The organism is Streptomyces sp. NPDC096105, from assembly GCF_044763335.1.
Taxonomy (GTDB): domain Bacteria; phylum Actinomycetota; class Actinomycetes; order Streptomycetales; family Streptomycetaceae; genus Streptomyces.
Window position 1 is genome coordinate 1 of the sequence record NZ_JBIWGC010000009.1, and the last position, 57,671, is coordinate 57,671.

The following is a 57,671-nucleotide window of genomic DNA, read 5'->3' on the forward strand; positions in this document are numbered from 1 at the left end:
AGCAGCGGCATCGGGTCGCTGCTGGTGACCAGCTCCCGCAGCGGATGCCGGGCCAGCACCGCGTCCACCTCCGGCGTCAACGCCGCCGCCAGGCGGGCCGCCGCCGGACGCTCCGTGTCGCGCAGGGCCTCCACGGCCGTGCGCAGCACCTCCCGGTCCTCGGGCCCGGGGACCCGCTCCGCCGCCCGCTCGTGCAGCCGGGCCCCTTCCTCCAGCACCACCTCGGTGTCGATGCCCGCCGGGACCTTGATCTGCGCGTGGTGCCGCCAGGTGGTGACCGGGTCGCCCCACGCCTCCACGGCGTAGGTCCACAGTCCCGTCCCGGTCGGGGTGACGGTCGCCCCCCACCGGTCCGTGCCGGGCGCCAGCTCCCGCATCGGCGTGAAGGGGCCGGGGCGCCCTTGCGGGTCCTTCAGCACCACGTTGGCCGCGACCGCGTCGTGCCCCTCGCGGAACACGGTCGCCGTCACCTCGAACGACTCGCCCACCACGGCCTTCGCGGGCCGGCGCCCCTGCCGCACCAGCGGCCGGACGTCCAGCACCGGGATGCGGCCGACGGAGGTCTCGGGAGGTGCGGGAGGCGCGGGACTCCCGGTGGCGGGCCGCGGGGCCGCGGCGGACGGGGGAGGGCCGGACTCGGCCGGGCGGACCGGCGTGCCGGACGGTGAGGGGGATGACGAGTGGTGCGTGGCGGGCATGACCGCTCCTGTCCGCGTCAACGAGGGTGGGCGGAAGACTGTGGGGAGGTGGGTCCTGCGGGGTCTTTGTGGGGTGTACCCGCAGGAGCCTTCCCACACTGTCCGGGTGGGCAATCCGGCCCTTTGTTAACTACTCACGCGTATGTCGGCACACAAGACCGGCCGGGGCCGCCGGGCGCCCGGCCGGTCCGGAGCGCGCCCGTGGTGGGTTCGTTCCCACCGGCCGGCAGGGGTGGCGGGCGCCTTGGAGCGGACGCGACACCCCGGCGCGCGGGCCCCGGAGCGGACGGTGTGCGCGTGCCGGGGGTACGGCGTCCGACACCCCCGGTGACCAGCGGCTTCCGTGTCCGCCCCCGCCGTCGTCGGCCCGGAGCGCGGCGACATGTCCGCGGCGCACGCGGACGGTGGCGCGTGACCGCTGGGGTGGGCGAGGCGGAAGGGGGTGCGAGGGACGTGGATCCCGGAGGTGACCAGGGTGCCGGCCCGGCGGGCGGCGGAAACGGCCGGTTTCTTGCCCCGCCCGGCGACCGGCCCGGTCCGCACGGCCGGACACGCGGGCCGGAGCGGCGGCGCGACGCGCGGAGGGAAGCACGACAGGACCGCACATGCGTGCGGAACCGGCCATGTCCGCTGTGCGGTGAATCGTTTGGACACGGCCAGGGAGGTACCCGTATCCCCCGGCTTCCTCCGCGGACGGTGTCCGCGCCGGTACTGTCGGCTGCGATACCCGGACGCACACCGCGTCTCTCACGAACGCGCCGAGGTGGCTTGTGAAGGCTATCCGTCGATTCACCGTCCGACCCGTCCTCCCCGGACCGCTCCGGCCGCTGAGCGATCTGGCCCGCAATCTGCGCTGGTCCTGGCACGCCGGAACCCGTGACCTCTTCCGTTCCGTCGACCCCGAACGCTGGGCCGCGGCCGGCGGCGACCCCGTGCGCCTGCTGGGCAGCGTGCCGGCCGAGCGGCTCACCGAACTGGCCGGCGACGGCGACTTCCTCGACCGCCTCGCCGCGGTCGCGGACGACCTGCACACCTACATGACCGGCGACCGCTGGTACCAGCGGCAGAGCGGCCGGCTGCCCGCGGCCGTCGCCTACTTCTCCCCCGAGTTCGGCATCACCGCCGCCCTGCCGCAGTACTCCGGCGGGCTCGGCATCCTCGCCGGCGACCACCTCAAGGCCGCCAGCGACCTCGGCGCCCCCCTGATCGGCGTCGGCCTGCTCTACCGGCACGGCTACTTCCGCCAGTCCCTGTCCCGGGACGGCTGGCAGCAGGAGCACTACCCCGTCCTCGACCCGCACGAGCTGCCCCTGGACCAGCTCAAGGAGGCCGACGGCACGCCCGCCCAGATCACCCTCGCCCTGCCCGGCGAGCGCTCCCTGCGGGCCCGCATCTGGGTCGCCCAGGTGGGCAGGATCCCGCTGCTCCTGCTCGACTCCGACGTCGAGGAGAACGACATCGGCGAGCGCGGGGTGACCGACCGGCTCTACGGCGGCGGCAGCGAGCACCGGCTGCTCCAGGAGATGCTGCTCGGCATAGGAGGCGTCCGCGCGGTCCGCGCGTACTGCGGGCTCACCGGGCACCCGGCGCCCGAGGTGTTCCACACCAACGAGGGGCACGCCGGGTTCCTCGGCCTGGAGCGGATGGCGGAACTGCGCGCCGAGGGGCTCGACTTCGACGCGGCCCTGGAGGCGGTCCGCGCCGGGACCGTGTTCACCACGCACACGCCCGTCCCGGCCGGCATCGACCGCTTCGACCGCGAACTGGTCGCCCGGCACTTCGGCCCGCACGCGGAACTGCCGCACCTGGAGACCGACCGCATCCTGCGGCTCGGCATGGAGACCCATCCCGGCGGCGAGCCCAACCTGTTCAACATGGCCGTGATGGGCCTGCGCCTCGCCCAGCGGGCCAACGGCGTGTCCCTGCTGCACGGCCAGGTCAGCCGGGAGATGTTCGCCGGACTGTGGCCCGGGTTCGACCCCGAGGAGGTGCCCATCACCTCCGTCACCAACGGGGTGCACGCGCCCACCTGGGTCGCCCCCGAGGTGTACCGGCTCGGCGCCCGGCAGATCGGCACCCGGCGCGCGGAGGAGGCGCTCAGCATCGGCGACTCCGACCGCTGGGACTCCGTCGCCGACATCCCCGACCAGGACATCTGGGACCTGCGCCGGTCGCTGCGCGAACTGCTCGTGCTGGAGGTGCGGGAACGGCTGCGCGCCTCCTGGCGGCAGCGCGGCGCCGGGACCGCCGAACTGGGCTGGATCGACGGCGTGCTGGACCCGGACGTGCTCACCATCGGCTTCGCCCGGCGTGTCCCGTCGTACAAGCGGCTGACGCTGATGCTGCGGGACCGGGACCGGCTGACGGACCTGCTGCTGCACCCCGAGCGGCCGGTGCAGATCGTGGTCGCGGGCAAGGCGCACCCGGCGGACGACGGCGGCAAGCGGCTCATCCAGGAGCTGGTGCGGTTCGCCGACGACCCGCGCGTGCGGCACCGGATCGTCTTCCTGCCCGACTACGGCATGGCCATGGCGCAGAAGCTGTACCCCGGCTGCGACATCTGGCTGAACAACCCGCTGCGCCCGCTGGAGGCGTGCGGCACCAGCGGGATGAAGGCCGCGCTCAACGGCGGGCTCAACCTGTCCGTGCTGGACGGCTGGTGGGACGAGTGGTTCCAGCCCGACTTCGGCTGGGCGATCCCCACGGCGGACGGCGCCGGTGGGGGCACCCCCACGCTTTCGGCAGTGGGGGACGACGCCGACCGGCGTGACGACATAGAGGCCGCGGCGCTGTACGACCTGCTGGAGCAGCGGGTGACCCGCACCTTCTACGAGCGCGGGCGCAGCGGGCTGCCGGACCGCTGGATCGAGATGGTGCGGCGGACGCTGAGCCTGCTCGGGCCGAAGGTGCTGGCCGGGCGCATGGTGCGGGAGTACGTGGAGCGGCTGTACACGCCGGCCGCGCACGCGCACCGGGCGATGAACGCCGCTGCCGCGCGAGAGCTGGCCGAGTGGAAGGAGACGGTGCGGGGGGCGTGGCACGGGGTGACCGTCGACCACGTCGAGGCGTCCGTGGCCTCGGCCACCGCGGAGCTGGGCAGCACGCTCACCCTGCGGGTGCGGGTGGGGCTCGGCAGTCTGCGGCCGGAGGACGTCGAGGTGCAGGCGGTGTCCGGGCGGGTGGACGAGGAGGACCGCATCACGGAGGCGGCCGCCGTGCCGTTGAAGCCGGTGGGGGCGCCCGCGCCGGGGGACGAGTGGGTGTACGAGGGGCCGTTGGCGTTGGACCGTACGGGGCCGTTCGGGTACACGGTGCGGGTGCTGCCGAGTCACCGGCTGCTGGCGTCCGGGGCGGAGCTGGGACTGGTGGCCGTGCCGTCGGAGGACGTGGCCGGGGCGGCGGGGTTATTGATGAGGTGACGTGGCCGTCGGCCGGGGCGGGCGCGGGCGGTGCGGCCCGGCGGGGGTGCCGCCCGCGCCCGTCCGTGCCGGCGGGGACGCGACGGCCCGCAGGCGGCTCAGGCGTCCTCCACTCCCCGTGTCGCCAGCCGGCGGAGGGTCTTGCCGGCGCGGCGGGCGTAGGCGTGCTGGAGGGAGCGGGTGGCGGGGCCGCCGGCCCGGGCGTACCAGCGGGCCGGCCTGCTGAACGCCGAGACCGTCAGCCACACCGTCCCGTCGCCCGTACGGTGCACGACGAACGCCTCCTCGCCGCTCTCCGGGTGGCCGGCCAGCGTGCCGTAGGCCCAGCCGGCCGTGCGGTGCTCCTCCGTCGTCCACACCACCCGGCAGGGCGCCTTCACCAGCCCGGCCAGGGTGACGGTGACCTCGACGTCCGGCGCCGCCCGGTCCGCCGAGACGTCGACGCCGACGCCCATCTCCCGGTGCAGCTCCCAGGTGAACAGCGCGTCGGCGGCCTGCCGGAAGACCTTCTCCCCCTCACCGAGCCGGGTGCGCTCCCTCAGGTGGTGGAAACCGGGAGGGCAGAAGTCGGGATCCCGGCTCGCGCCGACGTGGTCGTAGGTGAAGTCCGCCGAAGACATGAGACCCAAGCCTAGGCGGTGGGACGGCGAACCCCGGCGACACCCGGAGCGGTGGGCTCCAGGTGCCGCCGGGCGGCCGGAACGGCGCCGCGGCGGTGTCCGTCTACGGGAAGGTCAGGCTCCAGCCGCTGATGTGGCCGGTGTCGTAGCGGGCCATGTCCCGCACCTGCAGCCGCCAGGTGCCGTTGGCCGTCTCCGACGACGCGTCGACGGTGTACGTCTCGTTGATGTTGTCCGCCGAACCGCCGGTGCGGTCGCGCAGCCGGTACGACGTGCCGTCCGGGGCCAGCAGGTCGACGACCAGGTCACCGCTCCAGGTGTGCACGATGTCCACCGAGACCCTGAGGTTGCTCGGCGCGTTGCCGGTGCGGCCGGTGACGGTGATCGCGGACGTCACCGCGGCGCCGGCGTCCGGGATCGCCACGTCGGCGGTGGACTCGAAGGTGGTGCCGCCGCCTCCGGGGCCGCCGGAGCGCGTGCCGACGTTGACGGCCGCCCAGGCGTCCTGCACCGCCTTGTACTCGGCGCTGTCCGTGCCGTACAGCTCACCGGTCGCCGCCAGGGTGCCGGTGCGGGCCGCCGCGTAGTTGGTGGTGGAGGTGAACTTCGTGGTGAGCGCGCGGAACCAGATCTTCTCCGCCTTGGCGCGGCCGATGCCGGTGACCGGCAGGCCGTCGGAGGTGGGGGAGTCGTAGGTGACCCCGTTGACGGTCTTGGTGCCGCTGCCCTCGGCGAGCAGGTAGAAGAAGTGGTTCGCCACGCCCGACGAGTAGTGCACGTCGATCGAGCCGATGCCGGAGTACCAGGAGTCCTTGGACCGGCCGTCCTTGCTGGGCTTGTCCATGTAGCGCAGCGGCGTGCCGTTGCCGTTGATGTCGATCTCCTCGCCGATGAGGTAGTCACCGACGTCGGAGGAGTTGTTCGCGTAGAACTCGACGGTCGAGCCGAAGATGTCGCTGGTCGCCTCGTTGAGGCCGCCGGACTCGCCGCTGTAGACCAGGCCCGCGGTGTTCGAGGTGAGGCCGTGGGTCATCTCGTGCGCGGCCACGTCGATCGAGGTGAGCGGGTTGGCGTTGCCGGAGCCGTCGCCGTAGGTCATGCAGAAGCAGCTGTCCGACCAGAAGGCGTTGACGTAGTTGTTGCCGTAGTGGACCCGGGAGTACGCGCCGACGCCGTCCCCGCGGATGCCGTTGCGGCCGTGCACGTTCTTGTAGTAGTCCCAGGTCAGCGCGGCCCCGTAGTGGGCGTCGGCGGCGGCCGACTCCAGGTTGGAGGGACTGCCGTCGCCCCAGACGTCGTCGGACCCGGAGAACAGGGTGCCGGTGCCGGAGGTGCCGCGGTTGAGGTTGTACGTGCGGTGGTTGCCGCGCGCCCCGTCGGTCAGGCTGTACGTCGAGCCGGACCGGGTGGTCGTCAGGTCCACGGTGCCGCTGTAGACGGTGTGGCCGGTGCCGTTGTGCACGGCCTGCCACTCGTACAGCTTCTCGCCGGTGGTGGCGTCGGTGACGACGTGCAGTTCCTGCGGGGTGCCGTCGTGCTGCAGGCCGCCGACGACCGTCTCGTACGCCACGACCGGCTTTCCGTCCGCCGCCCAGATCACCTTGCGCGGGGCCCGGTCGACGTCCGCGCCCTCGGCCCGCTCGGCCTTCGCGGCGGACAGGGCCAGCTGCTCGGCCTTCGCGGCCGGCACCTTCGCGGCGGTGGTGGCGGGCTTGACCGCGGCGCGGGTCGCCTTGACGACCTTGTCCGCCTCGCCGGCCGTGTCGCCCTGGACGACCAGGTCGCCGCCGAGGACGGGCAGCCCGTCGTAGGTGCGCTCGTAGCGGACGTGCACGGTGCCGTCACGGTCCTTGAGGACGTCGCGGACGACGAGCTTCTCCTTCGCGCCCAGGCCGAGGTCCCTGGCGGTCCGCGCCGTGGCGGCTTCCGCCTCGCGGATCAGCGCGGCGCGCTGGGCGGGGGTGAGCCGCACCGACTCCGCGCCGGGCGCTGCGGCGCTCGCGGCCCGGGGCGCCGTGTCGGGGGCGGCGGTGGCGGCGCCGGACTGCACGGCCGTGGCGATCAGCGCGGCCACCCCGGCGAGGGCGACGGCGGCGGCGCGGCGCTGCGGGGTGCGGGGGGTGCGTCTGTGGGACGTCCTGCTTCTCAACGCTGACTCCTTCTGCGGGGCCGCGGGGGTGCGCGGCCTGGGGAGACCGATCGGCGGGTCAGCCGGCCGGGCAGAACGGAAGTGCTCCGAGCAGTGGCCGTCGGGCAACGGGCAGCCGAAGCTGTGGGGTTGCTGTGCAGCGGCCGTGGGAAGAGTGGCAGGGGATCGCGGTTTCTGTCAGGGGCGCGTCAGGAAGTTGGCCGGAATCCGTTCGGTGTCCGGGGGGAGGCGTCCGTTATGCGGACAGAAGGGAGAGGGCCCCGACCCGGGCGGCCGGGCCCGCCGCCGTGACGGACCCCGGCCGCCGGCCTCACGGCGCGCCGGCCGGCCGGTCCCCGTGCCAGGACCGCCACAGCGCCGCGTACACCCCGTCCGCCGCCACCAGGGCGTCGTGCGTCCCCAGTTCGGAGACCCGGCCGTCCTCCATCACCGCCACCCGGTCCGCGTCGTGCGCGGTGTGCAGCCGGTGCGCGACGGCGACGACCGTACGGCCCTCCAGCACGGCGGCCAGCGCCCGCTCGGCGTGCCGGGCCGTCGTCGGGTCGAGCAGGGCGGTGGCCTCGTCGAGGATCAGCGTGTGCGGATCGGCCAGCGCCACGCGCGCCAGGGCCAGTTGCTGCGCCTGCGGGCCGTCCGTGGGGTGACCGCCCTCGCCCAGCCCGGTGTCCAGGCCGCGCGGCAGCTCCCGCACCCAGCCGTCCGCGCCCACCACGGCCAGCGCCGCCCACAGTTCCTCGTCCCCGGCGTCCGGTGCGGCGATCCGCAGGTTGTCCCGGACCGACCCGAGGAAGACATGGTGCTCCTGGGTCACCAGCACCACCTGCCGGCGCAGCCGTTCCGGGTCCAGCGACGCCACCGGCACCCCGCCCACGGTCACGCTCCCGGCGGTCGGCGCGTCCACCCCCGCCAGCAGCCGGCTCAGCGTGGTCTTGCCCGCGCCCGACGGCCCCACCACCGCCAGCCGTTCGCCCGGCCTCACCGTCAGGTCCACCCCGCGCAGCACCTCGCCGCCCCCGTCGTACGCGTAGCGCACCCCGGTCACGTCGATACGGTCCCCGGCCGGGTCCGGGACGTCGCTCCGCCCCGCCGCGCGCGGCGCCCGGGCCAGCCCCTCCACCCGGGCGAACGAGGCGCCGCTCGCCTGGAGCTGCTCCAGCCGCATCAGCACCTCGTCCAGCGGGCCGCTCAGCTGCAGCAGATACAGCGAGGCCGCCACCACCGCGCCGAGACTCACCGCGCCCCGCCCGTGCAGCCACCCGCCGCACAGCAGCACCCCGGCCACCGGCACCACGTACGACAGCTCGACCACGGGGAAGAACACCGAGCGCAGGAACAGCGTGCGCATGCGGGCGCGGCGGGACGCCTCCAGCGCCTCCCGGCTCGCCCGGACCCGCCGCTCCTCCATCCGCAGCGCCTCCACGGTACGAGCGCCCGACGCCGTCGACGCGACCACCTCGGCCACGTCCGAGCTGGCCGCGCCCTCGGCGAGGTACGCGTCCCGGGCCCGCCGCAGGTACCAGCGCAGCACCAGCCGGATCGGGGTGAGGCACAGCAGCCCCAGGGCGCCCAGCAAGGGGTCGACGAACAGGATCGCGGCCATGACGAACAACGACTGCACCGCGTTGACCAGCATCGAGGGACCGGCGTCGCGCAGCGTGGTGCCCACGGCGGTCACGTCGGCCGTGCCCCGCGTCGTCAGATCACCGGTGCCCGCCCGCTCCACCACGGCGGAGGGCAGCGCCAGCACCCGGTCCACGAACCGCTCCCGCACCCGCGCCAGCGTCCGCTCGCCGAACCGGTGTCCCACGAAGCGGGCCCAGCGGGACAGCAGCAGCTGCGCCACCGCGCACGCCAGGATGACCGGCGCCAGCCGGTCCACCACCGCGGTGCCGCCGCCCGCCCGCACCTCGTCGACGATCCGCCCGAGCAGCCACGGCCCGGCCAGACCGGCCAGGGCCGCCAGGCCGTTCAGCGCCAGCACGCCCGCGACGGCCCGGCCGTCCGCCCGCACCAGCTCCCCGGCCGCCCGGCGGACGTCGGCCGGTCCCGCCACCGGAAGCCGCTCCCCGCTCATCCCGTCACCTCCTCGGGGGCGTCCTGCCCGGCGTCCCTGGCCACGAGGAGCCGGTACTCCGGTTCGCCGTCCAGCAGTTCGCGGTGGGCGCCGCTCGCCGCCACCTTCCCGTCGACCAGGAAGAGCACCCGGTCGGCCCGGTCCAGCACCAGCGGCGAGGTGGTGGCCAGCACGGTCGTACGGCCCTGCCGCGCGGCGCGCAGCCGGTCGGCGACCAGGGCCTCGGTGTGCGCGTCGAGCGCCGAGGCCGGCTCCACCGCCAGCAGCACCTCGGGGTCGGCGAGCAGGGCCCGGGCCAGCCGGACCCGCTGCCGCTGGCCGCCGGAGAGGCTGCGCCCCTGCGCGGACACCACCGAGTCCAGCCCGCCGGGCAGTCCGCGCACGACGTCGTCGGCGGCCGCCGCGTGCAGCGCGCGCAGCACCTCCGCGTCGGACGCCCCGCCCCGGCCCGCCACCACCTCCCGCAGCGGGCCCGCGAACAGCGCGGCCTCCGGGTCGGCGACCAGGATCCGCTCCCGCACCCGCGCGAGCGCGATCTCGTCCAGCCGGACCCCGCCCCAGGTGACGTCCGACGGCGCGTACCGGCCCAGCCGGTCCACCACGGCCGCCGCGTCCGCGGGCCGGGCGCACACCAGCGCGGTCAGCCGCCCGGGCGGCACCCGCACCCCCGACTCCGGGTCGTCCAGCGCGGACGGCTCGGCCGGCGGGTCGGCGGTGGCCGCGTCCGGCGGCGGCTGGATCCGCAGCAGCGCCGCCACCCGCCCGGCCGCCACCACGCCCCGGCTGAGGTAGTAGCCGCACTCGACCAGGAACATCACCGGCCACACCAGGACGGTCACGTACCCGTACACCGACACCAGTTCACCGATGCTGATGTCCCCCTGCGCGGCCTGCCGCGCCGCGATCCAGGTCACCACCGCGAGGAACAGCGTCGGCAGCCCCGCGGCCAGCGCCTGCATCCAGCTCGTCACCGCCCCCACCCGGTAGCCCTGCTCCCGCAGCCGCCCCGAGTCGCGGCGGAACGCGTCCGCGACCAGCCCCTTGCCGCCCAGCCCGCTCAGCACCCGCAGCCCGCCCGCGAGGTCCCCGATCCGGGCGGTCAGCACGCCCTGCCGCTGCCGGTACTCCGTCTCCGTGCCCTGGAGCCGCCCCATCAGCGGCCCCACGACCAGCCCGATCACCGGCACCCCGAGCAGCACCACCACGGCCAGCAGCGGCGACACCGACAGCAGCAGCCCCGCCACCGCCGCGTACGCCACGACCGCGCCGAACCCCGGCCCGACGGCGGTGAGCGACTGGGCGATCACCTGCACGTCGCCCACCCCGATGGTCACGACCTCCCCGGCCGCCGCCCGCCGCTCCAGCGCCGCGCCCAGCCTCACGGTGTGCCCGACGACCACCTTCACCGTGCGGAAGGTGGCGTCCATCCGGACCATCGTCATCGTGCGGTGCCGCATCATGCTCAGCCAGGCGTTGAAGGCGGTCACCAGGACCAGGGCGCCGGCCCAGCCGGCCAGCGCCGTCATGTCGCCCGGCCCCAGCCCGTCGTCCACCGCCCGCGACATCAGGTACGGCACCGCCGCCAGCAGCACCATCCACACACTGCCGTACACCGCCCCCGCCACGCAGCGCCCCGGCTGCCGGCGCACCAGCCACCACAGGTAGCGGGCCCCGCCGCGCCCGTCGGGCGTGCCGGGATCCCCGTAGGCGTCGATCACGTCCGTTCCCCTCCCCGTACGGCCCGGCGGCCGGTGTGCCCCGTCGTCGCGCCGGTCGCTCTCACGGGCGCTTCCGGAACGGCGCGAGCGTGGCCCGTACGTGTCCGGCGGCGCCCCAGTCGGGCTCGAACTGGGCGATCACGGCAAGGTGCTGCCGCAGCTGGAGGACGGGCATCCGGTCCCGCCAGCCGGCGTCGAGCCCGGTCAGCTCGGCGTACCGCTCGAAGAACACCCGCGCCTCGGGCGGGGGTGAAGTCGTCCACAGGTGGGCCAGGTCCACCTCCGCCCAGGTGTACGACACGGCGGGGTCGATCAGCGCGGGCCGCCCGTCGGGGGCGGCCATGACGTTCTGCGCCCACAGGTCGCCGTGCGTCAGGCAGGCGGGCCGGGCCGGCAGCAGCTCGGGCAGCCGGTCGCACAGCCGCTCCAGCGCCTGCCGGTCGGCGGCGTCCAGCGCCCGGTGGACCCGGGGCTCGTCGAGCCAGCGCAGCAGCCGGTGCCGGGCGAAGAACTCGAACCCGTCGTCCGTCCAGGTGTTGACCTGACGGCGGCGGCCCAGCCAGTTGTCCCGGTGCCAGCCGAACCGGTCGTGCCGCGTGCCGGTGTGCAGCCGGGCGACCGCGTGCGCGCACGCCTCCCAGAACGCCTCCGTGTCCGGCCGGGGACGCAGCACCGACAGCACGAGCAGGTCCCGGTCCGCGAGGACGACGTCCGGCGTGGTGACGCCGCCCGCCTCGCGCAGCACCGTCAGCCCCTCGGCCTCCGCGGCGAAGGCGTCGTCCGCCGGCGGCTCGCCGAACGCCTTCACGAACACCGGTGTGCCGTCCGCGCGGCGCGCCAGCCCCGCGGTCGCGGCGAGGCCCCCGGAGGCCGGCTCGACCGTGCCGACATCGGTCAGCCCGGCCGCGTGCAGACGGGCGAGCAGCATCGACGTCGCCTCCGCCACCGGTGCGCTCCTCTCGGTCGGTCCCCCGTCGCGGCCCCGGGAGCGGCCCCCCGACGGCGGCCCCCTCGGCGGGGCGTCACACCAGGCTGTCCCGCCAGGCCCGGTGCAGATCCGCGAACCGGCCCGTGCCGCCGATGAGTTCGTCCGGGCTGCCGTCCTCCACGATCCGCCCGCGCTCCATCACCAGCACCCGGTCCGCGATCTCCACGGTGGACAGCCGGTGCGCGATCACCACCGCCGTACGGCCCTTCAGCACCGTGGCCATCGCCCGCTGCACCGCCCGCTCGCCGGGAACGTCCAGCGAACTGGTCGCCTCGTCCAGGATCAGCACCGCCGGGTCCGCGAGCAACGCCCGCGCGAACGCCACCAGCTGGCGCTGGCCGGCCGAGATACGGCCGCCGCGCTTGCGGACGTCCGTGTCGTAGCCGTCGGGCAGTGCGGCGATGAAGTCGTGCGCGCCGATCTCCTTGGCCGCCTGTTCGATCTCCTCCCGGGTGGCCTCCGGACGGCCGATCGCGATGTTCTCGGCGACCGTCCCGGAGAACAGGAACGCCTCCTGGGTCACCATCACCACCTCGCGCCGCAGGTCCCGTCCCGTCAGGTCGCGCAGGTCGACGCCGTCGAGCAGCACCCGTCCGCCGGTGGGGTCGTAGAACCGGGCGAGCAGCTTCGCCAGCGTCGACTTGCCCGCGCCGGTGGAGCCGACGACCGCGACGGTCTGCCCGGCCGGCAGGGTGAGCCCGAAGCGGGGCAGCACCTCGCCGCCGGTGCGGTACGCGAACCGCACGTCGTCGAAGACCACCTCGCGCCCGGGGAGAGCGGGGCGCCGCCCCGGCAGCTCGCGGGGGGCCGCCGGCTCGGGCACGGACGGGGTCTGCGCCAGCAGGCCGGCGATCTTCTCCAGCGAGGCCGCCGCCGACTGCGCCGAGTTGAGGAACATGCCCAGCCGGTCGATCGGGTCGTACAGCCGCCGCAGGTACAGCACGGCCGCCGCCAGCACGCCGAGCGCCAGCGTCTCCCCGGCCACCCGGTAGGCGCCCCACAGCACGATCAGCGCCACCGTGGTGTTGGCGGTCACCCGGGAGCCGACGACGTAGCGGGCCATCTCCAGCAGCGCGTCGCCGTTGGTCTTCTCGTGCCGCCGGTTCAGCACCGCGAAGTCGGCGTCGTTGGCCCGCTCACGGCGGAAGGCGCGCACCGGACGGATGCCGTTCATCGTCTCGACGAACTTCACGATCACCGCGGCGATCGCCGTCGACCGCCGCCGGTACACCCGCCGCGCCCGCCGCTGGTACGACCGCACCAGCAGGTACAGCGGCAGGAACGACGCCACCGCCACCGCGCCCAGCCCCAGGTCCAGCCACAGCAGCAGCGCCGAGATGTACACGGCGGACAGGATGGTCGTCACCAGTTCCTGCAGGCCCTCCTCCAGCAGCTCCCGCAGCGACTCGACGTCGGTGGTGGAACGGGAGATCAGCCGGCCGGAGGTGTAGCGCTCGTGGAAGTCCACGCTCAGCGCCTGCGCGTGCCGGAAGATCCGGCCGCGCAGGTCGAGCAGCACGTCCTGGCTGACCCGGGCGGACGCGGTGACGAACGCGTACTGCAGCGCGCCGGCCGCCGACGCGCACAGCAGGTACCCCACCGCCACCGCGATCAGCGGCCCGTGGTCGTCGCCGCGGAACGCGGGCACCGCCCGGTCGATCGCGTACGCCACCAGCAGCGGACCGGCCTGCACGGCGGCCTGCTGGAGCAGCAGCAACAGCGCGGTCAGCGCCACCCGGCCGCGCATCGGCGCGAGCAGGGAGCGCAGCAGCGCGCCGGTGGCGCCCGGGGGAGTGGGCAGCACGTCCCGGTCGAAGGGGTCGCCGCCGCCCTGCTCCGGTGACCGGTCGTCGTCCTCGTCGCGGACGGGTGCGGTCGTGGCCGCCGTCATCGCTGCTCCTCCAGTTCCTCCGCCGGGTCGCCCGACATGAGGTGGGCGTACTCGGCATTGCCGCGCAGCAGTTCGTGGTGGGTGCCGACCGCCGTGATCCGCCCGCCGGACAGCAGCGCCACCCGGTCGGCGAGCAGCACCGTGGACGGGCGGTGCGCCACGATCAGCGCCGTGGTGTCGGCGAGCACCCGGCGCAGCGCGGCCTCGACCGCGGCCTCGGTGTGCACGTCCAGCGCGGACAGCGGATCGTCCAGCACCAGGAAGCCGGGGCGCCCCACGACCGCGCGGGCGAGCGCGAGCCGCTGCCGCTGCCCGCCGGACAGGCTCAGGCCCTGCTCGCCGACCTGGGTGGCGGTGCCCTGCGGCAGCGCGTGTACGAAGTCGGCCTGGGCGACGGCCAGCGCGCGCTCCAGGTCCTCCTCGCCGCTGCCGCCGCCCATCAGGACGTTCTCGCCGACGGTCGCGGAGAACAGCGTCGGCTCCTCGAAGGCGACGGCCACGCGGGAGCGCAGCTCCTCCCGGGACATCGCCGTGATGTCCCGCCCGTCGAGGGTGATGCGCCCCTCGGTGACCTCGTGCAGCCGGGGCACGAGCGCGGTCAGCGTGGTCTTGCCGCTGCCGGTCGCACCGACGAGCGCCAGCGACTCGCCGGGCCGGATGTGCAGGTCGACGCGGTCCAGCACGGGCGGCGAGCCCTCGGGGGCGTCCGGATAGCGGAAGGTGACGTTCTCGAACCGCAGCCCGCCCTCCCGGGGGCCGCTGTGCTTCCCGGCGGACGCCGTGGTGCCGGACTCCGGCTCCGCGTCCATCACCTCGAAGTACCGCTCGGTGGCCGTCGCCGCCTCCTGGCTCATCGCCAGCAGGAAGCCGATCGAGTCCACCGGCCAGCGCAGCGCCAGCGCCGTGGACAGGAACGCCACCAGCGTGCCCGCCGACAGCGAGCCGTCCGCCACCTGCACCGCGCCCAGCACCAGCGCCGCCCCGATGGCCAGTTCGGGCAGGGTCACGATCACGCCGAGGATCGTCGCCAGCAGCCGCGCCTTGTGCAGCTCCGTGCCCCGCAGCTTCCCCGACAGCTCCCGGAACGCGCGCGCCTGGCTGCGGTGCCGGCCGAACCCCTTGATGATCCGGATGCCGAGCACGCTCTCCTCGACCACGGTCGTCAGATCGCCCACCTGGTCCTGCGCCTGCCGCGCCGCGCTCGAGTACCGCTTCTCGAACACCACGCAGGTGATCAGCACCGGCACCGCGGGCACCAGGATGACCAGCCCCAGCGTCCAGTCCTGGACCAGCATGATGATCACGCCGATCAGGATCGTCACCCCGTTGACCAGCAGGAACGTCAACGGGAACGCCAGGAACATGCGCAGCAGCATCAGGTCCGTGGTGGCCCGTGACAGCAACTGCCCCGAGGGCCAGCGGTCGTGGAACGCGATCGGCAGCCGCTGCAGATGCCGGTACAGGCCGGCCCGCATCTCCGCCTCGACGTGCGACAGCGGCCGCGCCACCAGCCAGCGCCGCACCCCGAACAGCAGCGCCTCCGCCAGCCCGAGCAGCAGCAGGTACAGCGCGCCGAGCCACACCCCCGCCGGGTCCCGGTGGGCGATCGGCCCGTCGACCATCCACTTCAGCACGAGCGGGATGACCAGCCCGATGCAGGACGCCAGGACGGCGATGAACGCGGCGGTGAACAGGCGCGCCCGCACGGGGCGCACGTACGGCCACAGCCGCAGCAGCGTCCGCACGGTGGAGCGGGGTTCCCGGGGAGAAGGTGTAGTGGGCATCAGCAGTGAGAGTACGGTTCGCCACTGTCGCTGCCCACCGAATTCCGGACCGGTCCGCCTCGGTCCCAGGACCTACGACCTGCGCCGCCGGGCGGCCGTGCCCCGGTGAACGGGCGCCGCGGACCGGGGAGTCGTACCACTCCACCGGCCGATCGGACGATGCGCGGCCGAGCGGGACGGCCGATGTCCGCGCACCCCGCCCGCCGGAACACCGGCCGTCATGTCCGTCATCGGCGTCACCGACCTGCGCAAGGCCTACGGCGGCCGGCCCGCCGTCGACGGGGTGTCCTTCTCCGCCGACGAGGGCGGGATCTTCGGCATCCACGGCCCCGACGGCGCCGGCAGGACCACCACCGTGGAGTGCGTGGAGGGGCTGCGCGTCCCGACGCCGGGCGGGTCCGGGTCGCCGGACTCGGCCCCGTCGCCGACCACGAGGAGGTCACCCGCGTCCTCGGCGCGCGGCTCCGGCAGAGCGGACTCCAGTCCGAGCCGACCGTCCGCGAGGCCCTGGAGCTCTGCGCCTCCTTCCACCCCCGCCCCGCCGACCGGCGCCCGCTCGCCGAACGGCCGGGCCCCCAAGACGCGTCTGACACACGTCCTCGCCAGGCTGGGCGCCAAGGACCGGGCGGCGGCCGTGGCGACGGCGTACGACCGGGGCATCCTCGGCTGACCGCGCGCCTGCGCACGCCGGGCGTCAGGGCAGCACCCGTAGCAGCAGCACCGACCGCCCCGGCACGGTGACCGGCGCCCCCGCGCGGTGCACCACGCCGGGCGCCCGGTCCTGCTCCTCCCGTGAGGTGTCGACGACCACCTCGTACCGCTCGGCCCACGGCGGTCCCGGCAGCAGGAAGCCGACCGGGTCCGCGCCCGCGTGCAGGACGGCCAGGAAGCTGTCGTCGAGCACCGGCGCGCCCTGCTCGTCGCGTCCCGGGATGTCCCGGCCGGAGAGGTACATGCCGAGCGTGGCGGCCGGCGCGTACCAGTCGCCCTCGGTCATCTCCCGGCCGTGCGGGGTGAACCAGGCCAGGTCCCGCAGCCCGTCCGCGGAGTGCGCCCGGCCGGAGAAGAACGAGCGGCGGCGCAGCACCGGGTGCCGGTGGCGCAGCGCGATCAGCCGCGAGGCCAGCGCGAACAGCGGCCGCCACTCCGGGGCGTCCCGCAGGCTCCAGTCCACCCAGCCGATCTCGCTGTCCTGGCAGTAGGCGTTGTTGTTGCCGCGCTGGGTGCGGCCCATCTCGTCGCCGGCCACCAGCATCGGCACGCCCGTCGACAGCAGCAGCGTCGTCAGCAGGTTCCGCAGCTGCCGCCGCCGCAGGGCGCGCACGTCCCCGTCGTCCGTCTCGCCCTCCGCGCCGCAGTTCCACGACCGGTTGTCGTCCGTGCCGTCGCGGTTCCCCTCCCCGTTGGCCTCGTTGTGCTTGCGGTCGTACGACACCAGGTCGCGCAGGGTGAAACCGTCGTGCGCGGTGACGAAGTTGACCGAGGCGTACGGCCGCCGCCCGCCCCAGGCGTACAGGTCGCTGGACCCGGACAGCCGGTAGCCCATCTCCCGCACGTCCGGCAGCGCGTGCCGCCAGAAGTCCCGCACCGCGTCCCGGTAGCGGTCGTTCCACTCCGTCCACAGGGGAGGGAAGGCGCCCACCTGGTAGCCGCCGGAGCCGACGTCCCACGGCTCCGCTATCAGCTTCACCCGGCGCAGCACCGGGTCCTGCGCGATCACCGCGAGGAACGGCGACAGCATGTCCACGTCGTGCATGGAACGGGCCAGCGCCGCCGCCAGGTCGAAGCGGAAGCCGTCGACGCCCATCTCCGTCACCCAGTAGCGCAGCGAGTCCGTGATCAGCCGCAGCACGTGCGGCTGCACCACGTGCAGGGTGTTGCCGCAGCCGGTGTAGTCGGCGTAGCGGCGGGCGTCCGGCTGGAGGCGGTAGTAGCCGCGGTTGTCGACGCCCTTCAACGACAGCGTGGGGCCCAGCTCGCCCGCCTCGGCGGTGTGGTTGTAGACGACGTCGAGGATCACCTCGATGCCGGCCGCGTGCAGTGCCCGCACCATCCGCTTGAACTCGCCGACCTGCTGCCCGGCCGTCCCCGAGGCCGCGTAGGCGGCGTGCGGGGCGAAGTAGCCGATGGAGTTGTAACCCCAGTAGTTGCGCAGGCCCCGGCGCAGCAGGTGGTCCTCGTGCGCGAACTGGTGCACCGGCAGCAGCTCGACCGCCGTCACCCCCAGTCGCACCAGGTGCTCGATCGCCGCCGGGTGCGCCAGCCCGGCGTAGGTGCCGCGCAGCTCCTCCGGGACGTCCGGGTGGCGCATGGTGAAGCCGCGCACGTGCAGCTCGTAGATGACCGAGTCGGCCCACGGCGTCTTCGGCCGCCGGTCGTCCGCCCAGTCGTCGTCGTCGTGGACGACCACGCCCTTCGGCACGAACGGCGCCGAGTCCCGGTCGTCGCGCACGGTGTCCGCGACATGCTGCTCCGGCCAGTCGCGGACGTGCCCGTACACCTCGGGCGGCAGCACGAAGTCGCCGTCGACGGCCCGGGCGTACGGGTCGAGCAGCAGCTTCGCCGGGTTCCAGCGCCCGCCGGTCCACGGGTCCCAGCGGCCGTGCACCCGGTAGCCGTACCGCTGCCCGGGCAGCACCCCCGGCACGAAGCCGTGCCAGATGCCGTGCGTCAGCTCGGTCAGCCGGGCCCGGCTCTCCCGGCCGTGCTCGTCGAACAGGCACAGCTCCACCCCCTCCGCCCCGCCCGCCCAGAGCGCGAAGTTGGTCCCCGCCACCCCGTCCGGGCCGGTGCGGAACCGGGCGCCCAGCGGCGTCGGCCGGCCCGGCCGGACGGGCACCGTGGGCGCGGGCCGCGCCGGCCGTGCGCCGTTCACGACGACGGCCGGACGCCCGTCCCCGGTGGCCCGCTCTCCGGCCACCGCCTCCTGCTCGGCTGCGCTGGACACCTGTCAGCCTCCCGCGGCTCGTGGGGGACGACGGCGGACAGGGGAGCCACGGCCCGTGCGGCTCCGGCCGCGGCTCCCCGGTGCGTCGTCCTCCCACAGTTCTGCCCAGAGCGCGCCTCGCACTCACGTTTCCCCGGGGGACGGCATGGTCGTTTCCCGGAGGCGACGCCCGTCGTTGGGTACCGCGTGAGGCACGTACAAGGGCGCGCACGGCGCGCGAGGGCCGCGCTGGCCGTCGTAGTGACAGGGGCAGGACTGCTGGCCGCGACGGCCGGGTGCAGCCCGGGGGGTCCCGTTCCGGGGGCGTTCGGGCCGCCGGGGCGCGGGGACGTCGTCCAGGTGTCCCCGCGCGACGGCAGCACCGGCGTCCGTCCCGGCGAGCACCTGCGGGTGCGGGTGGCGGAGGGCCGGCTGGAGTCGGTGAGGGCGGTCGTGTCGCAGGACGCGCGCGAGTCGCCCGTCCCGGGTCGCGTCTCCGGCGACGGGCGCACCTGGAAGCCGGACGACGAACGGCTGGCGCTCGCCGCGAAGTACACGGTCGACGCCGTCGCCGTCGACGGCGAGGGACGCCGCTCCGCCCGGCGCACCACCTTCACCACGCACGTCCCGGAGGAACGCTTCATCGGCTACGTCGCCCCCGAGGACCGCTCCACCGTCGGCACCGGGATGATCGTCTCCCTGGAGTTCAACCGGAAGATCACCCGCCGCGCGGCCGTGGAACGCGCGGTCCGGGTCACCGCACGGCCCGCCGTCGAGATCCGGCCCCACTGGTTCGGCGGCACCCGGCTCGACTTCCGCCCCGAGCACTACTGGAAGCCCGGCACCGAGGTCACCGTCGACCTGGACCTGCGCGACGTCGAGGGCGCGCCCGGTGTCTACGGCCTGCAGCGCCGCACCTTCACCTTCACCGTCGGCCGCAGCCAGGTGTCCGTGGTCGACGCCGCCGCCCACACCATGCGGGTCCGCCGGGACGGGGAACTGCTCGCCACCGTGCCGGTCACGGCGGGCGCGGCCAGGACGCCCACGTACAACGGCAAAATGGTGATCACCGAGATGTTCGAGGTCACCCGCATGAACAGCCGCACGGTCGGCTTCGGCGGCGAGTACGACATCCCCGACGTCCCGCACGCCATCCGGCTGACCAGCTCCGGCACCTTCCTGCACGGCAACTACTGGGCGGCGCCCGAGGTGTTCGGAAGCGGCAACGTCAGCCACGGCTGCGTCGGCCTGCGCGACGTGAAGGGCGGCAGCGCGGACACCCCGGCGGGCTGGTTCTTCGACCGCAGCCTGATCGGCGACGTCGTCGAGGTGGTCAACAGCAAGGACCGCACGGTCGCGCCGGACAACGGCCTCGGCGGCTGGAACATGGACTGGAAGGAGTGGAAGGCGGGCAGCGCGGTGAACCGCCGCTGACCGTACCGCCCTCGGCGGGCCGTGAACTTGGAACGGAACGGTGACGGAACCGCCGCCTTCCACGCCCCTGGCCTGTGGTTACCATGCGCGGTGTGCGCGAGAGGCGCACTGGGGGGCCGGGTCCGGCCGGACCCGCCGAGGGGAGAGACAAGTGAACGTGGGGCCGATATCGGGGGCGCCGGTGGGCGCGCGGCGCGGCGGCAGGAAGCTCGCGGCGCTGGCACTCGGGGTGATGCTGGCGGTCACCGCCTGCGGCGGCGGGGGATCGGAGCCGGCCTCCGGCCCGGGCGACGGCAAGGGCGAGGACAAGGGCTCCACGGCGGCGCGCAGCACGCAGTCCGAGGCCGTGGTCGCCATCGCCCCGCGCGACGGCGCCACGTCGGTCGGGACCAGCGGCGAGCTGAAGGTGACGGCCGCCCGGGGCAAGCTCACCGAGGTCGTCGTCAAGAACGCCGAGGGCAAGGCCGTCGAGGGCGCGATATCCAGGGACGGCGCCTCCTGGACGCCGTCCACCCACCTGGCCGCCTCCACCACCTACACGGTGCACGCGGTCGCCGAGGACGCCGAGGGCCGCACCACCTCGCAGGACTCCCGCTTCACCACCCTGACGCCGAAGAAGACCTTCCTCGGGCACTTCACCCCCGAGGACGGCTCCACCGTCGGCGTCGGAATGCCCTTCTCCCTCCGCTTCACCCGGGGCATCACCCACCCCGAGGACGTCGAGAAGGCCATCCGCATCACCACCGAGCCGGCCGTCGAGGTCGAGGGCCACTGGTTCGGCAACGACCGCCTCGACTTCCGCCCCGAGAAGTACTGGAAGGCCGGCACCAAGGTCACCGTCGACCTCAACCTCGACGGCGTCGAGGGCCGCGACGGCGTCTACGGCGAGCAGGCCAAGACGGTCTCCTTCACCGTCGGCCGCAGCCAGATCTCCGTGGTCGACGCCAAGAAGCACACCATGAAGGTGATCCGCGACGGCAAGGTGATCAAGAAGATCCCGGTCACCACCGGCGCCCCGGGCTACGAGACCTGGAACGGCAAGATGGTCATCAGCGAGAAGCTGAAGGTCACCCGCATGAACGGCGAGACGGTCGGCTACGCCGGCGAGTACGACATCGAGGACGTCCCGCACGCCATGCGCCTGTCCACCTCCGGCACCTTCATCCACGGCAACTACTGGGGCGGCGACGCCTTCGGCAACCGCAACGCCAGCCACGGCTGCATCGGTCTGCGCGACGTGCAGGGCGGCTGGGACAAGAAGGCCCCGGGGGCCTGGTTCTTCGACAACTCGCTGATCGGTGACGTGGTCGAGGTGAAGAACTCCGACGACGCCGTGATCGCCCCGGACAACGGCCTCAACGGCTGGAACATGTCCTGGGAGAAGTGGAAGGCGTAGGACGCCCGCTTCCCTGCCCACGGCCCCGGTGTCCGCACCGGGGCCGTGGCCGTACCCCTGCGGGTGTGAGCCACGGCGCCGGCTCGTCAGCCGTTGGTCACCGTGCTGTGCTTGCCCGGGGGCGGCCCCCGGACCCCCGGCACGGGTGTGAGCCACGGCACCGGCTCGCCAGCCGTTAGTCACCGTTAACCTGCTGCCATGACCGTACATCTCGAAGTCGCCGAGGGCGTCGGCACGCTGCGCCTGGACCGCCCGCCCATGAACGCGCTGGACGTCGCCACGCAGGACCGTCTGAAGGAGCTCGCCGAGGAGGCCACGCGCCGCGAGGACGTGCGCGCCGTGGTGATCCACGGCGGCGAGAAGGTGTTCGCGGCGGGCGCGGACATCAAGGAGATGCAGGCCATGGACCACACGGCGATGGTCCTGCGCGCCCGCGCCCTCCAGGACTCCTTCACCGCCGTCGCCCGCATCCCCAAGCCGGTCGTGGCCGCCGTCACCGGCTACGCGCTGGGCGGGGGCTGCGAGCTCGCCCTGTGCGCCGACTACCGCATCGCCGGGGAGAACGCCAAGCTCGGCCAGCCCGAGATCCTGCTCGGCCTGATCCCGGGCGCGGGCGGCACCCAGCGGCTGGCCCGGCTGATCGGCCCGTCCAAGGCCAAGGACCTGATCTTCACCGGCCGTCAGGTGCGGGCCGACGAGGCGCTGTCCCTCGGCCTGGTGGACCGCGTGGTCCCCGCCGACGAGGTCTACGCCCAGGCCCACGCCTGGGCCGCGAAGCTGGCACAGGGGCCGGCGATCGCGCTGCGGGCGGCCAAGGAGTCGGTCGACGCCGGGCTGGAGACGGACATCGACACCGGACTCGCGGTGGAACGCAACTGGTTCGCGGGCCTGTTCGCCACGGAGGACCGCGAGCGGGGCATGCGCAGCTTCGTGGAGGAAGGCCCCGGCAAGGCGAAGTTCCTGTGACGAGCGGGTGAAACCCCCGCACCGGAATCGCAGGTGACGTCATGTCCGGTCCGGCCCCCCGGCGGTGCGCATCATGGGAGCCTTGTCGCACCCTTAAGCCGTTTCCGTCGAGGGGGCCCGTCGATTGCCCGAGCGTGAATCGTTGCCGCAGGTCGAGCAGGCTTTCGGAGCCATGGGCATGTCTTTGGCGTATACCGGAGGATCGCGGCGGACTGGGGGCGCACGGGGGGCGTATTCCCTCGGAACGGCCCCTGCCGCCCCGGTGTGCGGCCATGATGAGGGCATGGCGGGGCTGGAGGGCATGGAGCAGCCGCGGGGAGACGGGCGTGCCACCGCGTCGCGCTGGTCGCCGACGGTCGAGGACGAACGTGCCGTACAGGCACTGGAGTTGTACGGCGACCCCACGGAGGGTGAAGTTCCGCTCCCGTCCCGCCCCGAGTCCGCCGCCCTCGCCCGCCGGCTCGTCCAGATCGTCATCCTGCGCCGGTGGGGCCTGCCCCCCAAGCTCACCGAGGACGCCGTGCTGCTGGTCTCGGAGCTGGTCGGCAACGCCGTACGCCACACCGGGGCCCGCGCCTTCGGCCTGAGCATGCGGCACCGCCGGGGCTGGATCCGCGTCGAGGTCCGCGACCCGTCCCGCGCCCTGCCGTGCCTGATGCCGGTGCAGGAGACGGACGTCAGCGGCCGCGGCCTCTTCCTCGTCGACGAACTCGCCGACCGCTGGGGCGTCGACCTCCTCTCCCACGGCAAGACCACCTGGTTCGAGATGCGCGTGGCGGACCGCTGATCAGCGGCGCTCCCGGGCCGGATAATCTGGCCCGCGTCAGTACACGTACGAAATGAACGAGGGGCGGACCGGTGGCGGACATCGAGGAAGCACGGAAGCAGTTCGAGCGGATCGACACGAACGGGGACGGGTTCATCACCGCTGCCGAGTTCAAGACCGCGCTGGCCCAGGGCGGCGACTGGAACGTCACCGAGACGGTCGCCGAGGCCGTCATCGCGTCGCGGGACCTCGACGGCGACAAGCTGCTGTCCTTCGACGAGTTCTGGGCGCACCTGGACAAGTAGGCTGGTCCCGGAGCGGGCCGGGGTCAGGCGCCCTCGGCCCACTCCTTCAGCGCCGGCCTGCTGGGGAAGTCCGCGACGTTCTTGTCCAGCGGGTCGTCGGTGTACTGGTGGAAGCGCCACTCCGCCTGGATGCGGGGCTTCCCGGCGGTGACGTAGTCGGCGATCCAGAGGCCGTCGCCCGCGTAGGACGTCGTGTCGACGTTCAGCCAGAAATTCCGATTGCAATACAGAATGACCCTGTTGCCGGGTCGCAGCTCCTTCACCTTCCGGATGAAGCGGTCCTTCTCCGCGTTGCTCGCATGCGTTCCCTCGCCCGTCGTCTCCCAGTCGACCGCGAGGACGTCCCCCTGTCTCTCCGGGGCCTTGCGCACGAAGTACTCCGCCTGGGCCGTGAGGTTGCCCGGCCAGAGGAAGTGGTAGAAGCCGACGACCAGACCGGCTCCGCGGGCCCTCTCCGTCTGGGCCGAGAGCCTGGGGTTGGTGTACGAACGGCCCTCCGTCGCCTTGATGAAGACGAAGGACAGGCCGTCGGTGTCGTACGAGGACGACTGGTACGCACTCACGTCGATGCCGCGCAGCATGGGGCTCCCTGAGGTGCTGGTGGAGGGAGGGGAGTCGGAATGACTTCTTCCCCGCCCTGGTGCGGGCGACCCGTTCGGGACGTGGAAAGTTCGGTCTCGGCGGTCGCTGACGTCTCAGGTGTCACTTCAATATCACTTCTCCGTCATGTTTTGATCACTTCGCACGGATGAACTAGCCGGGGAAGTAGTGTGAGTTGACGAACGATGAGAGCGCGGAGAGACGACATGGCCGAACCGGCTGAGGCGGCGGCGTTACCCGCGCCGATCGACACGCTCCTCGCCGCCGCCGTCGCCCGGCGCTTCTACCTGGAGCAGCGGTCGAAGGTGGAGATCGCCAAGGAGTTCGGCATCAGCCGGTTCAAGGTGGCCCGCCTCCTCGACGCGGCCGTGGCCCACGACATCGTGCGGATCGACATCACCGTCCCGGCCGAGATCGACGTCCCGCTCGGACGGGCACTGACCGAGCGGTTCGGTCTCCGGCACGGCATCGTTGTCAACCTGGGCCGCGGTGAGAGCGGTACGGCGGCGTCGGCGGACCAGTGGCAGAGCGGGCGCTGGCTCGGCACGGCGGCGGCCCGGCTGGTCTCGGAGATCGCCGAGGAGGGCGACGTCCTCGGGCTGGACGGCAGCCACGCGGTGGACGCGCTCAGCGAGGCGGTCACCCGGCTGCCGCTGTGCGACGTGGTCCAGCTGACCGGGGTGCACGGGCGGGACCTCGCCCATGACGCCGCGATCACCGCGGTCCGCCGTACGGCAGCGGCGGGCGGGGGCAGGGCGTTCCCCCTCCACACCCCGTTCCTGCTGCCCGACGCGGCGACGGCCGCCGTCCTGCGCAGCCAGCCCGCCACCGCCGAGACGCTGGACCGGTTCGGTCTGGTCACCAAGGCCGTCGTCGGCATCGCGGCGTGGGACGCCCCGCACTCCGCGGTGTACGACGCCCTGTCCGAGCGGGAGCGGGAGACGCTCCGGGAGGCGGGAGCGTGCGCCGAGGTGGCCGGCCACGTCCTGGACGCCACCGGCCGGGTGATCCCCACCGAGCTGAACGCCCGCACGATCGCCGTCAGCGTCGCCGAACTCCGCGGCGTCGCGGAGCTGATCGGCGTCACGGCCGGAGGACGCGGCGCCGGGGCGGTCCGCGCCGCACTGAGGTCCGGACTGCTCACCGGAGTCGTCACGGACGCCACCACCGCGCGCCGCCTCCTCTGGCGCGACGACCCGGACGCCCTGGACGACCCGGATGCCCTGGACGACCCGGACGCCCTGGACGACCCGGACGCCCTGGACGACCCGGATGCCCTGGACGACCCGGATGCCCTGGACGACCCGGCACGGACCGCACCGTCGTCCCGATCCACCGAGTGAGGACAGCGATGAGCCAGCAGGACGAGGCGCTCCCGCCCGTTCCGGACGACATCCGCGAGGCGGCCCGCCTCGCCCCGGACCACTGGCTGGGGGTGGTCGACCCGATGTGGTCCGGGGAGGGGAAACCGCCGGAGTGGGCGATGACCGGCCGGTGGCGGTCCGGCCTCGACGGCGAGATCGTCGAGTGGGAGGACAACCCCGAGTACCGGCCGTCCCCGCGCGCGCTCGGCTGGCCCGAGCCGGAGGACGAGGTGGACCGCGCCATCCAGCTCGCGTCGACCGGCTACGGGCCCGGCGAGGCGGTGCCGGCGGCGCTGGCGGGGCGGGAAGTCGCCGTGCTGACGGCGCCGGGCGGCGGTCTGCTGAGTGCGGCGGCGCCGGACGGGACGCCGGTCGTGCCGCTGTTCACCTCGTCGGTGTTCCTGCACACGTCGGGGCGTTTCGCCTTCGAACTCGTCGGCGTCGACGAGCTCTTGACGCGCGTCCCCGAGGGACACGTGCTGTACCTGAACCCCTCGGCCGCGGTGAGCATGCTGCTGGATCCCGACGCCGTACGCGACGCGGTCCAAGGCGGTGCGCAGGAGCGGGCCCCCGCCGCCGCGCCCGTGGACCGCACCGCGCGGGTGCTGACCGAGGCCGTTCACCCGGTCCGGGGGACGGACGCGTGAGCCGCTGGTCGTCCGTGATGCCGGGCCGGGGACGCCGGTCCGGCTCCGGCGCGGGCCGCCGCGGCACGGCGAGCCCGGCCGGCGGTGCGAACGGCACCGGGAACCGGGGCGTCGGCGGTCCGCCGGTCGAGGACGTCGACGGCGTGCTGCTGGTGCGCTCGGTCGAGGACGACTCGTTCCCGCTGGACGTCGTGGCCGAGGTGGCGGGCGCCGTCGGGCGGGAGGAGGACGTCGTCACGGTGATCGTGGGCTCCGCCGCCGGGGGCGGGGGGCCCGACGCCGACCACTGGGCACGGCTGGGCACGCTCCTCGACTCCCTCCGCGCGCGGGGCACCGAACGGGTCCGGCTCGTGATGTCCGGCGCCGGTGACGACCGGCCGGACCGGCCCAGCGTCGCCCGCAGGATCGCGGACGCCTGGGAACTGGAGGTGACGGCCCCGGACGGGGCCGTCCTGATCACGCCCGGGGGAGCGCTCTTCGTCCACGGCGACTCCGGTCCCGGACGCGCGTGGTGGCGGTTCGCGCCCGGCGCGGAGCCGCGGAAGGCGGGCCGGCGCGCCCCGGCGCCCGTCTGGGAGGAGGCGCTGGACGGGGTGCCCGTGCGCACGGCCGGCGGCTGCGTCGTGGACCGCATCCCGGCGGGCGTGGTGATCCGCCCGGCCGAGGCGCCCGGACCCGCCCCCGACGACCTGTGCTTCTCCGTACCCGTCGACTTCGAGCGGCTGACGGTGCTGGTCGGCGCCCCGCAGGCGGAGGACGTCGCCGCCGACGAGGTCGCCGCCGTCCTCAGCGGGCTGCCGGAGGCGGAGCGCGCCCGCACCCGGATCGCGCCCGGCGGCCGGCGTGACCTGCTGCGGCTCGGGCAGTCGGTCGCCGATCTGCTGGGCGCCGAGGTGGAGGTGCTCACCGGCCTGCCGCTGCTCGACGACCACGCGCCGCCCGGAACGCCTCCCCGGCCGACGCTGGTCGGGCTGGACGGCAGGCCGAGCTGGCGGCCGTTCGTGTCGTCCGTGGTCTGCGGTCCGGTCGACTCCGAGGGGCGGGCTCCCGTCCCCAGGCCGGTGGAGATCCACCCGCCCGACTGGATCCTCGGCGGCGGTGAGCGGGGGACGGTACGGCTGACGGACCGCTGGCAGGCGACGGTGACCCGGGCCGGCCTCGCCCTGTGGACGCCGGGCGGCCCCCGCCCGGGACCGCTCGGACCGCCCGTCGACCCCGAGGTGTGCGCCATCGAACTGGGCATGCCCGGCCAGCCGTTGGACGACTCCCTGCTGCCCGCGCTGTCCCGCCTCGTGCGCGGCCTCGGAACCGACGTCCGGTCGCGCACCACCCTGCTGGTCCGCGGCAGGCTCCTGGCGGGCGACGGCGCTCTGCGCCGCCTGGCCGCCGAACACGGCATACCGAACATCCGCTACGTCACCACCGCCCGGCCCTCGTACCCGGGCACGGTGACCGGCCGGCCGGGGACGGCCGCGGAGCCCGGCCGTGTCCCACCGCCCGGGCGGACGGCCCGGGGGCCCGGCCCGGCCACCGCGTCGCCCGCGGCCGGACCCGGCACGGGCACCGGCGGCCCGTCGGCCGCCGAGCCCGGTCGGGTGCTGCCGACCGTGTCCCACGGTTCCGGCACAGCGGCCGCCCCGCCCGCCACCGGGGCGGGCCGTGGACCGGGTGTGGTTCCTGCAGTGCCTGCCGGTGGGGCGGGGCGCGGGGCCGGTGGGGCCGGTGCCGGCCTGCGGGATGGCGGGTCCGGTGAGGCTTCGGTGTCCGGTGGGGCGGGCCGTGGACCGGGTGTGGTTCCTGCAGTGCCTGCCGGTGGGGCGGGGCGCGGGGCCGGTGGGGCCGGTGCCGGTCCGCGGGATGGCGGGTCCGGTACGGCCTCTGCCTCTCCGGCCACCGGGCCCGGCGCCGGGGCGGTCCGTCGGCCCGGTGCGGCTGTGAGCGGTCCGTCGGCCGCCGGGCCCGGAGGCCGGGTTGCCCGCCCCGGCGGTACGGCCGCCGTCGATCCGCAGGCCGCCGGGCCCGGGGTGCGGGTGCCCCCGGATGCCGCGTCCCCGGATGCCCGGGTGGACACGGATGCCCGGGTGGACACGGACGTCCCCGACCGGCCGGCCGCCGGTGCCGGGGGATCCGTGCCTCCGGGATCCCTTCGGGAGGGCGGGTCCGTTCCGTCACCGGCCTCCCCTCCGGCCGGAGGGAAGTCCGAAGTGGATACGGAGGCCACCGAACCCGGGGAAGCGGAGCCCGGGGCATCCGTGCCCACCGTGTCCGCCGTGCCCGAAGCGTCCTCGGAGTCCCGTCCGGAGGGGCGGCCCGCCGAAGGACCCGCGACCGCCGCGTCTCCGGAGGCCGGTGCCGCCGCCGGGAGCGGGCAGAGGGCTCCCGGGGCCGCCGCGTCGCCGGACGGCGGGGCGGGCCCGGAGGCCGTGGGGCCTCGGTCCGTCTCCCCGGCCGGGGCGCGCCCCGGAGCCGACGGTGCCGTCGGCGGGGCGGGGCGCACCGCCGCCGAGGGGGGCGGTCCGGGGCCGGACGGCGGCCGGGCCGTGCGTGCCGGGGCGGTGCCGGGACCGCGGGGGCGGAGCGGTGAGGCGCCCGCCCCGAACCGTGTCGCCCTTCCGTTCGTACCCGGGCACGTCAGCGGGGCCGCCGAGCGTGCCGCGTTCCGGGAGGCCGCGGCCGGGGCCTGGGAGGTGCACGCCGCCGCCGTGTCACGGGTGCTCACCCGGATGCCCGCCCTGCGCGGTCACGAACTGGAGGCGGCGCGGGCCGATCTCATCGCCGCGCACGCCTACCTCACCGCCGAGGAAGGGCCCCTGCACCACCGCGAGCTGATCCGGGACCTGCACACCGGCGAGGGGCGCCTGCTGCCCTACGGCGGCTGTCTGGCGTCCGCTCTGCGCCGGCTGCCCTCCTACCGGGGCGTGGCCCTGCGCGGCGGGGACGCCGACGGCCCCGGGCCGGCGGTCGGCACGCTGCTGCACGACCCCGCCCCGGTCAGCGCCCTGGCCGGATCCTCGGCGCTCCCCGCCGGGGCCCCCGTGCGCTACGCGATCTGGTCCGTCACCGGACGCAAGGTACGGCAACTGCTCGACCGTCCGGGCGGCTCCCCGGAGACGTACGAGGAGATCGTCTTCGTGCCGGGGACCGGCTTCCGGGTGCTGGGGGTACGGACCGAGCCCGCGGGCCCCTCCGTCGTCCTGCTGCGTGAGCTCCCCGGGAACGCGACCGCCTACATGGACGGGTCGGAGGAACTGAGCGGGCTGGACCTCAAGGCCCTCACGCACCTCGAGGAGGCGCTGGCCAAGGGCTTCCGCACCGGTGACGACCCGCAGTGGCCGGAACGCTGTTCCGGGCCCGTGGGTCAGGACGGATAACGAGCGGGGTCGCGCCCACGACCATCCGTCACCCCACAGTCCACACAGACCGAGGAGAACGATGACAAGTCAGAAGAAGCCGCCCGCTTCCGACGGGCCCGACGGCACGGGCGGCTCGTCCGTCCGCAGGGCCGTCTCCCTCGGGCCGGCGGCGGCCGACCCCGGCCCGATGCTGGCACCGGCCGCACGGCGTACGGCTGCACCGGAGCCCGCCGAGGGCGGCGCCGAAGAGGGGGGGACGGCACAGCCGGCCCCGGAAACCCCCGAGACCCCCAACGCCCCCGGCGCCTCCGAGAGCGAGGCCGCCCCCGAGCAGCCCGCCACCGGGGAACCCGCCACGACGGTCACCGCGTCCGCCTCGCAGGAGCGGCCGGAAGCGGAGAGCGAGAGCGCCGCCGAGCCGGCCACCACCGTCCGGGCCGCCGCAGCCGACGAGGCCGCCGGGGCGGGCGGAACCGCCGCCGCTGCCGCCGCCGGTGCGGGCGGAACCGCCGCTGCCGCTGCCGGTGCGGACGGGCCGCGGTTCGGGAACCCGAAGAAGCCCCTGCTCGCCGCCGCCGGCATCGCGGGCGTCGTCCTCCTCGCCGTGCCGCTGCTGATCTGGGCCACGGACGACTCGCGGCAGAAGAAGGACGACGTGAAGACAGCCGCCGGCTCCGGCACACTCCTCGACGAGGACTCCCTGGAGGTACCGAAGGGCCAGTACGCCCCGGCCACGCCCACACCGGCTCCCTCGACCAGGAAGCCGTCCGCCAAGTCGAGCCCCGACGTCAAGAAGCAGTCCGAGCCGCCGGTGCAGACGTCCTCCGCGAAGCCTCAGGGGGAGCAGAAGGCGCAGAAGACCCAGAAGCAGCCCGCCGCCCCCAAGCTCCCGCCGAACACCGCCGCCTACGCCGTCCAGCAGCTGGCCGCCTCGGATCCCGGCCGGCACATCTGCTACCGGGTCCACGCGGCGGGCCGGGGCTGGAGCGACGTGGCGTGCGACGGGGCCGTGGCGGGCACCCCGGGCTCGGGAACGCTCACGGCCGCCAACATCGCCGTGTCCGGAACCAACGGCACATCCGGTGGCGCCTTCACCCACAACCCCGCGTCGACCGACGGCACAGGGCACTACGCCGACAAGTGGACAAGTGTCGCCGACGGCGTCGACCACTACGTCGGCAGCACCGAGAAAGGCGCTCCGCACATGCTGGGGTTCAGCATCAGCGTCGACCTCGGCGCCGGCACCGTCTGCCAGACCTCCTACGTCCACGACGACACCTGGCTCGGCCTGGCCTGCGACGAACCCGGGACCGGCTACGACTTCACCTACGTCGGCACCCACGACAACAACTTGTGGATCGAAGCGATCAGGCTCACGGTGTGATCCGAACCGCCCGCCGGCACCGCGACCGGCGGGCGTCCGCCTTCAGCACGTCACAGGGCGGCCTCCCGCCGCCGGGCCGGCGGCAGGTCCTCCGGCAGCAGCGTCGTGAGGTCGGCGAGACTGGGCGAGCTCAGGCCGCCCAGCCGGCGGGCCTGGCTCGTCATCATCGTCTCCAGCAGCTGCCGGGCCAGCCGCGCGTTGCCGAAGGACCGGTCGCGCGGAAGGGCGTCCACATGGGCGCGCAGGGCCTCCAGGGTGGCGGGGGCGCACTCGTACCCGGAGGCGGCGGCGTGCCGGGACACGATGGTGACCAGCTCGTCCGTGCTGTAGTCCTCGAACCTCACGAACTTGGAGAACCGGGACGTCAGACCGGGGTTGGAATCGAGGAAGCGCCTCATCTCCTCGGTGTACCCGGCGACGACGACCACGATCTCGTCGCGGTGGTCCTCCATCAGCTTCAGCAGGGTGTCGACGGCCTCGCGGCCGAAGTCGTTGGACGATCCCTCGGGGGTCAGGGTGTAGGCCTCGTCGATGAAGAGCACCCCGCCCAGCGCGCTGGTGAAGACCTCCTTGGTGCGCTGGGCGGTGTGGCCGACGTACTGGCCCACCAGGTCCGCCCGCGCCACCTCCACCAGGGAGTCGCGGGGGAGCACCCCCAGCGAGTGCAGGAGCTTCGCGTACAGCCGGGCGACGGTGGTCTTGCCCGTGCCGGGCGGCCCGCTGAAGACCAGGTGGTTGCTGATCCGGGGGGCGGGCAGCCCCGCGGCGATCCGCTGCCGGGCGTTGGTCAGCAGACTGACCAGGTCGGCGACCTCCCGCTTCACGGCGGCGAGCCCCACCATGGCGGTGAGTTCGGCCATCGGGTCGGACGCGCCGTCGGCGTCCTGCGCCGTCCCGCCGACGGCCGCCGCCTCCGCGTCGCCGACGTCCTGCGGCAGCAGCAGCGTCAGGTCGTTCTCCGCCGGGTCGGTCATGGCCGCGAGCCGGAACGCCTGCCGGTCCACCATGTCCTCGAACACGCCGCGGGCCGCACGGCCGTTGCCGAAGGACGCGTCGCGCGTCATCTGCTCGAAGCGCACGGCGAGGGCCTCCCGGGTCAGCGGCCCGAGTTCGAACTGGTGGCGGTGGCAGAGGCTCTCGGTGATCGTCACCAGCTCCTCCACCGCGTAGTTGTCGAACTCGATGGTGCGGGTGAAGCGGGAGGCGAGCCCCGGGTTGGCGGACAGGAACGACTCCATCTGCTCGGAGTAGCCGGCCGCCACCACGACCACGTCGTCGCGGTGGTCCTCCATCAGCTTCAGCAGGGTGTCGACGGCCTCGCGGCCGAAGTCGTTGGACGTCCCCTCGACGGTGAGCGTGTAGGCCTCGTCGATGAACAGCACCCCGCCCAGGGCGCTGTTGAACGCCTCGGTGGTCTTGATGGCCGTACCGCCGATGACCTGCGCGACGAGATCGGCGCGGGCGACCTCGACCAGGTGTCCGCTCCTGAGCACGCCCAGGTCGGCGAGGATGCTGCCGTAGAGGCGGGCGACGGTGGTCTTGCCGGTGCCGGGCGGCCCCGCGAAGATCAGGTGCCGGCTCATCGACGGGACCGGCATGCCGAGCCGGCGCCGGCGCTCCGCGAGCTGGTTCAGGTTGACCAGCGTGTTCACCTGGTGCTTGACGTTCTCCAGGCCGATGAGCGCGTTCAGTTCGGCCAGCGGGCCCTCGGGCTCCGGTTCCTTGCCGGGTCCGCCCGGGGCGCCGCCCTCGCCGGCCGTTTCGGCCGACTCGCCCCAGCTGTCCGGCAGTCCGTTGTCCGCGCTGGTCAGCAGCTCGACCGTGAGCCGCTCGCTCGCGCGGCTCTGCCGCAGCCCCGCACCCCGGTTGTCGCGTACGACGCACCGGGTTACGTCGACCGGTTCGGCGCTGTCGATCCGTACGCCGTCGCCCGTACTGCCCGTGATCTCACAGGCGTTGAGGGCGGCCCGGCCGCCGCGCGACACCTGGACGCCGTGTGCCTTCGAGCCGTTCACCCGGACCCGCTCCAGGCTGATCTCCGCGCCGTCCCGCACGCTGACACCCGCATCGGAGCTGTCGTTGATCACACAGTCCCGCAGGGTGCCGCGGCCGCGTTCACCGACGAGGAGACCCGAGCGGGCGGCGGAGCTCAGTACGGTGTCGCCGATCTCGGGATCGGAGTCGTCGTCGATGCTCACCGCGCAGCCGCCGGCGGACTCGACCTCGCAGTGCTCCAGCCGGCCGCGGGCGTCGTCGGTGAACTCGATTCCGTGGCCGCCCGCGCCGGTGACCCGGGTGCGGCGCAGCAGGGGGTTGGCGGCTGAGCGCACCGAGATGCCCACGCCGGCCGCGTCCAGGACCTCCAGACGGTCGAACTCGGCCGTGGAGTCGTCCGCGAGCTGCACCGCCCCGGCGGTGTCGGCGCAGTCGCTCACCACGGTGTCCCGCAGCATCGGGGCGCCGCCCTCGACGACCCGCACGGCCGCCTCGGTCGAGCCGTGGAAGGCGCAGCCCTCCAGGATCCCGCGCGAACGGTCCATGACGAGCAGTCCGTTGTTCTTCGTGCGCCGGGTGACGCAGCGGTTCAGCAGCGGGTCGGTCCCGCCGGAGAGGACCACGCCGGTCTGCGAGATCGACTCGAACGACGTCTCCTCGATCTCCGGGCGGGACATGCTGGTCACCAGCAGGCCCACGGCCGTGTGGTGGACGGTGCAGCGCAGCACCCGGGTCGAGCTGTGCCCCTCCAGGGCGATGGCGGGTTTGTCGGTGCCGGAGATGTCACAGCCCTCCACGGTGCCCCGGGCCTCGCCGTTCGCGAGGACGCCGTTGGCCCGCGCGCCGCGGATGCGGCAGTCGCGGACGAGGGGCCCGGCCGTCTCGCCGATGACCACGGCGGAGGTGCCGAAGTTCTCGAACGTGCAGTCCTCGACGACGCTCTCGCTCTCCGACGAGTCGACGAGGCCGGCGCCGCCCGGGTTGCTGATCCGGCAGCCGCGGGCGGCCAGCGAGCCCTTGCCGCGGACCAGCAGGGCCGTCCATCCGGAACCGGTCACCGTGCATCCGTCCAGAGCGGCCTGCCCGGCCGGTACGTCCACGACCGCGGCTTCCTTGTCGCGTCCCCGGATGGTGAGGGCGCTGAGCATCACGGCGTCGGCCATGAGGGTCACGGCGGTGCCGTCCCGCGGGCAGAGTTCGACGGTGCCCGGCTCACCCTCGCCGACGATCGTCACCCGGTGCCGGATGACGAGGTTCTCGGCGTAGCGGCCGGGACGGACCCGGATCACCGCCCCGGTGCGGGCCTGGGCCAGTGCCTCACCGATCGTCTGGAAGCCGTCCGACCGTTCCGGGCTGACCGTGAGTATGTGCCGTGCCACGCCTCGAACCTCCTTGTGCCGCTGTGTCGTTGGCGTTGTGCGCCGTGCCTGTCCTGTGCATATCATGCGAGATATGCGGAATGTCATGAAGTGGCGGTGCATGGGTGTCGTACTGACGATCGCCGTCGCCCTGCCGGCCGGCGGCGGGCCGGCCCTCGCCGCCCCGACCACCCCCCCGGCAGAGTCCGGTGCCGACGATCCGGGGACCACACTGCTGCCCCCACTGCCCGTCCGGCTCGGCGAGGACAACCCGTGCACGGGGGCCTCGAAGCGGACGGCCACCGGAGCGGCGTGGTCCCAGACGGCGCTCGGGCTGTCCCGGGCCCAGCGGATCTCCCGCGGCGACGGAGTGACCGTCGCGGTGGTCGACACCGGTGTCGCCACCGGCGTCCCCAGCCTGTCCGGCCGGGTGACGGCCGTCGGCGGAGCGGACGAGGACTGCGTGGGCCACGGCACGTTCGCCGCCGGGCTCATCGCCGCGGCGCCGGAGAAGGGCAGCGGCATCACCGGGGTCGCCCCGCAGGCCGAGATCCTCGCCCTGTCGGGCACCGACGACCGGGGAGTCCCCTCGCCGGAACGCGTCGCCCTCGGCATCCGCACGGCGGCGGACCAGGGCGCGCAGGTCGTCTACGTCGGTCAGGCCCTGCGTACCGGCAAGGCCGAACTCACCGACGCGGTCGCCCACGCCACGCGCCGCGGCGCGCTGGTCGTCGCCCCGGCCGCCCCGGACGCCGTGCCCCGCGAGGAACTGGGGCCGGACGGCGAGATGCCCGAGGGCCCGTACTGGCCGGCCGCCGCACCGGGCGCGCTGGCCGTCGTCGACTTCGGCCCCGCCGGCGTACGGCAGGAGAACGCGCCGCCCGCCCACGAGCCCGACCTGTCCGCGCCCGGCGGCGACATGGTCAGCGTCGGTCCCGGGGGCCCCGGCCACTACATCGGTTCCGGTGCCTCGCTGGCCGCGGCGGGCGTCGCGGGCGCCGCCGCGCTCGTACGCGCCTACCACCCGGAACTGTCCGCGCCGGAGGTCGCCCGCCGGCTGCTCGACACCGCGTACCCGTCGGACACCCCCCGCCTCGACCCGTACGCCGCCCTGTCCCTGGTCCAGGACGGAGGAGGGGAGGCGGCGTCGGCCCCCGCCCCCGCACGGCTGCCGCCCCCGGCCGACCCGGCGCCCCGCACCCGTTCCCTGACCGTCGCGGCGGTGGGCCTGACGGCGGTGCTCCTGCTCGCCGCGATGGCCGTGGTGATCCCCCGGGGCCGCGCCCGGAACTGGCGCCCCCCGCACCGGCACCCCCGCACCGCTCCCGCCCCGGACTGACCTCCCTTCCCCAGCCACCCGCACGCCGTCGCGTTCCGCGAGCGCGACGGCGTTCCGCGGGCGCCGGACCGCACCCGCACCCCCCGGCCCGCCCCGGCCCCGGGCTCCCCGTACCGGACCGGCGGCGCACGCCGGCCCCCCGGCGGAGGGCCAAAGCGGCCCTCCCGCCGGGGGACGGACAACCGGGGGACGGGCGAGGAGAGGGCACGGGTGTCTCACGGCGCGTCCTTCACCAGCGCCGTCTGAATCTGCAGTGTCTTGCGCCGGGCGATCCGTATCGCCCGCCCCGGAATCAGCTCCCGCCCCTTCACACTGCCGAAGAGATACCCCTCGCTCGGCGGACACGACATCAGCAGCCCGGGCGTGTTGACCTCCTGCATCCTGCGCAGCAACGCCTCGTTCAGCCCGCGCCCGGCGCCCGCCGCGGACCGCGCCACCACCAGGTGCAGTCCCACCTCGTGGCCCAGCGCCAGATGATCCATCAGCGGGGCGAACGGATGCGCCATGGGACCGCTGCCCACCATGTCGTAGTCGTCGACCAGGATGAACAGCCGGGGCCCCTGCCACCAGTCGCACAGCCGCATCCGCGACGGGGCGATGTCCTCCCCCGGAACCCGCTGCTTGACCGCCCGGGCCGCGCCGTCCACCAGTTCCCGCAGCATGTCCAGGGACACCGCGTGTCCCAGCCGGTAGGGCTGGGGCACGCTCTCCACCAGCTCCCGCCGGTAGTCCACCGTCATGATCCGGGCCTCGGCGGGCGTGAACCGCTCGGTGATGCCCCGGGCGACCAGCCGCAGCAGATTCGTCTTCCCGCTCTCGGTGTCGCCCACCACGATCAGATGCGGGTTCTCGGTGAAGTCGTGCCACACCGGCGCCAGTTCGTTCTCGTCCAGTCCGAGCGCGATCCGCAGGCCCAGGTCGCCCTCCGGCTCCGGCAGTTCCTCGGCCGGCAGGCTCGCCGGCAGCATCCGCACCCGGGGAGCCCGCGGACCCGGCCAGCTCTCGTCGACCGCGGCGACCAGCCCCGCCACTCCGTCCGCGAGGTCGTCGGCGTCCTCGACCCCGTCGAGACGCGGCAGCGCCGACAGGTAGTGCAGCTTGTCGGGGGTCAGCCCCCGCCCCGCGCTGCGCGGAATCGTCGCCGCCTTGCGGGAGTCGATCTGGGAGTCCATCGGATCCCCCATCCGCAGCTCCAGCCGGGTCCCGGTCTGGTCGCGCACCGAGGACGACAGCTCTATCCAGCGGGCGGTGGTGATCAGCAGATGCACCCCGTAGTTGAGTCCGCGGGAGGCCAGCGCGTTGAACGTGGGGATGTGCCGGTCGAAGTCCTGGCGCACGGTGGACCAGCCGTCGATGACCAGGAAGACGTCCCCGTGCGGCTCGTCGGGGAACTCGCCCGCCGCGCGCCGCTTGCGGTACGTGGCCATGGAGTCGATGCCGTGCTCCAGGAAGAACCGCTCCCGCCCGGCGAGCAGCGTGGTGACCTCCGCGATCGTACGGCCCACCCGCTCGGTGTCCACCCGGGCGGCGACCCCGCTCACGTGCGGCAACCCGTCGAGTGAGGCGAGGGTGCCGCCACCGAAGTCCAGGCAGTAGAACTGCACCTCGCGCGGGGTGTGGGTGAGCGCCAGAGCGGTGATCAGGGTCCTCAGCAGGGTGCTCTTGCCGCTCTGCGGGCCGCCGGCGATGGCCACATGGCCCCCGGCCGCCGACAGGTCCACCGTCAGCAGATCACGCAGCTGGTCGAAGGGACGGTCCACGACACCCACCGGCACGGTCAGCCGTCCCCGCAGCGGCCAGTCGGCCGTGGTCAGGCCGTACCGCGGATCGGGGGACAGCGGGGGCAGGATCTGGTCCAGGGTCGTCGGCCGGTCCAGCGGGGGAAGCCACACCTGGTGGGCGGGCGGCCCCGCGCCGCGCAGCCGGTCCAGCGCCACCGACAGCAGCGTCTCCCCGTTCTCCCCGTCGTCGCCCCCGGCTTCCGGTTCCTCCTCGTCGGGTGCCCCCGCCAGGTCCGGGTCCGCGGGCGCGCGCGGCACCACCCACTCCGCCGTCCACGGCACCACCTGACGGGCCACCTGCGCCTGCACGACGGCCCGGCGCCGCTGGTAGGGGCCCGAGACGTACGCGGCCTGGAACCGGGTGAGCGCGTCGACACCGCTCTTGAGGAACCCGGCGCCCGGCTGCGCGGGCAGCTCGTACGCGTCCGGCACGCCCAGCACGCCGCGGCTCTCCATCGCGGAGAACGTCCGCAGGCCGATCCGGTACGACAGATGGCTCTCCAGCTGGTGCATGCGGCCCTCGTCCAGCCGCTGCGAGGCCAGCAGCAGATGGACCCCGAGGCTGCGCCCGAGCCGGCCGATCATCACGAACAGCTCCATGAAGTCGCGGTGCGAGGCCAGCAGTTCGCTGAACTCGTCGACCACCACGAACAGGCTGGGCAGCGGCTGCAACGGCGTACCGGCCGCGCGGGCCTTCTCGTACTCCAGCGCCGAGGTGTAGTTCCCGGCCGCGCGCAGCAGCTCCTGCCGCCGGATCAGCTCCCCGTGCAGCGCGTCCTGCATACGGGCGACCAGCGACACCTCGTCGGCGAGGTTCGTGATCACCGCCGAGGTGTGCGGCAGTTCGTCGAGGCCGAGGAAGGTGGCGCCGCCCTTGAAGTCGACGAGGACGAAGTTCAGCGTCTCGGAGGAGTTGGTCAGCGCCAGCGCCAGCACCAGGGTGCGCAGCAGTTCGCTCTTGCCGGAGCCGGTGGCGCCGATGAGCATGCCGTGCGGTCCCGTACCGCCCTGCGCGGACTCCTTGATGTCCAGCTCCACGGGCCTGCCGTCACCGCTCACCGCGATCGGCACCCGGAGCCGGGCGCTGCCCGTCGACCGCTCCCAGAGGGTGGCCGGCTCGTGACGGTGCAGATCGGGGATGTTCAGCAGCGAGGTCAGCTCGACGTCGTGGGCGAGGGGCTTGGATTCGCTGCCGCCCACACTCATCCGGTACGGAGCGAGCAGCCGGGCCAGCGCCTGCGCCCCCACCGTGCCCAGCCGGTCGGGCCTGCCGAGCACGGTCGACTGCTCCTTGCGGTCGCGGTCGGTGCGCACCAGCGCGACACCGTCCTCGCCCACCTCCAGGCGCAGCGTGGTCCGCCCCGGCTTCCACGCGAGCGCCCCGGTGAGGTCGAGCACCACCGCGTTGCGGAACCCGGGTCCGTCGAAGCGGTGCCCCGCCGGCACCGTGCAGCCGTCGATCACCACGACCGTGTACGGCTCCTCGCGTCCCGGGACCGCGTCGGGGTCGGCGCCCGGCCGCTCCAGGAACTCGGCACCGAGCAGGTTCTCCAGTTCGGTGAAGGCCGACGCGATCATGCGGACCGGTCCGGCACCGTCCTCGTCGTGCCGGTGCAGACTGTGCGGCAGCCACTTCGCCCACTCCCACTCGGAGCGCCGCTCGTCCGACACACACAGCGCGATCCACAGGTCGTCGGGGGAGTGGAACACCGCCAACTGTGCGAGCAGGGCCCGCACCTGGGCCCGTATCCGCTCCTCGTCCCCGCGGAACAGCACCTTCGACCAGGCGCGCAGGTAGATCGCGATGGGCTGGTCCCGCACCGTGGAGTAGGCCTTGGTGAAGCTGCGCAGCGCGTGCGCCGACAGCGGCTCCAGGTCCTCCACGGGCTTGGTCGACAGCGGCGTCAGCTTCATCGCCAGACGCTGGTCGCCGACCCCCATCCGGACCTCCGCGAAGTCGTCGTCGGTCGACCGGCGTTCCCACAGACGGGTGCTGCGCACCAGCGACGACAGCGCATCGGGCTCGGGGTGGCGCCAGGCCAGGGAGCGCTGCTGCTCGACGATCGAGGCCCGCACCACACGCCGGGTCTGCCGCAGATACCGCAGATAGTCACGGCGCTCGCCCTTCATCCGCTGCTTGCGCTCGCCGTTGCGCCGCATGACCTGACCGAGCATCATGCCCGCCGACGCGACCACCATCACACCGAGCGCCAGGTAGATGAATCCACCGCTATCCCGGCTCATGCCCGGCCGCATGAACATCAGCATCATGGAGACCGACATCAGCGCCATCGGCAGATACGTCCAGACCGCGGAACTGTCCGGTACCACCTCCGGAAGGGTCGGCGGCTCCTGAAGACTCAGTTCCCCAGACGGCATTTCCGGGCCTTTGCGCCGGGCCGGCCTGCGGAACAGGATCACGCTCAACGAACGTCCTCCTCAACGATTTCGGAAGGAATTCCGCGGGAACGTCGCGGGTGTGTCGCGGGTATCGGGTGCGTCGCGGGTATGTCGCGGGTTTTTCGTAATGAGTCAGAGTCCCGCGCCCCGGCTGCGGCAAAATTGCCGTGGGGTTCCGTGACGCTGAACTCCTCAGTGGTGTTGCGAAAAGGCCGGTGTGCGGTCAAACTCGTCGGCGCATGCCCCGTCCGACTTTCTCGTCGCGTTCAGCGACCGGCCGGCGTGCCACTGCCATCTTCCAGCCACCGCGTATCGCGTGGTCCGCCAGAAAGCGTGAACCCGAAACCCATGACTGAGATTCAGGCGGCAAGCCTGTGCCGCGTCACCGTACGTGCCCCGGCCAGGACCGTCGACCTGGCCGTGCCCTCCGACGTCCCCGTCGCCGATCTGCTGCCCACTGTGATCGGTTACGGGGGGGACGACCTGGAGGAGGCCGGCCTGGAGCACGGTGGTTGGGTACTGCAACGTCTCGGCGGTCCACCGCTCGACCCCGAGAGTACCCTGGACTCCCTCGGTCTGCGGGACGGGGAGGAGCTTTATCTGCGGCCCCGTACCGACGCGTTGCCCGAGGTGCACATCGACGACCTGGTCGACGGCATCTCCGACGGCATGAGCCGCAGGCCGCACGGCTGGAGCCCGGAGGCCGGCCGGCGACTGCTGCGCGGACTGGCCGCGGCCACCCTGACACTGGGCGTCGTGCTGCTGGCCGTGCCGGGAACGGACGGCTGGGTGCGGGCGGTCGCCGCCTCGGCCGTCGGACTGCTGCTGATCGCCGGAGCGGGCAGCGCCTCCCGGGCCGTCGGGGACGCCGGGGCCGGCTCGGTGCTCGGCCTGATGGCGGCGCCCTACTTCGCCCTGGCGGGCTGGCTGTTGCCGGGCGGCGACCTGGGCGGCGCCGACGGCGAAGCCGTCCTCGGCGCACGCCTGCTGGCGGCGTCCGCGGCCGGCGGAGCGGGCGTGGTGCTCGCCCTGGCGGCGGTCGGCGTGTACCCGGCGCTGTTCGTCGGCGCGGCCTGCGTCGCGGCGGCGGGGGCGCTCGGCGCCGGCCTGATCACCCTGGACCTGGCACCGCAGCAGGCGGCCGGCGTGGTGGCCGTGGTGGTGGTGCTGTTCGGCGGCTTCGTCCCGTCGCTGTCGTTCCGGCTGGCCGGCATGCGGATGCCGCCGCTGCCGACCAACGTCCAGCAGCTGCAGCAGGGCATCGACCCGTACCCCACCTCGGAGGTCGACATCCGGTCGGGGCTGGCGGACGACTGGATGACCGCCCTCTACGGCGCCATCGGCCTGATCTGCCTGCCCTGCACGGCGGCGCTCCTGGCCGACCAGGGCCTCGCCGAGGTCCTCACCGTCGTCGCGCTGTCACTCCTGCTGCTGCTGCACAGCCGGGGGCTGGGCAACGTCTGGCAGCGGCTGGCGCTGACCGCCGCCGGGGCCTGGGGCGTGGTGCTGCTGCTGGTGGTGGCCGCGCGCGCGCTCGCCCCCGCGGACCGGCTGACCCTGGTGGCCGGTCTGACGGGACTGGCGGCCGTGATCACGATCGCCTCGTGGACCGTGCCGGGGCGACGGCTCGTGCCCTACTGGGGGCGCGCGGCCGAACTGCTGCACTCGCTCGCCGCCATCAGCATCCTGCCGCTGACGCTCTGGTCCATGGGCGTCTACGGCCTGCTCCGCGGCATCAACGGCTGACCCGGGAGAACGTGACGTGGACAACAAACGCGACCAGGTACAGGCGCACCTCTTCGTCATGGGGCGGCTGGCCTCGGCCATGCTGCGCGCCGAGCCCGACGCCCCGGAGAGCCCCCTGGGCAGAACCAACCGCGGTGCCGCGATAGGCGTGGTCATCGCCGTGCTGGTGTGCGCCGGCGCCTTCGTCTTCGGCCTCCTCCGGCCCGGCGGCAACGACTCGTGGCGTTCGGGCGAGAACCTGATCGTCGACAAGCAGACCGGCGCGCGCTACCTGTACCTGGACGGCAGGTTGCGTCCGGTGCGCAACTACGCGTCCGCCCGGCTGATCGCCGGCGGCGACATCAAGGTCACGACCGTGGGCACGGCCTCGCTGGCCGGCACTGCGCACGGAACGCCGCTCGGCATCCCCGACGCGCCCGACGCACTGCCGGGCACCGGCGACCTGGACCGCACCCCCTGGCTGGTGTGCTCCGCCGTCCGGCCGCGGACGACCGGCGTGGTCACGGCGACCACGACCCTCGCCCTGGGCACCGACGCGCCGCAGGACCTGCCCGGCGGCAGGCGACTGGGCGCCGGCGAGGGCCTGCTCGTGGCCGGTCCGGACGACGCCACGTACCTGCTCTGGCAGGGCAGCCGGCTGCGCCTGGACGAACGGGCGAAGGCGGCCGAGTCCCTCGGATACGGCAGCGTCGAACCGCGTCCCGTGTCCGCGGCCTTCCTCGACGCCTTCCCGCTGGGCCCCGACCTGACCCCCGCCGAGGTGCCCGGCCGGGGCGAGAAGGGCCCCGAACTGGGCGGACACGACACCCGCGTCGGGCAGCTCTTCCGGGTCGACGTACCCGGCTCCGACGCCCGGTACCACCTGCTCACCCGGGAGGGCCTGGTCCCGCTCACGGCCACCGAGGCCACGCTCGTGCTGGGCGACCCGCGGACGCGGGAGAGGGCGTACGGCGGCGAGGCCGCGAACGTGGCGACGCTCGGCGCGGACATCCTGGCCGAGCACCTCGCCCAGGACTCCGCGTCCGCCGAGGCCTCTTCGGCGAAGCTGCCGGAGAAGCCGCCGGCGGCGGTCACCGTCCCCGCCGGCTCCGTGGCCTGCGCCGACGTCGACTCCGCGGGCTCCGGTGTGCGGGTGGGCGCTTCGGTGCTGCCCGAGGGCGCCCTGCCCCGGACCGTGCAGGAACCGGCGCCCGAGACCGAACCGGGCTGCCTGAAGGTCGACGCCATCGCCGTGCAGGCCGGAAAGGGCTCGCTGGTCAGGGCGTTGAGCGCCAGCGGCAGCGCGCTGGGCGACACCACCTACCTGGTCACGGACGAGGGCGTGAAGTACCGGCTGCTGTCCCAGGAGGGCGTGGAGGCGCTGGGCTACGGGGGCGTCGAGGCGCGGACGATGCCGTCCCCGCTGCTGGCCATGCTGCCCAGCGGCCCCGATCTGACCCCCGAGGCGGCGTCCTCCGGCGAGGCGCGGGTGACGCTGCGGTGCCCGGGGAGGTAACGGGCGGAAGGGGAGACCTGCCCGCACGAAGACCGGACACCAGGGGAATTCTTGGAATCCCTGCGGTCACTTCCCGTTAAACCGGACGCTCCACCAGGCCCCGGGAAGCGGCGGCGATGTCCGTTCTGTCCGACTGGATTCCCGGCGCCGCTCAAGTGAGCGACTCGTATTCCTCTCCTCTGCTCAATTGAGCCAAGGCGTTCGGTGTTTCGGGCGGGCGAAAGGACTCGGGGAGAAATTGCCAAACATGTTGGGGCCTGCTTAGCATCGGGCGACCTCACGCTCCGGCGAGTCGGCGGTGACTGCCGGAACACCCTGTCTGCCCACGGGGTGATGTGAGGGCCACAGCTCGGTGTTCTTGCCGAAAAGGGAGTTCTCTCATGGCCATGCAGCAGTCCGAAGAAACCGCGACCCGCAACGGGATCATGGCGCTGGAACAGGCTTTCACCAGCATTCAGACCCGTCAGCAGGACGTCCAGGCCACGGCGGAGAACCTCGCCATGAGCTACGGGGGCGCGGACGGTGCCAAGTTCAAGAAGCTGCTGGAGCAGTGGGACGGGCACGTCGACACCATCCTGATCAACCTGGACCGGATGGTCGACGAGCTCAACGAGACCCTCCGGGAGCACGGGCTGGTCCAGGGCTCCACCAGCGACGCGATCGACGCGGAGTACTCCCGTTCCACGGCCGTGTTCGACGAGCTCAACGGCACCAACACGTCGTCGGGCACGCCGGCGGCCTGATCCGCGGCTCATCCAGTACACCCCGGCCTTTCACCCTTTTTGTGGTTCTCCCGGCGAATCGAGGACTCTGATGGACTTCTCCGACGGCTACATCTACGTCGACTACGACCGCGCCGAAGGCTCGGCCGAGGACATGATCATCCAGTCCCAGGCGATCATGAACATCCTGGAGAATCTGGAGATGGAGCTGACCGAGCTCCGCAAGACCTGGGTCGGTGACGACAAGGACGTCTACGACACGGTGCAGGCGGCGTGGAACGGCGCTGTCGAGAACATCAGGAACCTGCTCGCCAACCACTCCGGCCTGCTCACCGAGATTTCCGCCAACTACCGGTCCACGGAGCAGAACCTGTCGCAGCGCTGGAGCGACATCAGGATCGGCGGCCGCTGACACGGGCCGGTGACGGAAGGGAGCTGACGTGGCCGCCACGGTCCTGGACAGCGAGTTCCTGCGGAAGTTCATCACGAACCACATCGACGACTTCCGGATCCAGTTGGAGAACATCCTCAAGGACGACCCGAACGCCGGCCCCGCCATCTCGTCTCTCGTGAGTGGTATGGACGTCGACACGATCGACGTGTCGAAGCCGCTGAGGATCGGCATGATGAGCGGTCAGGACAGCGTGGTCGACGGGGACGGCCTGAACACGGTCGTCCGGGGGGGCGCGGCTGAGATCCTGCGCATTCTCCAGGCCCAGGGAGTCCTCTTCGAGGACCTGGAGCAGGCGCTGTGGGAAACCATCACGGAACTGACGAAAAGTCAGGGCAAGAACCTTGAGGGCATCACCGCGGACGATTTCATGGACATCTTCGAGGATGTCGACAGTGATTTCGACAACCCCGGTGCCACCGAACAGCAGAAGTGACGGAGTTCGGTGATGGCCAAGCCCGCGGACGACAACAACAACGAAGACAACTGGAAGCGAGCGGTCGAGCTCCTCACCGGCTACCCCCTGCCGAAACGCAGCGAGTTGTTCAATGACTTGCGAGGCAATGACGGCATCCCGCTCATGCATGTCCGGGTGGAGGACCTCAACGCTTCGTACCTGCCGGGTTTTGTCTCCCCGAGCGGCTGGAAGACGCACAACACCGACTACACGATCCCTTTCTACGTTCCCGTCGGCGACAACCCTTCCCCGGGGACCACCGTCTACGCGTACCGCGCGTACATCACCTTCCTCGGGGGCCTGGCTCATGTGGTGCCGAACGGCGACGACGAGATACCGGCCACATCGAAGACCAGCGAGGTCCTGAAGAACAAGGGCATCTGGAACAACGAGGGCGACAAACTCGACTGGGACACCAACGCCCTGGTCCAGTACGTCTACGGTTCCAGGGACGTCCTTGCGCATCTGAAGACGTGGCCCCACACCACCCACGGGTACAAGAGCCGCTCCAGGGATGTGAGCGACGCCCACTACGTCGACCTGCTCTCCTTCACGGAAACGGCCAAGGCGTTCGACCGGGCCGTCAAGTTCTTCGAGAGCGGCGCGCTCACCATCGGCAAGTGGGACACCGAGGACATCGGAGAGGGCAGCGACTCCTGGGACGGCACATCGGCCGCCATCTTCAAGGAACTCATCCACAAACTGGCCCGTAACTACGAGGGCTACGCCGACCAGGTCAACGGGAAGGGCGGCACGGAGGTCGCGATCACCATCGACAACGTGACGGTGACGTCCGAGCCCGCCCGGGCCCTCGCCGCGGCACAGAGGGTTCTCCTCGAACAGGTGACGAACCTCTACAACGCCTGGGAGGCATGGAGAGCGGAGAGCAATCCGCAGCGCTGGCTGTACGACATGCTCCAGGCAGCGCGCTTGCATGTCCTCGAAAGCCAGCACGCTCACACGGACCTCGACGCGGACTACTACTACAACGGCATGTACGGCACCAACACCTATACGATGGTGACGAAAGAGGATTTCGTCAGCGAGATCGTCATCGAGGGGAAGCCGTACGGCAAACCGACCGACATCGCCACGTGGAAGGCGATCGGTGAGGAGGCGATCCGCCGCTGGGACCAGTCCGTGCAGGACTGGCTCAGCACGGCCGGCGCCAAGGCCATTGTCGCGGTCTACGACGCGTTCACAGCGGCTCAGAAGGCGTTCGACACCAGCCTGACCGACAAGGACAAGGGCGACCTCTCCGAGATCGCCTCCAAAGTGGAGGCGGACGCCGCGAAGAAGGAGGCGGCCGCTGCTGCCGCCGCCGCCAAGGCGCAGGCCGACGCGGACCGGGCCGAGGCCAAGGCGCAGGCCGACGCCGCCAGGGCGCAGGCCGCCGCCGACCGGGCGGAGGCGCAGGCGCGGGCAGACGCGGACCGGGCGCAGGCCGACGCGGACCGGGCGGAGGCGCAGGCGCGGGCAGACGCGGACCGGGCGCAGGCCGACGCGGACCGGGCGCAGGCGAAGGCGCAGGCGGACGCGGACCGGGCACAGGCCGAGAAGGACAAGGCGGAGGCCAAGGCGCAGGCCGACGCGGACCGGGCGCAGGCGAAGGCGCAGGCGGACGCGGACCGGGCCGAGGCCGACAAGGACAAGGCGGAGGCCAAGGCGCGGGCGGACGCGGACCGGGCCGAGGCCGACAAGGAAAGGGCCGAGGCCAAGCAGGCGGCAGCCCAGCAGCAGGCATTCGTCCTCGCGCAGAACCAGAAGGCCCAGGACGAGGCGCGCAAGGAACGGGAACGAGCCTATGCGCAGGCCGAAGCCGACCGGGCGGAGGCCAAGGCCGCGCAGGAGGAGGCCAAGGCACGGGCCGAGCAGGAGCGGGCCGAGGCCAAGGCCGCGCAGGAGCAGGAGAAGGCGGAGGCCAAGGCGCAGGCCGAAGCCGACCGGGCGGAGGCCAGGGCCGCGCAGGAGGAGGCCAGGGCGCGGGCCGAGCAGGAGCGGGCCGAGGCCAAGGCCGCGCAGGAGGCGGCGCAGGCCGAGGCGCGCGCCGAGCGGGACGCCGCCAGGCAGGAGCAGTCCGACGCGCAGGCCGAGGCCGAGGCCGCGCAGGAGGAGGCCCGCCGCGAGGCGCTGAGGGAGCAGCAGCAGGCCAGGCTGGACGCCCAGCAGGCCAGGGACGAAGCCCAGGCGGACTACGAGCAGCAGAAGGCCGAAGCCCGCGCCGAGCGCGATGCCGCACTCGCGGAGGCCGACCGCCAGGAGGCGGAGGCCAGGCGGGAGTACGAGCGGGAGAAGGCCGAGGCCCAGGAGCAGCGGGAGCAGGCCCGCGAGGAGGCCGAGCAGGACCGGGCGGAGGCACGCGCGGAGTACGAGCGTGAGATCGCCGCCGGGACCCCCGAGGCCGAGGCCCGGCAGGAGTACGACCGGCGGCTCGCGGAGATCGATGCCGCCGAGCGGGAAGCCGTCGAGCGGGCGGACGCCGCCGAGGCCGAGGCCAGGCGGGAGTACGACCAGGCGAAGGCCGACGCCCAGGCGGACCGGGCGGAGGCGCGCAGCGAGGCCGAGCAGGCACGCAAGGACGCCAAGGCCGAGTACGACCAGCGCATGCGGGAGATCCAGGCCGAGTACGACCGGATCGACTCCGGTGGCAAGGACATCGAGGAGCAGATCCGTCAGCGGATCGCCGACCTCTCCGAACCCCCCGGTCTGGCCGCCATCAACGGGGCTGCCGCGGCCGACTCGATGTACTCCTCCGTGTTCAACGACAACCTCTACAATCAGGACGACCTCGCCTCGGCACTGGGCCGCCCGGCGGGCAGCGACGCCATGGCGGGCGCCGGCACCGGCACGGGATCGGGGTCGGGGTCGCCCGGCATGTACCCGCCGATGACGCGGGGCGCCGGTGGTGAGGGCGGCGGCAGCGCCGGCGAACGTACCAGGAACGTCATCGAGCCCGGTGTCACCCGGTCCGGCCGGACGGCCGGCACGTCGGCCGCCGGCGACGAGGAACACCGCGTGGTCCCCAGGGGCACGCAGACCAGCAGCAGCATGCCCTTCATGCCGCCCATGGGCGGCATGGGCGGGGCGGGGGAGGGCAGGCCGCAGACGGAGAGCGGGGACAGGGAACGGACCACATGGCTGACCGAGGACGAGGACGTCTGGGGCACCGACGAGGGCGGCGCGCCGCAGGCCCTGGGGCGCTGACGGAAAGGTGAACGGGATGAGTCAGCCGATGGAGGACCGGGTGGCCCAGGCGATGGCCCGCCTCGAAGCGGCGGAGAAGGCCGCGGACTCGGCACGGAGGGAACTGGACTCGGCGTCGGCCACCGCCCGCTCGGCGGACCGGTCGGTCCGGGTGTCCGTCGGTGCGAAGGGGGAACTGACCAGCCTGGAGTTCCTCGACGGCAAGTACCGCACCATGGCGGCGGCCCAGCTGTCCGCGGCCGTGCTGGAGGCCGCGAACAAGGCGCGGGCCGAGATGGCCCGCCGGGTCGTCGACACCCTTGAGCCGCTCACCAGGATGACCATGTGGGGTGCCCCGGAGCGGACCGGGGTCGACTGGGAGTCGATCTTCGGATCGCTGCTCCGCGAGACCTCCGTGACGAAGGAGCCGACGGCGATGAGCCGGCTCCGCGACGAGATCGTCGAGGACGACGAGGAGCCCGCCGCCCCGCCGGTGCACGGCACGGCGGACGGGCGACGGGAACGGCAGGAGGGGGCGTAGTCATGGCCGATGGGTATTTCGCGGATGTCGAGGGGATCCGGAAGGGGTCCAAGCACGTCGACAACGCCGTGCAGTACAGCGAGGAGGCGCTGCCCAGGTTCGAGAGCGGCTGCGCCGAGTACGCGGGCTGGTGGGGCGAGGAGGGCGGCGACGACGAGTTCGCCAATGCCGTCGGTCCGCAGGTGCGGCGGGAACAGGAGCAGGTGCGGACCACGGTCATGGACATCACCGGTGCGTTCCTGGCGCTGGTCGACGCGCTCGCCGCGCAGCGCGAGCACGTGCAGCGGCCGTCGTTCCAGGCGAGCGACGCCATCGACGCCCACGGTGCGGAGAGCGGGAACAGGCACTGAATGGCGATCATGTTCCCGCCCGGCCTGCAGGAGTTCATCGAGGCCTGGGTGGGTGCGAACATCGGCAAGGGCAACGAGGACCTGGGAGCCGAAAGCCGTAGCCCCTACAACCGGCTCGCGGAGGACATCGACCGCCTGGCCGACGCGTTGGCGGGAGCGATCGAGACCGCGGGCAGATCGCTCCCGCCGCGGGTCGCCGAGCAGTTCGTCGCCGCGCTGAGGCTCTTCGTCGACGACAACGACACCAACCACCTGAGGAATCTCTCCAACGAACTCCGGGAGCTCGGGTCCCGGCAGGTGGACCGCTCGATCCAGTTGTCCGAGGGGAAGTACCAGGTCCTCATCGAGTTCATCCTGATGAACATCGAACTGGCTCTGCTCGCCGCACTGGCCGTGTTCACCGGCGGTACGTCGCTCACCCAGGCCATCGTCGTCAAGTCGCGTACCGCGCTCGCGATGCTGCTGATCTTCCAGCGGCTGGGACACGCGGTTCCCACGCCGCTGTCGATGGTGCTGGAGGCGCTCCAGGAGGCGTTCGTCACCTTCACCTCGCAGCTGATCTCCATGACCGCGCCGGATGCCGTCGACCTCCGGCGCAAGGAGATCGACTGGAAGAACGTCGGGCAGTCGGCGTTCGCGGGGATGGTCGCGGGATTCTTCGCGAGCATCTTCGGTGAGTTCGGCGCGAAGTTCATCAACAAGATCTTCAAGAACAACCACTTCTGGAAAGAAGCGTCCGAACTCCCGTTCAGCTTCATCAACGAGGGACAGGCGGAAACCTTCGCCGAGGGCTTCACCAACCTGGTCTTCATGGGCACGTTCACCTTCAGCCCCGGCACGTTCCTGAGCGGGGGCATCAGCGGCCTGATCTCCGCAGCGTTCTCCAGCGGCGTGGAGTTCGGCGGAAAGTTCCTGCACGACAAGTTCTTCCACAACCTCGACCTCGGCCCCGGCAACGTCAACAGCCTGCCGGGCGCGGGGAACGGCGACCCGTACGACGACGAGAACCACGACCCCGTCGCCGCTCCGTCGCCCCGGCCCGCCACCGTCTCCACCACCGATGTCTGGAGCGCCCCGTACACGTCGCCGTACACGCCGCCGCACCCTCCCGGTGGTGACGGCGGCGGCTCGTCCGCCGGTGACGTCAGCGACGTGGCGTCGGTCTACAGCGACATCAGTGACGTCAGCGACGTCAGCGACGTCTCGTCCGTCTTCAGCGACGTCAGTGATGCCTCCGCCGTCTCGGATGTCTCGGACTACGGTCCTGACCCCTTCGCCGGCAACGGCGTCACCGCGTACGGCGGAACCGGCGTGTCGTCCGGGGCGGGAGTGACGGGCGCGGGCAAACCGTCGTACACGTCCGCCTCCTCGGACCTGTACGAGGACCCCTACCGGAACCAGGGCGTGGACGGCCTCGACCGCACGGTCCCGGCCCCCGCTGTCGGCTGGAACACACCGTCGGCCTCGGAAAACCTGGACACCGACAGCATCATCTCCACGCTCAACCCGCCGCCTGCCACGGTTCCCGGACCCGGCTCGACCGACGGCACGGACAACGGCACGGACAACGGCCTGCCGGCGAACAGGCCCGCCACCGTCGGCTCGTCCGCCCCGGGACCTTCCGCGACCCAGCCGGGCGGCAACGCTTTCGTACCGGACGAGTCCGAAGACCGGTCGTGGGCGGACGACGACACGAACACACCGCTCACCGAGCGCACGGACGACACCCGGAACAACCCCGATGTCACCGGGGTTCCGGACGCCACCGCGAGCCCCGAGACCCGGCCCGCACCCGAACGCCAGCGGTCGGCGGACGAGGACACGACCATCCCCCACGTCGACAGCGCCGACAGCGCCGACGTGGACCGGAGCACGGAGGAGAGCGCCGCACCCCCGGCGACGGTCACGACACCCGAAACCCGGTACACGCCCGGCGGCCAGGAGCAGCCGCCCCCGGCAACGCTTCTCGCGGCCTCCGCCCCCACCACGCCCGCCGCCGCGCCCACCCCGTCGACCGTCACCTCCCCGACGTCCGGCACGCCGAACGCCACCCCGCAGCAGCGATCGCAGACCACCCCGTCCGGCCAGCCCGTCACCACCCCCGCGGACACCGACGCCGTCACCCCTGACGACGTCCGCACCCCCACGGCCGAGGAGTCCGAGCAGTCCGGCCCGCCCACCACCGTGCCGAACACCGATACCGATACCGGGACTCGGACCGATACCGAGCGGGAGACCGGCACCGCGCCGGCCTCCGACGTCCCGCCGCCCTTCCGGCCCGTCCGCACCGAATCCGGAGAACTGCCGGTCCTCGACTCCCCGGCGGAGCCGCCGCCGACCGTCGTCGACGCGTTGCGGTTCAGTTCCCCAGCCCCGGCGGGAGTCACTGCCGAGTCCTCCTCACCGCCCGGTTCCCCGGACTCGATCGACATGATCACGGACCGGAAGGACGACGACGGCTCGAACGTCGGAGCCTCCCCGTCCGACGGCGATGTGACCATGAACGCCTCGCCTCAGGCGTCCCCGTCACCGACCCCCGAGGAGATTCATCAGCAGGTGCTGACGGGCGTGTTCGGCCCCGGCATCGAGACGGACCGGAGGTACCCCGATCTCCGCGGCGCCGTGGCACGCCTCGACCGGCTCCGTCTGGCCGACCCCGCTCTGCGTGACGGCCCACTCGCCCTGGACGCCGTGGCCCGCCGGGTGCTGCTCCTGGACTCGTCCGCTCCGGTGACCCACGCGCATCGCGACGACCTGTTCAGGGTGGCGACGGATCCGGCGGCGGAGTCGGCGGGCAGCCTGGCCGCCCTCGCCGCTCTCCACCTCCGGCTCCAGGGTGTCCTCGCCGGCAGCCGTACGCTGACTGGCCGGACCCGGGGGCGCAACTGGACCGGCACCGTCATCACCGGTCCGGACATCACCAGCACCGGAAGGGTGACCCGCAGGGCCGACGGTACTCTGGACCGTTACGACGTGGAGGCCGCGCCCTGGCACCGGCCCGGTGAGCCGGATCCGTACGTGGTGATGGCGGAGGGCGACCACGAGCGGATCGTCGTACGCGGCTACGACGGTGCCCCGCGTCCGGTGCCGATCGATGTCTTCGTCGAACTGCTCATGCTCGATTCGGCGTTGAGCAGACTGCCGACGGACGTCCCCGTGGTGCTGCTCATTCCCGACGCCGGCTCCCGGGGGCTGGAGCTGCCGCGCCGGGCCGCGGACCGCGTCGGCCGGGACGTCTGGTCGGCCAACGGCCGGGTGGAGACGTCCAAGGAGGACCCGTCCGGGCCGCACGTCGTCTCCCTGTGGTCCGGCGGCGGACTGCCGCACGCCGACTGGATCCGCAGCACCCCCGGCCAGGTGCTCGATCCGGCTGAAGCCGCGAACGCCCCGGCCTGGGAGCGCGAGCAGTTGTCCCACACCATCGTCACCGCCCGGGGGCCGATCGGCCGGGCCGTGTTCGAGGACTCCGAGGCTCCGGAACTGTTGCACGTCCTGCGGAAGTCGACGGAGTCGACGGAGCTGTGGCACTACAACCCGACGACGCAGAAGTGGGCGAAGGACGCCGAGCCCGTGCTGTTCGCGGGCAAGCCGGTGTACGTCTTCGGCGGGCATGGCCGGCCCGGTTCGACCATGCTGCCGACCGTGTCGGACCCGTCCCACCGTGGCCGGGGCCGGGAGACCGGCGGAATGCTCAAGCGTCGTCCGAGCCTGGCACGGCTCCCCAAGGACCACGGCATCCTGATGGTGCCGTGCTTCAGCGCGACTCCGCCGGGTGTGGTCCGTCCCCGCAGGGGCATCGACGACGTCTTCGTGCCCGACCCGCTGGCGGTCGTGAGCGAGAGCCAGCACGTCTCCAACGAGACCAAGCGCCATGTGTACGGCGCCACCGGCGTGGTGCGTATCCAGCCGCGGGGCGCCAAGAGGTACGTCTACGGCATCGACACGGATTCGCGGGGGCGGCGCAGCAAGTGGGTGGTGCACCGTCCGGAACCCGTCGGTGACATGCTCGACGATCGCGCCCGTGCGGCGGGTCTGCACACCGATCCCGCGCAACCGGTCCCGGACACGACCCGGGAAACGGCGCTGCGACTGGTCCGCGCGCTGCGGCAGGTGTTCGGCGCGGAGATCGAGGACGACAGCCGGTACGGTGATCTCCTCGCCGGGGCCGGCGCGCTGGAGACCATGCGCGAGGCCGATCCGACGCTGCGCGACCACGGCCCGTTCAGCATGGACCTGTTCGAGCGGGCGGCCCGGGCGCAGCAGCCGGGCGAGCCCGGCCCCGACGCCTACCGGTCCCTGCTGCTGCGGGCCGCCGATGCCGTACGCCTGCGACCGGACACCGTGCTCACCGACTTCGTCGCCCTGCCGCGGGTGACCGCCGCCGCTCAGTGGTGGGGTGGTCTGTCGGCTGCGGAGCTGGACAGCGTGGCCGCCCACGTCCTCAGGCAGGACCCGGGCGTGACGGGCATCGGGGATCCGGAGCGGGCCCGGCTGTTCTGGGCGATGGTGAAAGCCCTGGAATGGGAGAGCAGGACGCCGGACCCGGACGCCCTCACCGGCAGACTGCTCCACCTGGACCGGCCGGATCCCTCCCGGCGGCCGGACCTGCTGTACCTGGTGGCGCAGGCGGCGGCCGTCGGTGTCGACGTGGACAACCTGGTCGAACTGGGCGCCTTCCACCTCCAGACACTGGGCGCCCTCGCACCGGAGACGCTGCTGCGCGACCCCACGGGGGCGCCGACCGGACGGCGCTGGCGCCCGATTCCACGGACCGCGGACGCGCCCACGGATCCGGCCACGGCCACCGATACCGTCCTCGTGGTCGCCGACACACCGGGCGGCGGATACCAGAACGTGGGGTGGGAGAAACCGCCGTGGAGCGCACCCGGCAAGTCGCCGGCCTACCTGGTGTGGGCCGACGGCGGTCCGGATCACCTCCTCATGAGCCTGCCCGGCGGCATCGACGTCCGGGTCCCCTACGAGGAAGTCGCCGAACTGCTGGCAGTCGACCCGGTGTTGGACGAACGCCCGCAGGACACCACGGACGTCGTCCTGGCCGTCCCGTGGGCGGCAGTCCGCGCACCGGCCGGCACCGGCACCCCGAACGCCGATCCGCGGGCCGTCGTCAGCGCCGGGACCGGGCGTACCGTCTGGGCTTCGCGGAGCCAGGTGGGACTGGCCCCGGCCCAGGCGTCACAGCCGAGCTACCTCGGCCTCCTGCCCAGTGTGCCGGGGCGTCCCGCGGCGGACGACTGGGCGACCGTCCGGCCCGGCGACCTCGCCGCGCCGGGCACTGGCACGCAGACCGGCGGGAACGGAGCGGCAGGCGTCACGTTCGCGGCCCGGGGCGAGACGAAGGTCGCGTCCGAGGCACCCTCCTCTCTCGCCGACCTCCTCGATCCCGGACCGGCCGGAGGGCTCGACGCCCCACTGCCGAGCCTGGACGGCGTGGTGTCCGGCCTCGACGGTCCGTTGCCCGATCTCGGTGCTGACGTGGCGGGGCTGGACGGTCCGTTGCCCGATCTCGGTGTTGACGTGGCGGGGCTGGACGGTCCGTTGCCGGACCTGGACGGTGTCCTCCCGCAGCTCGACGCGTCTCTTCCGCAGCTCGACGCCTCCCTCCAGGAACCGGCCGACGTTCCGCCGGAGCCGGAGCGATCCTCGGTTCCGCAGATCGTGCTGACGACCCCCGAGGGTGAGGATGTCGAGGCCGGCGGGGGCCTGGATCCGTCGCCCTGGTACTTCGCGTACGGTGCGATGGGGCAGGTCGTCGTCGCGAAGTCGACGAAGGACGTGGATTTCTCGCGGGAGCGGGCGGACGAGTGGGCGGAGCAGATCAGTTCGCGCCTGGACCTGCAGGGCCCCGGCCCGCACACGGCGTTGCGCGCGGGGATCAAGGACGCGGTGCGTGACCTGCTGCTGACGACCGACCCCAAGAAGTGGGACGACATCCTGGCGGCCGGCCGGACCCTGGTCGTCGACGGCCGTCTGGTGTGGCTGCGTCCGGTGCTGAACGGTCTGTCCAGCATCCCGACGCCCAAGGGGGACGTCTCGGAGTATCCGGTCGGTTTCGGTTCCACCGCGACGGGAGGGCGCAGCGGTCACGAGTCGAGTGTGGGAGTCGATTCGGTACTGTTCACCCTGTTCAACCTGGGGGCGACTGCTTTCGCCTCGGCGGCGGCGCTGGCGCTGCCGCAGTTCAAGATAGGTTCCTCGCAGAGCAAGTCGCGGGGCTGGCTGCGTACGGTGCTGTCGGGGCGGAAGCCCTTCATCAACGACCTGAGCCGTTTCGACGCGGGCCTGAAGATGCAGGTGTACGTCAACGGCGAGGACGCGACCCCCACCCCGCAGCATCAGGTCACCGTGCCCGACCGGCTCCACGTCGACGTGCCGACCGCCTACACGGGGACGAAGGGGCACCGCCCCGACGAGCGGGCGCCGGAGGCGGCCCGGCCGCCCGCCGGCCGTACGGCGCGGCCTTCCCAGGCCAGGGAGCTGCTCCAGGCGGTCAATCTCACCCCGGCGATCGCGGCCCTGCACCGCAACATGCTGGCCGCGGGGCTGCCCGCTCCGGTGGCGCGGAAGATCCTGGTGCAGGCGAAGATGGACCGGGCGCAGGGCTTCCTGACGGAGACGACGGCCCGGAGCCGGTACCTGTGGTGGGCGAGCGGTGACTCGTCGAACACGATCGAGGTGTCCGGGCCGCTGGTGAAGAAGTTCCGGGGGCATCTGAGGATCCGCCGGGAGATCGACAGTCTCCAGTATCTGGGGGACAGCAAGATCGGCACCCGGGACGACATCGGTGTGGGTGACAGCAGCACCGCTGACCGTAAGGGGGGCACGGACGGTGGTCTGGGTTTCGGTTACAACAGTGCAGGTATGGGCGGTGGTGACGCCGGTGCCGGTGGCGACCTGACCCCCGGGTCCCCTGCGGACGGCGACGACTCCGCGGGTGCGGAGCTGACGGGCCTGGTGCCCGCGTTCGGCGCGGTCCTGGATCTGAAGCGGAACGTGGGTCACTCCCTGGACACGTCCGGTCTCAGTCACACGGTTCTGAACGATTTCGCGGAGCAGTCCCGCTACCGGGCCGGGCTGCGTATCGAGCTGAACCTGGAGTCGAGCACGCACAAGATCGCTCCGGTGCGGGAGACGACGGTGGGTGAGGTGAGCGTTCCCAAGCGGGAAGCCGCTCACTTCGTGAAGCGGATCGTGGGCAAGGGCTGGACGTCGGATCTGCGTCCGGAGTCCGGGGGCGAGGACGCGCCGCGGCACCGTGTTCCCGCGCTGTCGAAGCCGCGCAAGGTCCGGAGGCTGCCCACGAAGCTGCCGCCGTTCCGGTTCCGCATGGTGGTGAGCCGGGTGAAGGACCTGTTGAAGCCTCATCCGCGGGAGCCCCTGTCGTTGGCGGCCCGCAAGGGTCTCGGATTCGGTGTGCCGACCGCGCTGCCCGGCGTGGAGTCCTTGCAGCAGGATCTGCGGGACGCCATCGAGCAGCTGCACGTCATGGACGTCGGTGAGGAGAAGGCGCAGAAGAGCCACTGGGCCGCCGCGGACCGGGACCTGGCGGCCTTCTACGGCCGTCCCGCGGTCGAGGGCGATCTGAACGGAGCGTTGCTGGGCGTCTACCGCACCATCGAGGTGGGCGGGCGCGAGTACGAGGTGGCCGCCAAAGCGGTGTGGGGCAACCGGATCGACGGTCCCAACCCGATGGCCGAACCGGTCGCCGAGGACGGATCCCCGCGCCCCGGTGACTACCGCATGAAGGTCAACACGCGGGCTGCGGAAGGGGGAAAGGTAGGGGGCAGCCGCGGCACGGGATGGAAGGTCGGTGTGGCGGGCGGTGGTGGTGCCCGGCTGGCCGTCCCGGAGATCGACCTCTCGTTCCTGGGGCTGCGTTTCACCGTACCTCCCATCCGTTTCCAGTTCGGAGCGATACGTGGTGTGTGGCGCAGGGGCAAGGGGAAGGGCGACAAGCTGAGCGGTGGTTCGGGGACCTACCGCCGTACGGAGACCGGCTCGTGGGTCGACGAGCACCGTTATCTGATGGGCATGGAGTGGACGGTCAGGCCCGCCGGCAAGCACCGGTACCTCAGTGGGCGCGTTCCGTTCGTGGCGCGGGTCGTCGTCCCGGAGGAGCATGCCTCCAAGCAGCCCGTGACGGCGGAGAAGGTGCGGCAGCTGCAGGCGACGGGCGTGAAGGAGCTGCCCGGGCCGCCGGATGACAAGCGTCCCAGGCTGGACTTCTCCGGTGGTGCCCAGGGGGTCTACCCGGCCTTCCACCTGATGCCGGAACTGGCCCAGCTCGGCGCCCGGATGTATGCGGAGAAGATGTTCCCGGGGGCGGCGAAGAAGGCCCTGCGGCAGGCGTGGCTGGATAATCCGGCGGGCTGGCCGCAGGAGATCCGGGACCTGGCCCATCCGGGTTTCCTCGCCGAGCATTTCGGCGAAGCGGTCCGAAAGGGGGGCTATGAGACGGAGCTGCCGAAGGACGGGAACGTCAAGCAGGCACTGCGGCTGAAGATCCACGTCCATGACCCGGACGACCTCGGGGCGAGTCCGGACGTGGAGGTCGAGCAGTACGCGAAGGGCAGTCAGGACCACGCGGGCGAGGAAGACGTCGACAACGGGCTGGGGGTGACCGCCTCCGTCGGCCCGCAGATGCGGTTCGGTTCCGACGCCAGCCACGAGGACCATCCCACCGGCCCCGGCGGGCGGCTCAACGTGGTCGGCCACGCCTCCCTCACCAAGGGCTGGGGCCGGGGAAGCGGCAACACCGACGGGCGCATCGACATCACCCGGGCCACCTACGGCGGTCCCGTGCACACGGTCCGCTCCACCCCGGTCTTCGAACTGACCTACATACGCTGGCGCAATGACAAACTCACCGAGGAGACCCGGTACCTGAGCGCCCAGGAGGCCCTCGACCTCCTCGTCCCCGAGCGCCGCATGACCGACCTCCTCCCACCGGCACCCGAAACGGAACCGGAGCCGGCGCCGGCACCCGAGACTGGGGAAACGAGGTCCGGAGCGGTCGTGCAGCCGGCGGAGGAGGCGGCCGGGGGACACGGAGGGATCAAGAAGAGGGCCGAGGGACTCTTCCTGGAGAAGCCCACGAACGAGGCGGAGGCAGAGTTCTACGGGGAGATGCGTGCGGGCAGGCATCCCGCTCTGGAGGGAGTCGTCCCGAACTCGTACTCGGCCGAGACCGCGAAGGCGATGGACCCCCGGACGAGCGGTGACGATTCGACCCACGTCTACATCGAGAACCTGACCCGCGGGATGAGGAAGCCGAAGCTCCTCGACATCAAGGTGGGTGAGAGTACAGCGAGCAGGCAGGAGTTGTTGCTCGCTCTGGGAGCGTCGGCCGCCTG

Annotated in this window: 32 protein-coding genes and 1 pseudogene (1 of these 33 running past the window's edge); 21 read left to right on the plus strand and 12 right to left on the minus strand. The window is 73.0% G+C overall.

The annotated features are described in order from the left end of the window. The coding region (locus tag ACIQ8B_RS16370; RefSeq protein WP_403547472.1) for a maltotransferase domain-containing protein at window positions 1-698 on the minus strand (698 nt) is incomplete at its 3' end. 770 nt (window positions 699-1,468) lie between these two features. On the opposite strand from ACIQ8B_RS16370, the gene glgP reads away from it, so the two are divergent. Then, window positions 1,469-4,117, plus strand: coding sequence for an alpha-glucan family phosphorylase (glgP, locus tag ACIQ8B_RS16375; RefSeq protein WP_403547474.1), 2,649 nt, complete (start codon window positions 1,469-1,471; stop codon window positions 4,115-4,117). 98 nt (window positions 4,118-4,215) lie between these two features. On the opposite strand, the gene ACIQ8B_RS16380 is transcribed toward glgP, so the two are convergent. The 7 genes from ACIQ8B_RS16380 to ACIQ8B_RS16410 all read right to left on the minus strand — a co-directional run bounded on the left by ACIQ8B_RS16380 (window position 4,216) and on the right by ACIQ8B_RS16410 (window position 15,341). Further along, a complete protein-coding gene (locus ACIQ8B_RS16380) occupies window positions 4,216-4,737 on the minus strand; it encodes a DUF1990 domain-containing protein (protein WP_290010193.1) in 522 nt (173 codons plus the stop codon). A gap of 103 nt (window positions 4,738-4,840) precedes the next feature. Continuing rightward, a complete protein-coding gene (locus tag ACIQ8B_RS16385) occupies window positions 4,841-6,886 on the minus strand; it encodes a M4 family metallopeptidase (RefSeq protein WP_403547476.1) in 2,046 nt (681 codons plus the stop codon). A 310-nt stretch (window positions 6,887-7,196) separates the two neighbouring features. Further along, the gene (locus ACIQ8B_RS16390; RefSeq protein ID WP_403547478.1) at window positions 7,197-8,960 is read right to left on the minus strand and encodes an ABC transporter ATP-binding protein; all 1,764 of its coding nucleotides are present in this window, start codon (window positions 8,958-8,960) and stop codon (window positions 7,197-7,199) included. After that, on the minus strand, window positions 8,957-10,678 hold the full coding sequence (locus tag ACIQ8B_RS16395) for an ABC transporter ATP-binding protein (RefSeq protein WP_403547480.1): 1,722 nt from the start codon (window positions 10,676-10,678) through the stop codon (window positions 8,957-8,959). Before ACIQ8B_RS16395 ends, ACIQ8B_RS16390 begins: the two co-directional genes overlap by 4 nt. A gap of 61 nt (window positions 10,679-10,739) precedes the next feature. Beyond that, entirely contained in the window at window positions 10,740-11,624 is an 885-nt protein-coding gene (locus ACIQ8B_RS16400) for a fructosamine kinase family protein (protein ID WP_290010189.1), read from the minus strand. A 76-nt stretch (window positions 11,625-11,700) separates the two neighbouring features. Continuing rightward, window positions 11,701-13,557, minus strand: a complete 1,857-nt coding sequence (locus ACIQ8B_RS16405; protein ID WP_290010188.1) for an ABC transporter ATP-binding protein — start codon at window positions 13,555-13,557, stop codon at window positions 11,701-11,703. After that, window positions 13,554-15,341 carry an ABC transporter ATP-binding protein gene (locus ACIQ8B_RS16410; protein WP_403547483.1) on the minus strand — a complete coding sequence of 596 codons (1,788 nt, stop codon included), beginning with the start codon at window positions 15,339-15,341 and terminating at the stop codon, window positions 13,554-13,556. The genes ACIQ8B_RS16405 and ACIQ8B_RS16410 overlap by 4 nt, the downstream gene beginning before the upstream one ends. A gap of 220 nt (window positions 15,342-15,561) precedes the next feature. Between ACIQ8B_RS16410 and ACIQ8B_RS16415 the strand changes: the two are divergent. Then, window positions 15,562-15,938: pseudogene (locus tag ACIQ8B_RS16415) on the plus strand (ATP-binding cassette domain-containing protein); the annotation flags it as partial. Window positions 15,939-16,035: 97 nt separating this feature from the next. Here the strand turns inward: ACIQ8B_RS16415 and glgX are convergent. Beyond that, window positions 16,036-18,288 carry a glycogen debranching protein GlgX gene (glgX, locus tag ACIQ8B_RS16420; protein WP_403547485.1) on the minus strand — a complete coding sequence of 751 codons (2,253 nt, stop codon included), beginning with the start codon at window positions 18,286-18,288 and terminating at the stop codon, window positions 16,036-16,038. Window positions 18,289-18,474: 186 nt separating this feature from the next. On the opposite strand from glgX, the gene ACIQ8B_RS16425 reads away from it, so the two are divergent. The 5 genes from ACIQ8B_RS16425 to ACIQ8B_RS16445 all read left to right on the plus strand — a co-directional run bounded on the left by ACIQ8B_RS16425 (window position 18,475) and on the right by ACIQ8B_RS16445 (window position 23,134). Continuing rightward, window positions 18,475-19,701, plus strand: a complete 1,227-nt coding sequence (locus ACIQ8B_RS16425; RefSeq protein WP_403547487.1) for an Ig-like domain-containing protein — start codon at window positions 18,475-18,477, stop codon at window positions 19,699-19,701. Window positions 19,702-19,852: 151 nt separating this feature from the next. After that, entirely contained in the window at window positions 19,853-21,097 is a 1,245-nt protein-coding gene (locus ACIQ8B_RS16430) for an Ig-like domain-containing protein (protein WP_290010181.1), read from the plus strand. Between the two features lie 198 nt (window positions 21,098-21,295). After that, window positions 21,296-22,063, plus strand: a complete 768-nt coding sequence (locus tag ACIQ8B_RS16435) for an enoyl-CoA hydratase/isomerase family protein (protein WP_290010180.1) — start codon at window positions 21,296-21,298, stop codon at window positions 22,061-22,063. A gap of 283 nt (window positions 22,064-22,346) precedes the next feature. After that, window positions 22,347-22,850, plus strand: a complete 504-nt coding sequence (locus ACIQ8B_RS16440; RefSeq protein ID WP_241911216.1) for an ATP-binding protein — start codon at window positions 22,347-22,349, stop codon at window positions 22,848-22,850. Window positions 22,851-22,921: 71 nt separating this feature from the next. Then, the gene (locus tag ACIQ8B_RS16445; RefSeq protein WP_106412350.1) at window positions 22,922-23,134 is read left to right on the plus strand and encodes an EF-hand domain-containing protein; all 213 of its coding nucleotides are present in this window, start codon (window positions 22,922-22,924) and stop codon (window positions 23,132-23,134) included. Window positions 23,135-23,157: 23 nt separating this feature from the next. Here the strand turns inward: ACIQ8B_RS16445 and ACIQ8B_RS16450 are convergent, their stop codons facing one another. After that, a complete protein-coding gene (locus ACIQ8B_RS16450) occupies window positions 23,158-23,715 on the minus strand; it encodes a glycoside hydrolase family 25 protein (protein ID WP_403547490.1) in 558 nt (185 codons plus the stop codon). 225 nt (window positions 23,716-23,940) lie between these two features. Here ACIQ8B_RS16450 and ACIQ8B_RS16455 point away from each other — a divergent pair, with 225 nt between their 5' ends. The 4 genes from ACIQ8B_RS16455 to ACIQ8B_RS16470 all read left to right on the plus strand — a co-directional run bounded on the left by ACIQ8B_RS16455 (window position 23,941) and on the right by ACIQ8B_RS16470 (window position 30,482). Then, entirely contained in the window at window positions 23,941-25,077 is a 1,137-nt protein-coding gene (locus ACIQ8B_RS16455) for a sugar-binding transcriptional regulator (RefSeq protein WP_403547492.1), read from the plus strand. A gap of 8 nt (window positions 25,078-25,085) precedes the next feature. Continuing rightward, window positions 25,086-25,745 carry a type VII secretion system-associated protein gene (locus ACIQ8B_RS16460; protein ID WP_403547494.1) on the plus strand — a complete coding sequence of 220 codons (660 nt, stop codon included), beginning with the start codon at window positions 25,086-25,088 and terminating at the stop codon, window positions 25,743-25,745. After that, window positions 25,742-29,116, plus strand: coding sequence for a hypothetical protein (locus ACIQ8B_RS16465; RefSeq protein ID WP_403547496.1), 3,375 nt, complete (start codon window positions 25,742-25,744; stop codon window positions 29,114-29,116). The genes ACIQ8B_RS16460 and ACIQ8B_RS16465 overlap by 4 nt, the downstream gene beginning before the upstream one ends. A 61-nt stretch (window positions 29,117-29,177) precedes the next feature. Further along, the gene (locus ACIQ8B_RS16470; protein WP_403547498.1) at window positions 29,178-30,482 is read left to right on the plus strand and encodes a hypothetical protein; all 1,305 of its coding nucleotides are present in this window, start codon (window positions 29,178-29,180) and stop codon (window positions 30,480-30,482) included. 50 nt (window positions 30,483-30,532) lie between these two features. Here the strand turns inward: ACIQ8B_RS16470 and ACIQ8B_RS16475 are convergent, their stop codons facing one another. Continuing rightward, entirely contained in the window at window positions 30,533-33,856 is a 3,324-nt protein-coding gene (locus ACIQ8B_RS16475) for a right-handed parallel beta-helix repeat-containing protein (protein ID WP_403547500.1), read from the minus strand. A 100-nt stretch (window positions 33,857-33,956) separates the two neighbouring features. Here ACIQ8B_RS16475 and ACIQ8B_RS16480 point away from each other — a divergent pair, with 100 nt between their 5' ends. Beyond that, a complete protein-coding gene (locus ACIQ8B_RS16480; protein WP_403547502.1) occupies window positions 33,957-35,174 on the plus strand; it encodes a S8 family serine peptidase in 1,218 nt (405 codons plus the stop codon). Window positions 35,175-35,389: 215 nt separating this feature from the next. Here ACIQ8B_RS16480 and eccCa read toward each other — a convergent pair whose 3' ends face one another. Beyond that, window positions 35,390-39,334 carry a type VII secretion protein EccCa gene (gene eccCa / locus ACIQ8B_RS16485; protein WP_106412342.1) on the minus strand — a complete coding sequence of 1,315 codons (3,945 nt, stop codon included), beginning with the start codon at window positions 39,332-39,334 and terminating at the stop codon, window positions 35,390-35,392. A 369-nt stretch (window positions 39,335-39,703) separates the two neighbouring features. On the opposite strand from eccCa, the gene eccD reads away from it, so the two are divergent. From eccD to ACIQ8B_RS16530, 9 genes are all read left to right on the plus strand, one after another. Beyond that, window positions 39,704-41,101 carry a type VII secretion integral membrane protein EccD gene (eccD, locus tag ACIQ8B_RS16490; RefSeq protein ID WP_365418271.1) on the plus strand — a complete coding sequence of 466 codons (1,398 nt, stop codon included), beginning with the start codon at window positions 39,704-39,706 and terminating at the stop codon, window positions 41,099-41,101. Window positions 41,102-41,117: 16 nt separating this feature from the next. Continuing rightward, window positions 41,118-42,596 carry a type VII secretion protein EccB gene (gene eccB / locus ACIQ8B_RS16495; RefSeq protein ID WP_403547505.1) on the plus strand — a complete coding sequence of 493 codons (1,479 nt, stop codon included), beginning with the start codon at window positions 41,118-41,120 and terminating at the stop codon, window positions 42,594-42,596. Between the two features lie 380 nt (window positions 42,597-42,976). After that, complete coding sequence (locus ACIQ8B_RS16500; protein ID WP_241911214.1) at window positions 42,977-43,339, plus strand: WXG100 family type VII secretion target; 363 nt, start codon at window positions 42,977-42,979, stop codon at window positions 43,337-43,339. 70 nt (window positions 43,340-43,409) lie between these two features. Continuing rightward, window positions 43,410-43,730: a WXG100 family type VII secretion target gene (locus ACIQ8B_RS16505; RefSeq protein WP_198602449.1), complete on the plus strand. Its 321-nt coding sequence runs from the start codon at window positions 43,410-43,412 to the stop codon at window positions 43,728-43,730. 28 nt (window positions 43,731-43,758) lie between these two features. Then, window positions 43,759-44,205: a type VII secretion system-associated protein gene (locus ACIQ8B_RS16510; RefSeq protein ID WP_106412338.1), complete on the plus strand. Its 447-nt coding sequence runs from the start codon at window positions 43,759-43,761 to the stop codon at window positions 44,203-44,205. 12 nt (window positions 44,206-44,217) lie between these two features. Next, window positions 44,218-47,430 carry an AAWKG family protein gene (locus ACIQ8B_RS16515; protein ID WP_403547508.1) on the plus strand — a complete coding sequence of 1,071 codons (3,213 nt, stop codon included), beginning with the start codon at window positions 44,218-44,220 and terminating at the stop codon, window positions 47,428-47,430. Window positions 47,431-47,446: 16 nt separating this feature from the next. Further along, complete coding sequence (locus ACIQ8B_RS16520; RefSeq protein ID WP_106412336.1) at window positions 47,447-47,950, plus strand: YbaB/EbfC family nucleoid-associated protein; 504 nt, start codon at window positions 47,447-47,449, stop codon at window positions 47,948-47,950. 2 nt (window positions 47,951-47,952) lie between these two features. Next, the gene (locus ACIQ8B_RS16525) at window positions 47,953-48,300 is read left to right on the plus strand and encodes a hypothetical protein (RefSeq protein WP_106412335.1); all 348 of its coding nucleotides are present in this window, start codon (window positions 47,953-47,955) and stop codon (window positions 48,298-48,300) included. Then, window positions 48,301-57,671, plus strand: partial view of an inositol polyphosphate kinase family protein gene (locus ACIQ8B_RS16530; protein ID WP_403547511.1) — the start only. Its footprint extends 20,659 nt past the window's final position; the window shows 9,371 of its 30,030 coding nt (coding positions 1-9,371); it begins with the start codon at window positions 48,301-48,303; its stop codon lies off the right edge, out of view.

What these genes read in the sequence shown, in the direction of transcription:
- ACIQ8B_RS16380 (WP_290010193.1), bottom strand. Translation starts at nt 4,737, where the DNA reads ATGTCTTCGGCGGACTTCACCTACGACCACGTCGGCGCGAGCCGGGAT.
- ACIQ8B_RS16390 (WP_403547478.1), bottom strand. Translation starts at nt 8,960, where the DNA reads ATGAGCGGGGAGCGGCTTCCGGTGGCGGGACCGGCCGACGTCCGCCGG.
- ACIQ8B_RS16405 (WP_290010188.1), bottom strand. Translation starts at nt 13,557, where the DNA reads ATGACGGCGGCCACGACCGCACCCGTCCGCGACGAGGACGACGACCGG.
- ACIQ8B_RS16410 (WP_403547483.1), bottom strand. Translation starts at nt 15,341, where the DNA reads ATGCCCACTACACCTTCTCCCCGGGAACCCCGCTCCACCGTGCGGACG.
- ACIQ8B_RS16435 (WP_290010180.1), top strand. Translation starts at nt 21,296, where the DNA reads ATGACCGTACATCTCGAAGTCGCCGAGGGCGTCGGCACGCTGCGCCTG.
- ACIQ8B_RS16440 (WP_241911216.1), top strand. Translation starts at nt 22,347, where the DNA reads ATGGCGGGGCTGGAGGGCATGGAGCAGCCGCGGGGAGACGGGCGTGCC.
- ACIQ8B_RS16450 (WP_403547490.1), bottom strand. Translation starts at nt 23,715, where the DNA reads ATGCTGCGCGGCATCGACGTGAGTGCGTACCAGTCGTCCTCGTACGAC.
- ACIQ8B_RS16455 (WP_403547492.1), top strand. Translation starts at nt 23,941, where the DNA reads ATGGCCGAACCGGCTGAGGCGGCGGCGTTACCCGCGCCGATCGACACG.
- ACIQ8B_RS16460 (WP_403547494.1), top strand. Translation starts at nt 25,086, where the DNA reads ATGAGCCAGCAGGACGAGGCGCTCCCGCCCGTTCCGGACGACATCCGC.
- ACIQ8B_RS16470 (WP_403547498.1), top strand. Translation starts at nt 29,178, where the DNA reads ATGACAAGTCAGAAGAAGCCGCCCGCTTCCGACGGGCCCGACGGCACG.
- ACIQ8B_RS16480 (WP_403547502.1), top strand. Translation starts at nt 33,957, where the DNA reads ATGGGTGTCGTACTGACGATCGCCGTCGCCCTGCCGGCCGGCGGCGGG.
- eccCa (WP_106412342.1), bottom strand. Translation starts at nt 39,334, where the DNA reads ATGCCGTCTGGGGAACTGAGTCTTCAGGAGCCGCCGACCCTTCCGGAG.
- eccD (WP_365418271.1), top strand. Translation starts at nt 39,704, where the DNA reads ATGACTGAGATTCAGGCGGCAAGCCTGTGCCGCGTCACCGTACGTGCC.
- ACIQ8B_RS16500 (WP_241911214.1), top strand. Translation starts at nt 42,977, where the DNA reads ATGGCCATGCAGCAGTCCGAAGAAACCGCGACCCGCAACGGGATCATG.
- ACIQ8B_RS16505 (WP_198602449.1), top strand. Translation starts at nt 43,410, where the DNA reads ATGGACTTCTCCGACGGCTACATCTACGTCGACTACGACCGCGCCGAA.
- ACIQ8B_RS16515 (WP_403547508.1), top strand. Translation starts at nt 44,218, where the DNA reads ATGGCCAAGCCCGCGGACGACAACAACAACGAAGACAACTGGAAGCGA.
- ACIQ8B_RS16520 (WP_106412336.1), top strand. Translation starts at nt 47,447, where the DNA reads ATGAGTCAGCCGATGGAGGACCGGGTGGCCCAGGCGATGGCCCGCCTC.
- ACIQ8B_RS16525 (WP_106412335.1), top strand. Translation starts at nt 47,953, where the DNA reads ATGGCCGATGGGTATTTCGCGGATGTCGAGGGGATCCGGAAGGGGTCC.